Source organism: Bacillus sp. Xin1 (genome assembly GCF_013314535.1).
In the GTDB taxonomy this organism is placed as follows: Bacteria; Bacillota; Bacilli; order Bacillales; family Bacillaceae_G; genus Bacillus_A.
Window position 1 is genome coordinate 173,015 of record NZ_JABUAE010000002.1, and the last position, 57,671, is coordinate 230,685.

Consider the following 57,671-nt stretch of genomic DNA (forward strand, 5'->3'; position numbering starts at 1 on the left):
GTGCACATGGGACACTGAATATAACATAATGGTACAAGAAGTGCGAAGCCGCCTTGTAGCATTAGCGACAAAGGACGAAGAACGTTATACAACAGTTTTAATGCAAGGGAGCGGTACTTTTTCTGTTGAATCAGTGATCGGTTCGGTTATTCCGAAAGAAGGAAAACTTCTTGTCTGTACGAATGGCGCGTATGGAAAGCGAATCGTACAAATGGCAGAGATGTTACACATTGATGTTGTTGTGAGCCAAACAGAAGAATGGGAGCCTACAAATCTCGTAGAAATAGAAGATTTGTTGCAAAAAGATCAAGAAATTACGCACGTTGTTGTTGTACATTGTGAAACAACAACAGGAATTATTAATCCAATCGCCGATGTATGTAACTTAGGGAAACAGTACGGAAAAGTTACGATTGTTGATGCAATGAGTAGTTTTGGTGGCATTGAAATGGACGTTTCAGATTTGCAAATTGATTTTATGATTAGTAGTGCAAATAAATGTATTCAAGGTGTTCCAGGGTTTGGATTTGTGATTGCAAAGCGTGATGAATTAGAAAAATGTAAAGGACAAGCTCGTTCGTTATCATTAGACCTTTATGATCAATGGGAAACGATGGAAGTGCAAAATGGAAAATGGCGCTTTACATCACCAACGCATATTGTACGTGCTTTTTACCAAGCATTGCTTGAGCTAGAAGAAGAGGGCGGGGTTAAAGCTAGAAATGCTCGCTATCGTAATAACCAACAAGTATTAGTAAAGAGAATGAGAGAGGTTGGTTTTCAGTCGTTAGTAGGTGAAAAATATCAATCTCCTATTATTACATCTTTTATTTACCCGGAAGAAAGTTTTCAATTTAATAGATTGTATAATGAGCTCAAACAGCGCGGTTTTGTGATTTATCCAGGGAAAATTTCGAAAGTGGATACGTTCCGAATTGGAAATATTGGAGATGTGCACGAAGATGATATTCACCGATTAGTAGATAGTATTGCAAAAGGAGCTGTTATAGGATGAAAGTATTTTGTTTAGGTGGAGCCGGGAAAATTTGTCGCGAAGCAATTTTAGATTTAGTTCAATTTTCATCTTTTGAAACGATTACGGTTGCAGATTTTAATGAAGAAGAAGGCCGAAAAGTAGTAGAGTGGTTAGATGATCCACGTGTTGATTTTGTACGAGTAGACGTTACAAATCATGAAGATACCGTAGCAAAAATGAAAGGTTATGACATTGTCATGGATGGTACAACGATTAAGCTAAATGGATTATCTACGCGTTGTATTGCGGAGGCTGGGTGCCATGGTGTGAATTTAAATGGATTTGGCGAGGAAAATGAGTCGCATGATGTATTTGTTCAAAATGGAAAAACTTGTTTGCCGGGATTTGGTATGACGCCAGGTGTGACACAAATGATGGCGATGTATGCAGCGAATCAGTTAGATTCAGTAGAGTCAGTACGAGTAAGTCATGGATCCTATCGTCCGATTGCATTCTCAGCTTCGATTACAGAAACAACAACGTATGAATATGATCCGAAATTGCCGACGCGCACAGTATTTGAAAACGGTGAATTCAAACAAGTACCTCCGTTTGCACGCCCAAGGGAAATTGAATTACCTGAACCATATGGTAAAGCGGTTCAGTATATTATCCCTCACTCTGAAACAATCACGCTAGCTAAAGCGTTAAAAAATAAAGGAGTACAGCTTATTGAAACACGCGGAACTTGGCCGCAGCAAAATATGAAGCTTGTTCGTGCTCTATACGATTACGGTATATTACGTAACGATACAATTGAAGTGAATGGTAAAGGGATTGGTATTATGGATTGTATTTCAAACTATTTGCTGCAATCGAAAGAAGGACAAGAAACAGCGGTATACGGATATGCACTTCATGTTGAAGTGATTGGGGAAAAAAATGGTCAAAAAGTGCAGCATGTTTTATATCATACGCATCCTACTTCAGACGGATCTGTCGAAGGATGGGAGAACCTGCGAGCTTATACAAGAAATGTAGGAATTCCATTTGGAATTGCAACGGAGTTAATTGCAAAAGGGGAAGTGAAAGAAAGCGGTGTTGTAACACCTGAAGAAGCTTTTCAAAATCCAAAAATCATTTTTGATGAGTTAGAAAAACGAGGCATTCATATCCATGAAGAAGTGTGTGTCTTAGAAGAAAACTATGATTTTGTATAAGCAAAACTTTTATTAACCTATCCCCATATAAATCCCATCTCAAAATCTTGAGATGGGATTAGGTTGCCTATATAAGCGAGATAAATGAGGTGAAGTAATGTCTGTTGTTGGAGAAGAAAGAAAGCGTAGCATTCTTGAAAAAGTAGAGTTTAAGGGAAAAGTGAAAGTTTCAGAGTTAGCAAGTGAGTTTTCAGTATCAACAGAAACCATTCGCAGATATTTAGAAGAGCTTGATCGGGAAAAGAAGTTGAAGAAAGTATATGGGGGAGCGGTTCAACTTCCGGGAGCGGGTATAGAGCCCCCTATGTTAGAAAGAGAAATGCTATATATTGAAGAAAAGAAAAGAATCGGCTATAAAGCAGCAACTTTTGTAGAAGATGGCGATGTAATTGTTATCGATGATGGAAGTACACCGCTGCAAATGGTTCCTTATCTTGTTCATCGGAAAAACTTAACTGTTGTGACGAGTTCATTTCCTGTTGCAACCCAATTAATTTCTTCTATAAATAAAAAGATGTTTGATGGGGAAGTATTGTTTATTGGAGGAAAAGTGTCTCCAAAACACTGTCGTGTATCAGGATCTATTTCACAGCAAGTCATTCGTCAGTTTCATTTTCATAAGGCATTTATTTCAATTGATGGATTGTTACCTAGCTTTGGGATCTCGAGTTTTGAATTGGAAAAAGCTAAGTTATCAGAAGCAATGATTCAATTAGCGGAAAAAACATTTGTTTTATGCGATCATACAAAGCTTGGGCTAAAAGGAAATTATCGAATTGCCGGTTTGTCTAATATTGAGCACGTTATTTGTGATAAAAAAATGCCGCATAGTTTTGAAGAATTCATTACAAAAAATAATATTCGCTGGACGATTAGTTAAATATATGTTTCTTGTCCTAGTGAAGAACTGATATAAAACCATTTCTTTTAGGTGGAAGAGAGGATCCGCTCATGGCTAGAAACGGTCAGTGCCTTTTTTAGCCTCACCCTATGTGAAAACAGAAGAAGAAAATGAGCGGAAATCTTTTTTTGTTTTCATGACCGCGATTTATATGTTGGAAAATTCAAATAAAGATATGGTGATGAATAATCGATAACCGCCCTTCTTTTTAGTTGAGAGAGAAGCCGACCATGCATAGAATCGGTCAGATCTTTTTTAATCCTATGTCGGGTGAAAACAAGTAGAGGTCACCTTTTCTGCTTCATAGTAGCGACTGATATGCTGGATAATCAAAATGAATGTATATGGTGATGCGAGAGGGTTTAAAAAGTTTTGTATCGGTGCAAAAAAAGTGGACACATTTTTCGGTTTCTTTCATATAATTTACCAATAGAAAAAAAGTTTCCTGGAGGAAAGAAGGGGAAGAAGTGTCGGAACGCTTATATAATAAATTTATATTGTATGCGAATATATTACAAAAGCTCGGCATTATTAATGAACGAGAAAAGAGTGAAATGCTTCAAATGATGAACAAAAAGGCTCTGTGAAAGAGTCTTTTTGCCGTGTAACATTTGCCTAAATTTCAAGTGGATGCAGAAATCGTATTGACAAAAAGGGATTCTCATGTGATAATTCAATTAAATTTTTAGAATAATCAAAAAATATTTCTTTTACATAGAAATGGTGAAATCATTATAGTGATATTCTCATGGGGGTGACGAAATGTTATTTTTTTTAAAGAAATGGCAAGAGTTGAGAGATATAAAGATGGAATTAGCTCTTCGTGATTGGTTTTATGGTACAAAAATTAGTCTATCTATGCGTACATCGCAAGAACCATTAACATTTTTAGTAAATATTGAAGGAAGAGACAAAGGGCTATTTGCAGAAGAGGATTTTATTGTAGTAAATAGTATGTGTGAGCCTGTATTTGAAAATGATGAAAAACCTGCATCTGAGTCGTTTATGCATGCTGATATTTATAAAAAAGGAAACGCAGATTGTATTTTGCAAGTTCAAACTGTAGATAGTCATTTAATGTCAGAGTTATATGGAAAAGAAGGGAAAGTTACATTTGAAAAACGTACTGTAGAACGTGTTTTTGGAAATGAAGGTATTACAGAGATTACAATTCCAATTGTAGAAAATGAAAAGAAGTTTGCTGATTTATTAGAGAACCATGTTCCTAATTTTATAGAAGGTGGCGGAGCTGTACTTGTTCATAATTATGGAATGCTTGTATGGGGAAGGACGCCGGAAGAGACGAAAAAATGGTTAGAGGGGTTAGAGTATTTAATGAATTATCATGTGAAATTATTGATGATTAAAGGGACTAAGAGTTCTTCAGTTATATAGAGTCATGCATTACGTGCAAACTAACAAATGAAAGCGTTTTAAAAAAGTGATTTCACTCATAAAATATGGGTCTCCTTATTATATATAGATTACATGTCGTCATGTGAGGAGGAACGTATTTTGCGAGTTAAATATCATTTTCTGCCGAAACAACAGGTAACATTTTGTAAGGGTAATGATTCGGGGGAACAGGCGTTAAAAATGATGAATGAGAAGGGATATAGAGCGATTCCTGTGCTTGCAGAAGATGAGAAGAAATTTAAAGGAATCATTTATAAAGTAGATATTTTAGAACGGAAATGTAATGAGGGATTAGACGATATATATGTAAAAGATATTGTGGAAAATAAATCTGCATTTATTTTTGAAAAGGATTCATTTTTTCGAGCTTTTTATGTAATTAGGCGTCTTCCATTTTTAGCTGTACTGAATGAGTATAATGAATTTGTTGGGATTTTAACACATTCTAATATATTTGATGTCATTGAAGATTCGTTTGGGATGCAAACAGGTGGCTATATAATAACGATTGCAACGCAAGATTGTAAGGGAACAATTAAGGAGTTAGGAACGTTGCTTAAGTCTTATCATATTGGTGGATTATTTACACTAGACAATGGTGATCGATATATGCGTCGTGTTATTGTAAATCTTACAGATGAATTGGATGAAAAAGCATTAGAAACCTTAATTGCAAAAATCGAGAAAAAAGGATTTCGCGTTAGTCATGTAGATTATATATAAGGACAGTATAGAAATAGAGAACAGCATATAGCTGCTCTCTATTTTTGTTTGGAAACAGGTGGTGGCGAGAGGACAAGATCGGATAAAAAAATAAAATCTGCATGTTCACGTACTTTAGGAATGTTGGACTCAATAACACGAGAAGTAATTTCCCCAGGAGGGCCGACATGACCAATTGCTACTACGACAGGTTTTTCTTTAATTCTTTGCAAGAGTACCTGTGCTTGCTTTGTAATATGAGATGGTGTATAAACATCGTCAAAGAATAATTGATTTTCTACAATAGGAACGCCTAATTCTTTTCCGATTTTCGGTACTACACTATTAGGATTTGTTTTACTATCTAAATAAAATAGCCCGTGTTTTTTACATACCGATAGTATGATGCGCATAATTCTTTCATCAGCTGTTACTTTAGAGCCCATATGATTGTTCATTCCAATTGCATGTGGGACTTCTTGGATCGCTTGTTCAATTCGATTTTCAATTTCATGATCACTTAAATCAGTCGTAATAGCTTTAGGGCCAAGCCATTCTTTCTTTCCTTTAATAGGCTCCATTGGCATATGAATAATGACTTCATGGCCTTTTTCATGCGCAGCTATAGCGTCTTGTTTTGTCGATGGAAGAAAGGGCATAACGGCTACAGTAAGTGGAATGGGAAGGGATAGCATTCTCTCTGTTCCCTTCATATCATTTCCAAAGTCATCGATTACAATGGCGACTTTATTTGTATGAGCATACGTTTGAAGAGGGAAAATGCCAATAAATAATGCAATGAAAAAAATAACGATATGTTTCCGCATATAAGAAGTTCCTTTCTGATTGAATAATGGGATATAAATGACGCCCCATTAAAGTTCTGGTTAGTGAACCAAATTAGATATGTAACCCATGTGCGTTAACAGAAAAAGCCTTCACCAATCGGGATTTTACGGGCAGGTGATCCCTACTTATCTTCCTCATTTCTCTCTGAATCTTGAGGTGGTGGTCTTACTGCCCATTCATGCGAGATAAAATAGGGTACACTACTTTATTTGTGAAGATGGAAATGCAAATCTGTAATTATGATTTGCGTTTTTCACATAAATTAAACGAGAAAAATGTCGAAGTAATGTAAATAAAAAATTTGAAAAGTGGAGTTTATTTGTCGTTTACAAAAAATAACATAAAAAAAATGTCTATTATTGCGAATGTATTTACAAAGATAGAATAATTTGTAATAATTCTCAAAGTGAGGATAAAGATTTGTAAATTACAGGAGGAAAATGTTAAAAATTCTGAGTATTCCAATTCAAGTGGAGTATACATGTACAGTTTGAATGTATAGGGTGAAAATGAAGGAAAGAGTATGGAAGAATAATGAGGGGGATATGGATGTTTACAGCAAAACGGAAGTACACAATGGAAAAGCTTTCGCGTGATATTCATATGAAACGTGAAGAAATGATTCATTTAGGTTTAACAAATGGATTAAACAGTACAGAAACAATTCAAGTGAGTCAAGAGTTGGACAAGCTTATTTTACAGTATCAACGTTATAAAGAACAACAAACACCAAGATGGTTCACATTTATGAAGATACCTTTTTTTCAAATAGAATATGAAGGGAAATCAAGTGCTTTTTGGAAAATGTTTGTGACTGCTTTTATGAAATAAACATAATTACCCTCCGTAGAGAAGGATAATTATGCGTGATCTAATGGAAGTTTTATATGGACAGTGGTTCCTGTATTCTCTTTACTATCAATCACAATTTGTCCATCATACATTTCTATAATTCGTTTGCATATGACAAGGCCAAGACCTGTTCCGGTATCTTTATTGGTAAAGAACGGATGAAAGAGGTGTTTTTGAATATGCTTTGGAATGCCTTTTCCTGTGTCAACAATGTGTAATTGCGCGTGTTCTTTGTTACTGGTTACCTGAATTGTTAATGTATCACCAGATGACATAGCTTCAATTGCGTTTTTTGTAATATTTAAAACCACTTGTTTCATATGATCTTTTGAACACCGGATATGAACAGGATGGTCTGGTAACTGCAAGGTAAATATAATATTATACAAATGTGCTTCCGATTGAATAATTATTGCTACCTCTTTAATAATATCTCTTATATCATACATTTTTTCAATAATCGCTGTTGGTTTTCCGAGAATAAGGAATTCGCTAACAATTTCATTAATACGCTCTATTTCTTGTTCAATAACAGAAAAATAAAATTGGTCTTGCTTTTGTGTATTTTTTTCTTTTAACAGTGTTACGAGACCTTTAATTCCGGTAAGTGGATTCCGGATTTCGTGAGCTGTACTAGCTGCAAAAGTACCAACTAATTCGATTTTTTGTATTTCATTTTGTTGTCTCTCCAATTTTGTTTGTCGTTTCAGTAAAACATATTGAACAAGTAGAAATAAAATCGTCATTAAAAATAAAGTAACGAGACATTCTACCAGAACTGTTTGGTATAAAGTTGTTTTATGAATAGGTAATGGAGAAACGGAAACTTGCCAGTTTAATTTTTGTAATGGAGTAGAAATTTTGTTTGTATGTTGCCCAATCGGTTCTTTATTATCATCTGTTAAAAAGACTACATCATGCTGATCTGTTACTTCAAAGTGATATTGGGGTTTAATAGCATTTAGAGCAGATGATATATAATCAAAGCGTAAACTGGCCAACAATAAGCCAGAAATTTGTTTGTTTTTTGTAAAAATGGGTGTGGCAATCACAATGGCTTGGTGCCCAAGAACTCGATCTATAATGACAGATGATACAGTTGTTTTTTTTGATTTAAAGGCTTCTACTATATAGTCCCGATCTAAAACATGAACTGGCGATGTTAAGCCTTGTGATGATATAGTGATTAAACCATTTTTATTTGTATAATACAATCCGGAAAAATGCTCACTTTTTTCATCGGTATCGTGTAATATTTGTTGAATTCTGTTTGTATTTTCTGATTCTGTATTTACCACCATAGCAAGCATTTCTAAAGCGGAAATAGCTTCACCAATATGATGATCTAAATAGTCTCTATATAAAAATAAAACAGTGTGAGCAGCTAGTTTGTTTTCCTTTTGCATCTGGTATGTATGATAGGAATAGAAAAGTGCACCGATTCCTAACGTTGGTAATATAGCAAGCAATATATATAAAGTTACGCTCCGTAATCTCCCGTTCAAGGTTGCTACTCCTTCTTTTTTATTATCATTATATATAAACTGTGTTAAAATTGTCATGCTTTTATTTAATATGTAATTGTTAGTATATTTTTAGTATGAGGAAAGAGTAAAACTGAGAAGTGATTGAGCAATCGCTCGGAGACACAGGTGAACCATTAGCGGTTATGGATAACCTTTTTATTCGGTAGGTTGTCTCGAATCCTTGTGAATTTAAGTGAAGGGTTGAAATCTTATGAAATTGAATGATGAACGAGAAGGTATTTCTCAATCTTTAAAAGTTTTTATTGCACTATCGCGTGTGCACCGCTTTGTTATGGAGACTACAAATAAATCAATACAAAGTAATGGGCTGAATCCAACTGAGTTTGCTGTGTTAGAATTGCTATATCATAAAGGCGGTCAGCCACTTCAACAAATTGGAGAGCGTATTTTAATTGCAAGTGGAAGTATTACGTATGTTGTTGATAAGTTAGAAAAAAAGGGGCTTGTAAAACGAATTCCATGCCCAAATGATCGTCGTGTTATATATGCACAGTTAACAGAAGAAGGAGAGACCTTCATCGCTACTATTTTTCCAAATCATGAAAAAATTATACATGATTCCTTTGAAATGTTAACAAAAGAGGAGAAAAATGAACTGTTATCTTTACTTAAAAAAGTCGGAAAGTATGAAAAATGATATATACATAAATATAAATTGAAAAACCTTTCTTTTTTTGATGGGAGATAGGGTCCGGCAGTAATATGTTAAAAAATCAAAATGAATTTATATAACATGTGTAAAAAGCTTTCGATGTAAAATAATCAAAGGCTTTTTTGTTTATCCTGCTATTTGCGAGAGTGACACCCTTACTCGAAAATTCATTGAAAGAAGGGAATATAGGTAAAGGAATGGTATAGCTTCTGACGAATTTTGCTGAAGAATAAAAGGAGATTCAGAAAAGGAAATGGAATTATAGTAATGGTACATATAATTGAGAGGAGGCGCATTCATGTCATTTCAGAACTATGAATATAAACGCCCGAATATAGAGGAGCTACAAGGAAAATTTACTGCAGCTTTAGAACAATTTGAGAATGTAAAGACGATAGAAGAGCAAAAGCAAGTCATTGGTGGAATTAATGAAATTCGCAATGATTTTGGCACGATGGGAAATATTTGTTACATTCGCCATTCTATTGATACAACAGATTTATTTTATAAGGAAGAACAAGATTTCTTTGATGAATATTCTCCTATTGTACAAGGCTATACAACGAAATATTATAAAGCATTGATGAATTCTCCATTTCGTGAGGAGTTAGAAGCTTATTATGGGAAGCAGTTATTTGCTTTAGCAGAATGTGATTTAAAAACATATTCAGATGAAATTGTAAAAGATTTGCAATTGGAAAATAAATTATCTTCCCAATATACACAACTTTTAGCGGCTGCTAAAATTGACTTTGAAGGTGAAGAAAGAACATTATCACAGCTTGGACCTTTTATGCAACATAAGGATAGAGATATGCGTAAAAAGGCAAGTGAAGCTTATTACGGCTTTTTAGCAGAGCATGAAGAAGAGTTAGACCGTATTTACGATGACCTTGTAAAAGTAAGAACGAAAATTGCTACAACGCTTGGTTTTCAAAACTTTGTTGAACTTGGATATGCAAGAATGTACCGCACAGATTATAATGCGGAAATGGTGGCAAATTATCGTAAACAAGTATTAGATTACATCGTTCCAGTTGCAACAGAATTACGAAATAGACAAAAAGCGCGTATCGGTGTAGAAAAATTAGCTTACTATGATGAGAGCTTTGAATATGCAACAGGTAATCCGACTCCAAAAGGAGATGCAGAGTGGATTATTAATCACGGAAAGACGATGTATAAAGAATTATCAAAAGAAACCGATGAATTCTTTAATTTTATGTTAGAGAATGAATTATTAGATTTAGTTGCGAAAAAAGGAAAAGCTGGCGGCGGTTATTGTACATATATTGAAAATTATAAAGCGCCGTTTATTTTCTCAAACTTTAATGGAACATCAGGGGATATTGATGTGTTAACACATGAGGCGGGACATGCGTTTCAAGTATATGAGAGCCGCAAGTTTGAAATTCCAGAGTATAATTGGCCAACATATGAAGCGTGTGAAATTCATTCTATGAGTATGGAATTTTTCACATGGCCATGGATGAAATTGTTCTTTGAGGAAGATGCGGATAAATATTATTTCTCTCATTTAAGTTCAGCACTTCTATTTTTACCATACGGTGTATCTGTTGATGAATATCAACATTATGTATATGAAAATCCAGAAGCATCTCCAGAAGAGCGTAAAACAGCGTGGCGTAATATTGAAAGAAAGTACTTACCGCACCGAGATTATGAAGATAATGACTATTTAGAACGTGGTGGTTTCTGGCAACGCCAAGGCCATATTTATAGTTCTCCTTTCTATTATATTGATTATACATTGGCTCAAATTTGTGCACTGCAATTTTGGAAGCGAGCAAGAGATAATAGGCAAGAAGCGTGGGAAGACTATGTGAATCTTTGCCAACAAGGAGGAAGTAAGTCTTTCCTAGATTTAGTAGAGGTAGCAAATTTAACATCCCCATTTGCTAATGGATGCGTGCAAGGGGTAATTAATGAGATTCAAGCATGGTTACATGCAGTAGATGACACAAAATTGTAAAAATGATACGTAGTTTTTACGTATTTTGTAATCGACACATTTATAAAATAATGAGATAATATAAGAAAATTCAGATTTTTAAAGAGGTGTTTCTAAACTAGAAGCGCCTCTTTTTACCAAAAAAGAGGGGGGAAAATTATGCTTCAATCTAATATGAATGTTAGTTTGGAAACTTTGCTGCAATCGTTACAATCTACAAGAAATACATTATTATCAGAAATTGAGATGTTAAATGATACGGAAGTGAATGTAAAGCCGCGCCGTGATAAATGGAGTATCATTCAAATTTTGCATCACCTGCACCTAGTTGAACAATCTGTTACATCAGCTCTTGTGTATGCCTTGCAAAAAAAAGAAAGAAAAGTAGTACCGCTCAAAGATCTCCAACTTACCCTTGATCGAACATACAAACGAGAAGCTCCTCAACAAATGCAACCAACGGACACATTAATGAAAAAACAACAAGGAATTCAATTACTCGAACATTCACGAGCAGAATTATTGCATACGCTGCATAGTATTATAGATGAAAGAGAATTGTTTGAAAATTCTTTGAAACACCCTGTGTTTCATGAACTCAATTTATATCAATGGATTCAATTCCTTGATTTACATGAACAGCGCCATCTTACACAGTTAAAAGAAGCAAAATATGCGATTTTGCAAAGATAAAGAAAAATTCTTATGTATATGGGAACTATACGTAATAAATAAAAGAAGCGAGTTAGTAGTTATCTCGCTTCTTTTATTTTATCCAGCTATTCGTGAGAAGTAAGCTCCTACTTGAATATTTAGAGAAAACTAAGAGAGCTAGGTGATGGAAGTTTCACTTTATATGCTGGATGAATGCATATTTTTATCTCTTATTTTGGAATAATACATAGAGAGTATATGAAGGAGTTGAAAGCATGTCACACAAGAAAAAAGAGCAAGAGCGTAGTTGGAAAGCACGAAAAGAAAATCAAAAACCGCATGGGAAAGTAAAGACTTTTGCTGAACTTGTTGATGAAACAGAAAAAACGTGATGAAATCTTCATCACGTTTTTTGTATGAGTGGAAAGGTTAATAGGAAGGTTGTACCAATATCCTTTTCACTTGTAATATCAATTTTTCCATCCATTGCTTTGATGACGCTGAATACGACCATCATTCCAAGCCCGGTTCCTTTCTCTTTTGTAGAATAGAATGGAGAGCCAAGGCGCTTTACTTGTTCTGTGTCCATACCGATCCCATTATCTTTTATATACAATTGAATATGCTTATGATCAGGAACTAGTGTGAGGATAAGATCGCCACCTTTAGGCATGGCTTCAATACAGTTTTTTAGAATATTTAGTAAACATTGATTAAATTTTTGCTTTTCGCCCGTAATAAAAAAAGAGCTACTTTGTTTTATGTAATGTATGCGAACATTGGATAAATTAGCTAATGGCGTAATAAGAGATAGTGCATGAAGTAATTCATCTTCTAGTTGTAATCTTTGTTCTTTCTCAATACTTGGTTTTGCAAATGTTAAATAATCTGTGAGAACGTGATTTGCTTGTTCAATCCCATGTATAGCTATTTCTGTGTATAATTTTCGATCTTTTTCAGAGCACTTTTCAGATTGTAAAAGTTGTAAAAAACCTTTTGTTGAAGTCAATGGATTACGAATTTCATGGGAAATGGAAGCAGCCATTTCTCCAATAAGATGAAATTTCTCAGCGTTAATAAGTTCTTCCTGTAAACGAACTTGCAATCGAAGTATGTTCAATAAATAAAGAATAAGAATTGTACCTATTATTGTACATAGTTGATACGCAATAATATGAGGAAGATAGTCTTCAGCATTAGACACTTTGATAAGGAAAGCAGGAACCCAAACGAGTCCATATGTAAGACTATATAAAATGGCAAGTATAAGTTTTATATGATTAGACCCTTTATTGAAAAATTTGTATGTAGAAAGTAAAACGATATATAAGAGAATCGAGCCAATGGCGGATGGAATGACTCCTATTCCTCCTAATAAGAAACGGTATACGTTTAATATAACTAAAATAGATCCACCGGCAATAGGCCCTCCTGTTAATGTACCAACAATTAATACAATATGACGCATATCAAATTGAAAACCAGTATTCGTTTTTGCTGCAAAAAAAATGCAAAGTATTGTGGTAATACTACAGAATAATATGAATATAGATGAGTTTAGTTTAGGCGAATGCTTGCCTTTTTGATTCCAAAACAGGTGATACACTAGCATGATAACGAGAATCAATAATATGTTTAAAAAGAGATGAATGATAAAGAGCTTCAGTTTTATGCCTCCTCGCTATTCTCGCATGTATAGTATTAATTAAGTACAATCATACTATTAAAATACAAGAAAATGAATCTGAATTTCGTTTAAAAAAAGAAAAATCAGAAATTTTCCGAGAGAGAGACAGTATGTTACAATGTGTGTTGTCAATGAAAGAAGAAATTCCATGTATAACATGGGAGAGGTTCGCGAACTCCCTCTATAAAAAACTATGGAAACAACAATATCCTTAGGTATTGTTTTGTTTTTTTATTGTGACAGTTCAAGAACGTTCTTTCTTCTTATTCGTAGTAGAGAAGGAGAATGAGTAAGATGAAAAAAGAAAAAGCAGTTGTCGTTTTTAGTGGTGGACAAGATAGTACCACATGTTTATTTTGGGCGATGCAGCAGTTTGCAGAAGTGGAAGCAGTGACGTTTAATTATAATCAACGTCATAAGTTAGAAATTGATTGTGCGGCTGATATTGCGAAAGAGCTAGGAATTAAACATACAGTACTTGATATGAGCTTATTAAATCAACTTGCTCCAAATGCGTTAACAAGAACGGATATGGAGATTACACATGAAGAAGGTGAATTGCCATCGACATTTGTAGATGGACGAAATTTACTGTTCTTATCATTTGCAGCTGTGCTAGCAAAACAAGTTGGAGCACGTCATATTGTAACGGGCGTATGTGAAACAGATTTTAGCGGTTATCCTGATTGCCGTGATGTATTTGTGAAATCGTTAAACGTTACTTTAAATTTATCTATGGATTATCCTTTTGTTATTCATACACCACTTATGTGGATTGATAAAGCAGAAACATGGAAATTGTCAGATGAACTTGGCGCATTCCAGTTTGTTAGAGAAAAAACATTAACATGTTATAACGGAATCATTGGTGATGGTTGCGGTGAATGTCCAGCTTGTAAACTGCGTAAAGCAGGTTTAGATACGTATCTACAAGAACGTGAAGGAGCGAATGCATAATGGAACAGAATTTTTTTGGATTTCGCATCGTAGAAAATTTGCAAAAAATGGACAAGGACATTCAGCGTGAACAACTGAAATATCATAATAAACGAGTGATGGTAAGTAAGGAATTTACATTCGATGCAGCGCATCACCTGCACTGTTATGAAGGAAAATGTAAAAATTTACATGGTCACACATACAAAGTTGTTTTTGGAATTAGTGGATATGTGAATGAGATTGGACTTGCCATTGACTTTGGAGATATAAAAGAAATTTGGAAAAATGAAATAGAAATTTATTTAGATCATCGCTATTTAAATGAGACGTTACCAGCGATGAATACAACGGCTGAAAATATGGTCGTTTGGATTTATGAAAAGATGGAAGAAGCGCTAAAAAAAGAAAATCGTGCGAATGAATATAAAGGAGCACGTGTGGAATTTGTACGTCTATTTGAAACGCCAACAAGTTATGCGGAAGTTAGACGGGAGTGGATGATCGGTGAGTAAAATTCCCGTTCTAGAAATTTTTGGTCCTACCATTCAAGGTGAAGGAATGGTTGTTGGACAAAAGACGATGTTCATCCGTACAGCAGGTTGTGACTATAGTTGCGCATGGTGCGATTCATCCTTTACATGGGATGGATCAGCGAAAGAACAAATTCGGCAAATGACTCCAGAAGAGATATGGAGTGAACTCGTTGAAATTGGTGGTGAAAACTTTTCACATGTAACAATTTCAGGTGGGAATCCAGTATTATTGAAAAATTTAGAAGGGTTTCTGTCTTTATTAGAAGAAAAGCAAATTCGCACCGCTATTGAAACGCAAGGGAGCAAGTGGCAGGAATGGTTACTTCGTATCGATGAAGTAACGATTTCACCGAAGCCACCAAGCTCACAGATGAAAACAGATTTTAGCATGTTAGATTCTGTTATTGAAAGATTAGCTGGAAAAGATTTTAGTTTAAAAGTTGTCGTGTTTGATGATCACGATTTTGAATATGCGATAAAGGTGCATGAGCGTTATCCGCATGTACCATTTTTCCTACAAGTTGGAAATGATGATACAAAAACAGTGGATGATACGATGCTTATTCGGAATTTATTGCAAAAATATGAATGGCTCATCGAAAAAGCTGTCCAGTGTAAAGAGATGAACGATGCAAAAGTATTACCTCAGCTCCATGCGTTAGTATGGGGGAATAAGCGAGGCGTATAAGGAACTATTACGAATTGAATTTGAAGGGATGTATAAAGAATGGCAGGAAGATTAGACGAAGGTTTAAAAGATGTAACGTTACTTGGAAATCAAAATACAAAATATTTATTTGAATATAGTCCGGAAATTTTAGAGACATTTGATAATAATCATCCAAATCGTGATTATTTTGTAAAATTTAACTGTCCTGAATTTACAAGTTTATGCCCAAAAACAGGACAACCAGATTTTGCAACGATTTATATTAGTTATATTCCAGAGCAAAAAATGGTTGAAAGTAAATCATTAAAGCTATATTTATTTAGTTTCCGTAATCATGGAGATTTTCATGAAGATTGTATGAATGTGATTATGAACGACTTAATTAAATTAATGGACCCACGTTATATTGAAGTGTGGGGGAAATTTACACCACGTGGTGGTATCTCAATTGATCCATATTGTAACTATGGTCGCCCTGGCACGAAATATGAGCAGATGGCTGAATATCGTATGATGAATCACGATTTATACCCTGAAACAATTGATAATCGTTAATGAAAAAAGGATCTGTATGTAAGATACAGATCCTTTTTCTCTATTATATTATGCATGTTGATTAATAACGGTATAGTTTTTGTGATTTACAACTGTAAGAGGTTCCATATCTAGTTCTCTAAAATTCTCCATAATTGTTATATCGACAATAACGGAGTTTTTATTTACTTTTTGAACACGACCTTGCATTCCACCTTTAAATTCGATAATATCTCCAGTTTCTGCGATTTTCATAAGCAACTCTCCTTGTTACAGTTTTGCCAAAAAAGAACAAGTGCGTTCTTTTTTTATTTCCCTTTATTTTGAACTATATTCCCCTGTTTGTAAATGTTTCCATGATAAAATTTCAAAAAATAGTCATTTTTTTGTAAGATATGTATAAAATATTTTTCTGTTTTTGAAGAGAGAATAGATAAAAAGTGCTTATATCAGTATATAGGGGTATAATAAAATAGGGGCGGTAAAAATGTTATTTGAGATTATTGGAAGCTTTATAATGATTCTTTTATTCTTATTTTCATATAAACAATTAAAAATAATTCGTAGCCATGAAACAGGGACATATTTTGATGGGTTAGATGGTGTGCATGCTTTTGTCACTCATGAGAGCGGGGCGGATATGTAAGGAAGTATGACTTTCTCTTTCTCCATGGTATGATGGCAATAAGAAACAGTGCATAATAATATAGGTGATGAGCGGTGAATGGAGAGTGAAGAAGATGCGAATTTCTTTTATTCGTCACGGTCGCTTAAACAATGTTACAGAATCAATGACAGCATCATCGTTTCGCGAATGGATGGAGCGCTACGATTTAGAAGGCATGGAAGAAAGTGAGAACATACCAATTGAGACAATTGAAGCAATTGAATCGGCGAAGCTTATTGTAACGAGTGATCAAAAACGTGCGGTACAGTCAGCAGCAGAATTAACAGGTGCTCTTTCTTTTATTCAAAGTGCTCTATTTCGAGAGGCGGAAGTGCCATCTAGCTTTCTTGTTCCAAAATGGGTGAAGTGTAAACCAGAAGCATGGATGTTTATCGGACGCGCATTATGGACGATTGGATATTCTAAAGATGTTGAGTCCTACCGAGAAGCAGGGAAGAGAGCGAAGCAAGCAGCTGATACGTTAATTGGTTATGCTCTTATACATGGTCGCATTGCACTCGTAGGTCATAGTTATTTTAATACGATGATTGGAGCCGAGTTACGTGCAAGAGGTTGGTTTGGACCTCCTATCTTTCATAGAAAGCTGTGGGGGTGTACAGAATACACGTTTCATGAAGCGATGAATGGAAATATACTGAACACCAATTTAACATAAAAGCACACGATTACAATGAAGAATCGTGTGCTTTTTTTAAGAAACGAAAGCTTTTTTATAGAGTGGTTTCACTAAATGAGCATATGGCTCTCCGACAAGCATAACCGTTTTATCCTCTCGGTAGCCAAGCTTTTTATATAAAGAGAAAGCTCGCTTATTTTCTAAATTTACAAGTAATGCAATTTTCTCATAGCCTTTTTCATAGGCGTCATTTTCTGCTGCTTGAATCAATTTTGAACCGATCCCTCGTCCACCATAGGCACTTGAAACGGATAATGTGTCAATATAGTATTCATCGAGTTCAGCTTCTTTTTCTAGCGTAATAGATGAATCTTGATGAATTTTTCGTAAGTGTTTTACAATGGGAGTATCTAGTTGTTTTGCGTGACTGCCATGATAGGCGACGATGATTCCAATTGCTTGTCCATCTTGCTCTTCAACGAAACAGTTCTCAAAGCTAAGTCGATTTCCTTTTTTTGAAAACCAAGTTTCAAGCCCTGTCAAGACTTCTGTTTCGGTTTTCCCACCTGTGATTTTTTCAGCAATTTCATGCAGAGCGTTATACAATAAAGGAGCTATTGCTTTCGCATCTGTCTTTTTTGCTTTCCGAATCATATTATCCCTCCTAGTTGTCATTCTTATTGTAACATAAAATAAAGTTTCAACCAGTGATTCATCAATTTCTTACATTTTATAAGATAATCTTCCATATCGAATGGATTCAGTATGGGTGAACCGTTATGGTAGTATATGATATTTGCTGTGAATGTAAGAAATTAAACATTGTCGACTTGTGGAAGATAGGATAAAATATTGCAGAGAGGTGAAATGCATGGATAAACAATTAGCAAATACAATTTTAGATCAACTGAAAAATGGAGAGATAAAAGAGTATGTTGTAACTAAGGATGTATTTTATACGTTTCGTGAGGTTGTAGTAAATCGAGAAGATTTTAAACATTTCAGTGGGAATGCACAACGCGGCGGGGAAATTATTTATACATATACAAAAACACCGCGTTCTTAATAGATCGAAGGAAAAGGAGAGGAGAATGATGGGGGAATTTAAACAAGGTATTTTACCGCATTGGGACTACATGTGGAAAGATGGTGCGGGGAATCGGCTTGTAGGAATGGTTATGTTTCCAGAGAAACGCAAACGTACGAAAGAAGTTATAGAAAAATTGAAAGTAGCATATGAGCAAGAAACCCAAATTCGAGCAACTGTGAAATTTCAACATATGAATCAATATGTAGATGGCATGGTTGTATATTTTGATGAAGAAGCGCCAGTGTTTACAATGCAAGATAAAGACGAGAATTTTCATCATTTATTTATAAAAGATATTTTACGTATTGAACATTGCGAATGAGTTTACGATCTTTTTAAATTTCTCATCACACTACCGAATAAAGTGGTGTGCCATCATAAGCGTCCTTTTCATTATAGTGATATTTGTTATTGTGTAACAAAAAAGAAAGTATATGTATTCGATATAATAAATGTTTCATCCATAAGAGAGAGAATGTCTTACTTGTATGATCTAAATAATGTGTAACCGGTTTCGAACAGATTACAGCTTAAAGTCTGTTCTTTTTTGTGTGATGCTGGAGAAAGAAGTTTCTCCAGCATTTATCGTTTTTTTTATAAAAAATATTGGTAACATTTTTGTGAAAATGGTTAAATTCGTTGACAACTTTTTTGAAAAGCACTTTATTGACATGAGTTTTAGAATGTTGTTTCATAGTCTTTGTATTGAAAAAAACGACATGTTATGTCGAAAAGTAAAAGTTAAAAAAAGAAAGAATTTATACATATATCTTGTGTCTTGTTTTGAAACGTAATACAATATATAGAGAAATCATGAAACGACATCTAGGTATTAAAGAAAGAAGGGGAGGGTCGGAAATGTTAGTTGCATATGATTCTATGACAGGAAACGTGAAGCGTTTCATCCACAAATTAAATATGCCGGCCGTTCAAATTAATGAGGATCTAGTATTAGACGAAGATTTTGTTCTTATTACGTATACAACAGGTTTTGGAAATGTGCCAGAACGTGTTTTAGAATTTTTAGAACGCAATAATGCAAATTTAAAAGGCGTATCTGCAAGTGGCAATCGCAACTGGGGAGATATGTTCGGAGCAAGTGCAGATAAAATCTCAACCAGATACGAAGTACCTATTGTATCAAAATTCGAGTTATCTGGAACAAATAAAGATGTAGAATATTTTAAGGAAAGGGTGCGGGAGATTGCGACACATTGAACTGAATAATGAAATCACGAAAATGCAAGGCGGTTTCTATCAGCTTCATAAAGATAAAGAAGCATTAGAAGTCTTTATGGAAGAAGCGAGAGCGAATACCGTTCATTTTGATAGCGTGGCAGAGCGAATTGAGTATATGAATGAACAGGATTACTATTACAACGTTCTGGACGAGTATAAGTTGGAGGAAGTAGAAGAAGTATACAACGTTGCATACGGTGAAAACTTCGAGTTCCAATCTTATATGGCAGCATCTAAGTTTTATAAAGATTACGCGTTAAAGACGGATGATCAAAAACAATACTTAGAAAGCTACGAAGATCGCGTATCAATTGTGTCATTATACTTAGGACGTGGCGATGTTAAGAAAGCAAAACAATTTGCAAGCATGATCGTAAAACAAAACTACCAACCAGCGACACCAACCTTTTTAAATGCGGGAAGAAGCAGAAGAGGAGAAATGGTGTCTTGTTTCTTGTTAGAGATGGATGATAGCTTAAATTCGATTGGATTTAATATTAATACGGCGATGCAGCTATCGAAAATTGGTGGAGGCGTGGCGCTCAACTTGAGTAAATTACGCGCACGCGGTGAGCAAATTAAAGGCATCGATAACGCAGCAAGTGGTGTTGTACCAGTTATGAAATTGCTTGAAGATTCGTTTTCGTATGCGAATCAGTTGGGTTAACTTATGGCTCAACTATAAAACCGGGTCAATTGCTGGAACGCCTGAGTATATCGAGGTAGGATACTACGAAGAAATTACGTAGCGCCCCCTAAAAATCCAAGATTGCAGGAAATCAGCAGCCGAGTTCCTAAGTCTATTAGATAGGGAGAAGGTTCAACGACCAAGTGGCTATATAGGTGACTATATAGCTCGAACCTGGCTTCTCAAATCAACCAAATTCAAAGGGTGTATCCAGTTATGGGGAGAAAAAAGAGCTTTATAACAAAAATATGTCCTATTTGTAAAAGTAATTATGAGGTTAATCAAAATAATAAAAGAGAGATGGAACAATCCAAAACGTGTGGAATATTAGAGTGTCGGAAGAAGCTTGTGCTTATTAATACAAACTATAATTTAATATGTTTTGGATGTGGAAAATCATTTGTAGGAAAAAGGATAAATCAAAAGTTTTGTAGTAAGAAATGTCAAACTAAACGATATAAATTAGTTTGTGTTATATGTGCGAGTGAATTCTATTCTGATAAAAATGTAACAAAAACATGTTCGCATAAGTGTAGATGGGCATTGAATAGAAGCCAGCTTGTTGGTTTAATATGTTCTTACTGTGAAAAGTCTTTTTCCAGGCCAGCATATACTGTTAGAGATTCAAAAGTTTTTTGTTCAAAAAGTTGTAATAATAAATTTTTTGTAGAGTTAAATTACGGTACAACTAACAAGTATGGTAAAAACTGGTCGAGAATAAGAGAGTACATGTTTGAGTTTTATGATTTTCGTTGTCAAAAGTGTTTAGAAAAATATGATATAAATACACTAAGATTACATCACATTATTCCATTTCGTTTTTTTGAAAGTCTTGATCAAGCAAACCTTATGATGAATTTATTGCCACTTTGTGATTCCTGTCATATTCAGGTACATCAAAAATACGATGAGTGGCTAAACAAAGAATTTGGTGAGAAGAAGATATGGTCTGAACTCTATAGCGATATAGAGAGGATAGCAGAAATGACTATCCCCCATACGTTTTAAAGGTATGGAGTAACAATATGCAAAGAAAAGGTGCCGGTGCAGTATATTTAAATATCTTCCATTGGGATATTATAGAATTTTTGGATTAATTGGTAGTCCCTCTATACAGTAATGTGTATGAGAAAACCTTGTGAACCTAGCCAATAGGGTGTCGCATTAGCGGCTAACGGTATCAGTTGAATAAGGGGAAAAGAAAAAGAACCCACGAAGAAGCTGACTAAGAGAGCCTACGGTCCATTGTATGTGGATAGCAGGTAATACCGTGCCAAGCTTGTTAGAAATGTTTTTATCAATTCTTTCAAGAAGGTGTAGAGACTATCGAACGCACGTCAATAGACGAAAGTTAGTAGAGTAGGCTGGATATAGGCACCAGTCGAAGTGCAAGGCAACCAGTTACAGGTTGATGATATAGTCCAACCTTCATAGAAATATGAAGAAAAGTTGACCAAAAAAATAAATGCCGATGAGAAAAGCCGTATTCAGTCTCTATCAATCGGTATCATCGTTCCAACCAAGTTCTTTGAGCTTGCTGAGAAAAATGAACCATTCCATGTTTTCGCACCGTATACAGTATATAAAGAGTACGGAAAACATTTAGATGATATAGACATTGATGAAATGTACGATGAGCTAATGAGCAATCCAAAGGTGAAGAAGAAGCTACTTGATATTAGTGCGCGTGATATGCTCATTAAAATTGCGATGATTCAGCTTGAGTCTGGTTATCCATACTTAATGTTTAAATCAAATGCAAATAAGCAGCATCCGTTAAAGGATATTGGAACTGTGAAGATGTCGAATCTTTGTACAGAAATCTTCCAGTTACAAGAAACATCCGAAATTAACGACTACGGTACAGATGATATTATCCGTCGTGATATTAACTGTAACTTAGGATCATTAAACATTGTAAACGTAATGGAGAATAAAGAAATTCGTGAAGCAGTTCATGCAGGAATGGAAGCTTTAACAGCTGTTTCTGATATGACTGTTATTCCAAACGCACCAACTGTGAAAAAAGCAAATGACGAGCTTCATTCAGTTGGCTTGGGTGCAATGAACTTACACGGATATTTAGCGAAAAATAAAATCGCTTATGAAAGTGCAGAAGCGAAAGAATTTGTTCGCACATTCTTTATGATGTTAAACTACTACTCCATTGAAAAGAGTATGGGTATTGCGAAAGAAAAGGGCGAAACATTTAAAGACTTCGATAAGTCGGATTATGCAAATGGAACATACTTTGAAAAGTATGAGACAACAGATTACAGTCCGGTAACTGAGAAAGTACAGCAGTTATTTGAAGGGATCTATATTCCAACAAAAGAAGATTGGACAAGTCTAAAAGAAGAAGTGCAGAAGCACGGTTTATACAACTCATATAGATTGGCTATTGCTCCGACACAATCAATCAGTTACGTTCAAAATGCTACTTCAAGTGTAATGCCGATCGTAAGTCAAATCGAGTCAAGAACGTATGCAAATGCGACAACATATTATCCAATGCCATATTTATCAAAAGATACATTCTGGTATTATAAATCTTCTTACGATATGAATCAGTTTAAATTAATTGACTTAATCGCAGAAATTCAAGAGCATATTGACCAAGGAATTAGTACAATTCTGTATGTAAATAGTGATATTTCTACTCGTGAATTAGCACGTTATTACATTTATGCACATAAAAAAGGCTTGAAGAGCTTGTATTATACAAGAACTCGTAAGTTAAGCGTCGAAGAGTGCGTTGCTTGTACAGTTTGATGCAAATTATAATTCACTGATATACAAGATAAAGAGTAAGGCAGCATGAGCAGGGTTTTTCTGACCCTGCTCATGCTTAGTTATAAAATTTAAGACGTCTAACATGCGGTTAAGTTTTCATTACTAACTGAAAGCTTTACCGCATGTTAGAAGAGCTTATTGATAGAGAAGGGGCGATTCAATGCGCGCGGTAAACTGGAACAAAAAAGAAGACGATTTTAGTTTAATGTTTTGGAAGCAAAACATCGCTCAATTTTGGACAGAAGAAGAGATCGCTGTATCTTCTGACAAAAATACTTGGGTGCAATTATCAAAAGAGGAGCAAATTGCTTATAAACGTGTGCTAGGAGGATTAACACTTCTAGATACAAAACAAGGCGGCGAAGGGATGCCACTTGTACTTGTTCATCTTGAGAATTTACAAGCGAAAAGTGTACTAGCTTTCATGGGTGCTATGGAAGAAGTACATGCGAAGAGCTACAGTCATATCTTCACGACACTCGCAACAGAAGAAGAAATTGATGAAATCTTTGATTGGGTAGATAACCATCCATTGCTTGAGAAAAAAGCAGGTATTATTACAGGTTACTATCGCCGTTTATTAAAGCCACAAGTAACGAAAAAAGAATTATATATGGCTATGGTAGCGAGTGTATTCTTAGAAAGTTACTTGTTCTATAGTGGATTCTTCTATCCACTATACTTAGCAGGACAAGGAAAATTGACTGCAAGTGGTGAAATTATTAACTTAATAATTCGCGACGAAAGCATTCACGGCGTATTCGTCGGTATTTTAGCACAACAAATCTTTGCAGAACTTACTGCTGAAGAGCAGCAAGAAGTGCAAAAAGAAACACAAGAACTATTAATGGAACTGTATGAAATTGAAACTGCATACACAGAAGAAATTTATACATCCATTGGTCTTGTTGAAGATGTAAACCGATTTGTTCGTTACAATGCGAATAAAGGGCTTATGAACTTAGGATTAGAACCACGCTTTGAAGAAGAAGAAATTAACCCAATCGTATTAAACGGTTTACGTACAGATACGAAAAATCATGATTTCTTCTCTGTAAAAGGAAATGGTTATGTAAAAGCCACAAATGTTGAAAAATTATCAGATGATGATTTCGTGTTTGATTTTTAATAAATAAGATTGAAAAAAGCTGTCTTTCATTGAAAGGCAGCTTTTTTGTGTGTAGATAGTTTACATAATGTTATTATTTCTTGATAAGTTTTTCTTCCTTGATCTATTAAAGTTAAGTAGTATGAGAAGTTGAATAAGTTATGTCGAAATGAATAGAAAATGAAAGGAACGATTAGAAAAATAATCCCACCTATCGTTTCGTTGGAACGTGAACAAATAGGGCTATTTAATAAATTTTTTCATTCAAGAAATTTTGGCTCAAAAATTGCATGAATATTTTTAAAAATAAAGGAGGGGATTTCGTAATGCGTAGTAGGATGTTTACAGTTCATTGAAAGCGTTTTCCAGTTAGTTATCAATCTTTACATGGAAATTAGATAGAGAAAGTAGGAGGAATGATAGGTGGGAAAAGTAGTTGGTTTAAAGCGGTCATTAGGACTTTGGTCAATTGTTATGCTAGGTGTTGGGTATATGACGCCGATGGTAGGGTTTGATACATTCGGAATCGTTTCTGAAAAAACGGATGGGCACGTTCCAGGGGCTTATCTTATTGCATTAGCGGGAATGTTATTTACAGCAGCAAGCTACGGCAAAATGGTAAAGGTTTTTCCCACCGCGGGTTCTGCTTATACGTATACACAGAAGACAATTAGTGCGAGACTTGGGTTTCTTGTTGGATGGTCAGCGTTATTGGATTATTTGTTCTTGCCGATGGTGAACGCACTATTAACGAGAATTTATATGTCAGCACTTTTTCCAAGTGTACCAGACTGGGCATGGGTTGTTGGCTTCGTTCTACTGATTACACTTATAAATATTATTAGCGTAAATGTTACTGCTAATTTCAACACGTTCTTAGTAACATTTCAGGTGCTAGTAATGATTGTGTTTGTTTTTCTCGTTATAAAAGGCTTATTAGCGGGAGAGGGAACAGGAGAAGTTTTTTCCATTCAGCCGTTTTTTGAGTCAGATATACAAATATCACCGTTAGTTGCAGGGGCTACAATTCTTTGTTTTTCATTTTTAGGTTTTGATGCGGTAACGACATTTGCAGAAGAAACACCAAACGCAAAGAAGACGATTCCTCGAGCTATTTTTCTTACCGCTTTAATTGGCGGTATTTTGTTCATCGTTACGACGTATTTTACACAATCCTTTTTTCCAGATGCATCTGTATTTAAAGATCAAGAGTCAGCCGCTCCAGAAATTGCACTATATGTCGGAGGAAAATTATTTCAAACTTTCTTCTTAGTAGGAACTTTTATGGGGACAATCGCGTCTGGCTTAGCATCTCATACAAGTGTATCGCGATTATTATACGTAATGGGGCGAGATAATGTAATTCCGCAGAAGATATTTGGATACATTCATCCGCGCTTGCGGACCCCAGTATATAACATTATTTTTGTAGGAATTATTGCGCTCTCCGCTATGTTCATAGATTTAGAAACAGCAGCCTCTCTTATTAACTTCGGAGCGCTTATTGCATTTACGTTTGTTAATTTATCAGTCATTTCTTACTATGTGATTAAGCAAAAACGATATAAAACAGTAAAAGACTTTTTTAATTTTTTAGTTATGCCTATTTTGGGAGCTGGTACTGTAGCTGTACTATGGTTTAACCTCAATATTCACTCACTTATTTTAGGAATTAGCTGGGCTGTTATTGGAATCGGCTATCTTCTATATATTACGAACATGTTTCGTTCAGCTCCTCCGCAAATGCATTTTGAAGAAGTGCAGGAAATGTAAAATAACAAAAACATCGGGATGTATCCGGTGTTTTTTATTTTGGAGATTTTAAAGTCATGCACGTTTGCATAAATCATTCAACTATTCATAAGGAAGGGAAGAAAAACTATAAGTGAGAAGGCTGAAACAATATGATTAACATAATTTTACTACTTGGCACGATTATTGCTTTCTAATACTAGTAAAAAAATAAAAGAGGTGTTATCGTGGCAATGCAATCAGAAAAAGAAGGTGTAACACAATCTATTCAAGAGAAAGTTGAGGTTGAAAATCCTTTAGAGGAGTTTCAGGCCATATTAAAAGAAGCGCTTCAGGCGTTGCGTTATCCAGAGGAAGTATTTGATTTTCTTAAAAAGCCAATGCGTTTTTTAGAAGTGAGTATTCCTGTTCGAATGGATGATGGAAGAACAAAAATATTTCAGGGGTATCGTGCCCAGCATAATGATGCAGCGGGACCAACAAAAGGTGGCATTCGGTTCCATCCGGATGTTACAGCAGAGGAAGTAAAGGCGCTTGCTGGTTGGATGAGTTTGAAATGTGGAGTGACGGGACTTCCTTATGGAGGTGCGAAGGGCGGGATTATTTGTAATCCGCAGGAGATGAGTTTCAGAGAATTAGAGTTACTTAGCCGTGGTTATGTAAGAGCAGTCAGTCAAATTGTTGGACCTACGAAAGATATTCCGGCACCTGATATGTATACAAATGCGCAAATTATGGCTTGGATGCTGGATGAATATGATCATATTAGAGAGTTTGATTCTCCAGGTTTTATTACTGGAAAGCCATTAATGCTAGGAGGATCACAGGGACGGGAAACAGCTACGTCTAAAGGAGTGTTTTACACGCTTCAATTAGTTAGTGAGCTAAAGCATATTCCGCTTCAAAATATGCGAGTGATCATTCAAGGGTTCGGAAATGTTGGAAGCTACTTGGCAAAATATTTATATGATATTGGTGTAAAAGTAGTAGGCGTATCGGATGCTTTAGGTGGTATTTATAATCCAGACGGTTTAGATGTTCCTTATTTACTAGAAAATCGAGATTCTTTTGGTGTTGTATCGAACCTTTTTAGTAAAACCATCTCAAACCAAGAGCTGTTAGAAAAGGAATGTGATGTACTCATTCCAGCAGCAATTGGAGGAGTGATTACGAAGCATAATGCGAAAAGACTTGGATGTAAAATTGTAATTGAAGCTGCAAATGGTCCGACAACAAAAGAAGCGATAACAATGTTAGAAGAGAAAGACATTTTAGTTGTCCCAGATATTTTAGCGAATTCTGGAGGCGTTATTGTTTCTTATTTTGAATGGTGTCAAAATAACCAAGGATACTATTGGACGGAGCAATATGTAGACCAGTGTTTAAAAGAGAAAATTACATCTAGCTTTTTTGATGTATTCAACACTTCAAAGCGTTTTGGGGTAAATATGAAAATTGCGGCATATATAGCAGGAGTTCGTAGGATTGTAGAAGCGTCACGTCTTCGAGGTTGGTTACATTTTTAATATAAGGGGAGGGAACATATGAAACTGGATATTTTACTAGAACAAATTGAAAAGCAACCAATTGGTTATTACTGTATTGTATCGAAGCATCATCGATATGATTTAGCAGTTGCCTATTCACAGCAGTTTTTTGGGAAAGCAATGGTTACCTCTATTCAAAATGGCAGAATGATTTTATTAAGTCAAGAAGATATTGAACAGGAGCAATATTGGGCACCTAAGTTAGGGATTGAAGTAGAAGATGTAGAAGATTTTCAAAGTTTTTTTCATATGATACTTCAGTCACAAATGTTGGCGGAACAATATTAATTGAATAAAAGAAGGGAATGATTCATTTTGTATTATGAGATTGTTACGAGCCCATGCTATGGAACGGTTGAAAAGGTGTCTATTGATAAAGATTCTCGAATTTATGAATGGGAACCGCTATTTGCTATTAAAGATATGAATGGAAAGACGGAAGTAATCAAAATGGGATGTAGCGGAGAGGTGCAATCTTTAGAGGTAGAAGCAGGAGATAAAGTCATTCCAGGTATGGTATTGGCTTATATTCAAGAAGATATTCTAGTTAGTGGGAGTGATTGATTGTAGGAAGGAAGATGGAACTATTCATCTTCCTTTTTTTATTAAAGTAAGTAAAAAATGTATATTATCAGATTAATTAAAAAAATCTGTTTTTAATGATACAATACAAGTTAAGCAGTTTAAAGGAGGAGTAGCAGAATGTTTTCCATTGCTCATAAAAAAATTAGACCTATTGTTTCTCTACCTATCGATCAACCCGAAAAGGAATGGAGTATAGATGTTAACAATATAAAAGAATCTTTTTTATTTCTAAAAAGAGAAGATCAACTATTTGCATACGTCCATGTGAAGGATCTGCTATTAAAAAGTGAGGGAGTAACTACCCAAGCATTGCTTTCAAATGCTGTTTCACTAGATACAATCTGTCATCTTAGCAAAAATATTTCTTTGACAGCTCTCTTTCAAATTATAGGGGCACCCATTGCCATTGTAAAAAATGAAGCAGGAGAGTTAACGGGATACATACGAAGAGAGGATGTTTTTGCAGAATTATTTAAACAAGAAAATAAAAATGTAGATATACTGAAAATCATTTTAACGTCTATTCCAATGGGGATTTTTGTAGTAGACCGTGAAAAGAAGATTGTAAATTGTAATGAATCTGGTTTGAAGATGATTAAATCTACTCCTGAAAAAGTTATGAATGTACCAGCCGAACAGATTTTTAATGGAGAACATATTAATACTGTATTTACAACGGGAAAAACGATTTTAAACCAACTACAAATAACAAATGAGATGGGAGTATTAGTTGACTACAGTCCTATCCCAAACTTTGATCAAAGAATCGAAGGAATGGTTATTATTGTGCAAGATTTACCGATGGTTGAGGATATGGCTATGGAAATTGAATATATAAAGGATTTAAATAAAGATTTACATGCAATCTTATCTAGTATTTACGATGAAATATTAGTTGTTAATCATAAAGGGGAATTAATCCGTTATAGTGAAACCGTTATCAATGATTTTTGGGGAAGAGATTTGAAAGATCTTCTAGGAAAAAATCTTTTAGACTTAGAAAAGAAAGGATTATTTAGTCCATCTGTTACGCGATTAGTGCTAGAACAAAAGAAAAAGGTATCCATTGTACAAGAAACAAAAAGTGGTAGAAAGATATTAGCAGTTGGAAATCCTGTATTTAATGAAAATGGAGAGCTTCACCGCATTATTATCGCTTCAAGGGATATTACAGAGGCAACAAGATTAAAGACGGAATTGCATGAGATAAAAAAGATATCTGAGCAATATAAAAAAGAGTTGGATAGCTTTAAAAATAAAGATCGCTTTCTTAAAAAACTGATTTATTGTAGTCCAAAAATGGAACAAATTATTAATCAAGCAAAAAAAATAGCTGACTTTTCTTCAAATGTTTTGATTTCTGGAGAATCGGGCGTCGGAAAGGAAGTGATTGCACAAGCAATTCATCAACTTGGAAACAGGTCGTCAAAGCCGTTTTTAAAATTAAACTGTGGTGCGATTCCAGAGACTTTGTTAGAAAGTGAATTGTTTGGCTATACGAAGGGTGCTTTTACGGGTGCAGATAAAAATGGAAAAGAAGGATATTTTAAGCGGGCAGATCAAGGGATTTTATTTTTGGATGAGATTGGAGAAATGCCGTTACATCTGCAAGTAAAATTACTTAGAGTGTTACAAGAACAAGAAGTAATTCCAATTGGAAGCACGATACCTACAAAAATAAATGTTCAAATTATTGCTGCCACAAATAAAAGTCTTGAAAAAATGGTGGAGGCTGGCACGTTCCGGGAAGATTTATTTTATCGCTTAAATGTAATCCCCCTGCAAGTTCCTCCGCTTAGAGAACGAATGGAAGATGTTCCGGTACTCGCGTTTCATTTTTTACAGCAGTTAAATGAAAAATATAATAGAAACTATCATTTAACTCCGGATGCACTTAATTTACTAGAGTTTTATTCATGGCCCGGAAATGTAAGAGAATTACAGAATATGATTGAACGTTTAGTTGTATCAGCAGATGATGCTGTTATTGATGCTGAATTTGTTAGTAAATTTTTAACTCCTGGATATGATTTTAAAAAATCAAAGCCGGTAATTACAAGGGTTTTACCATTACAAGAAGCATTGCATTCTGTAGAAGAGCAATTAATTTTACTTGCGATGAAGCAGTATAGAACAACAACAAAGGCAGCAAAGGCCCTTGGAATAAGTCAGTCTTCTGTTAGTCGTAAATATCAAAAAATCATGAATGAAAAGGAAATAGCGGTTGATACAATTTCATATTTTTAAAGGAGAAAGGGAGGAGTCTACATGGACTCCTTCTTTTTTGTTGTAATTATGCGAAATGTCATAACCTATGCAAAAATGCATAATTTTGTGTGGTTTATTCCATATCAATGGGCAGGAAAACCATTTAGAGAGTAACTAAGAGGATAGGTGGAGACCGGACTGCCGGTAAAGCCCGATTGGTGAAGGCTGATTAAAGTTTCACCTTATTTAAGAAAATATTCAGTTTTTGTATGATTACTTCGTATTTTAAATGTTGGCACAATTATTGCTTATATAATATATGAACGATCGACAAAGGGGGATTATATACAGTGCTAGATTTAAAAATGTATGTAAACGGTGAATGGAGAGATTCTAGTAATCAAGAGAAAAGATCGATTATTAACCCTGCGAATGGCAAGGTTATCGCATATGCACCTGAGGGAACGATTGAGGATGCAAAATACGCGATTGGAGTGGCGAGAGCAACTTTTGATAGCGGAATTTGGTCAGAAACATCCGCAGCTGAAAGAGCGTCTTATTTATTTAAAATTGCAGATGAGATTGATAAAAATATGGAAGAACTTACGCGTCTCGAGACGATGGATAATGGGAAAACGCATCGCGAGGCAGAAGGGGATATTGGGGATGCAGCAGCTTGTTTCCGCTATTATGCAGGGCTGATTACAAAGCCAGACGGACAAACATATCATGTAGCTGATCCGATGCAAGCTATGGTAGTGAGAGAGCCAGTTGGTGTTTGTGGCTTAATCGTTCCTTGGAATTATCCGTTATTAATGAGTGTATGGAAAATTGCACCTGCTTTAGCAGCTGGAAACACGATTGTGTTTAAACCTTCTGAAGTGACACCAATCACTGCAACGAAACTATTTGAAATTCTTGAGAAAGTAGAGTTGCCAAAAGGTGTTGCCAATATGGTGATGGGAGCTGGACCAACAGTAGGAAATGAGATTGCAGCAAGTAATAAAGTTGATATGATTTCCTTTACGGGCGGAACAAAAACAGGAAAACACATCATGAGAACAGCGGCAGATAATATGAAAAAGATTTCGCTAGAACTTGGCGGGAAATCTCCAAATATTATTTTTGCAGATGCAGATTTTGAAACGGCTGTTGATTATGCATTATTTGGTATTTATGCAGGTTCTGGACAAGTATGTTCAGCGGGATCAAGAATCCTTGTAGAAGAAAGCGTTTACGATAAATTTGTTAGTTGTTTCGTAGAACGAGCAAAACAAATTAATGTTGGACCTGGTGATAACCCAGAATCAGAGATGGGACCACTTGTAAGTCAAGAGCATATGGAAAAAGTATTACGCTATATTGAGATTGGAAAAGACGAAGGAGCAGAAATTGCTTGCGGAGGAAAGCGGATACTAACAGATGGGAAAGGTGATGGTTTCTTTATTGAACCAACGGTCTTTGTCAATGTAAAACCTGATATGCGTATTGTACAGGAAGAAATTTTTGGTCCTGTTGTAGTGATCCAAAAGTTTAAGGATGAACAGGAAGCAATTGAGCTAGCAAATGGTACAGATTACGGCTTAGCTGGAGGTGTATTTACAGTTGATGGTGCAAAAGCGATGCGTGTAATCCGCAAGCTTCGCGCAGGAATTACTTGGATTAATAGTTATCATCCAACATACAATGAAGCACCTTGGGGTGGATATAAACAAAGTGGTATCGGTCGTAGTTTAGGAACGTTTGGTTTAGAGGAATTCCAAGAAATTAAGCAGATTAATATAAATTTAGAAGTAGAACCAATTGGTTGGTTTGCAAATAAAAAAACTATAGGAGTGAAATAGATGGGAACGAATGTAAAAAGTAAATCTAACGAACAAGATGTGAAGAATACGAGTGTAAATGATTATATCACGAAAGTACTGCAACTAATCGAAAAAGAGAAAGTCTCTGAAGAAGAGGCGAACTGGATTCAAAAAGAAACAGTAGATGGATTTAGAGAACATGTAAATCCTGGTTTTCTCGCGTATAGAAAAACGGTAACAAAAGATGGGCAATTTGCAGCTGTAGAATGGTCCGATGAAGGATCTTGCTTCATGGATATCAATGGTAAAAAGTATATTGATTGTTTAGGTGGTTTCGGGATTTATAATGTTGGTCACCGTAATCCCAAAGTAGTAAAAGCTGTTACGGATCAATTAAAGCGTCAAGCATTGCACAGTCAAGACTTATTAGACCCGCTTCGTGCGATTCTTGCAAAAATTTTAGCAGATATTACACCAGGTGACTTGAAATATGCTTTCTTTACAAATAGTGGGACAGAAAGTGTAGAGGCGGCATTAAAATTAGCAAAAATGTACAGTGAAAGAACAACTTTCATTTCCACAACACGCGCTTTCCATGGTAAGAGTCTTGGTTCTTTATCTGGAACGGCAAAAGGAATGTTCCGTAAGCCATTTTTACCATTAATTCCAGGTTTCCGCCACGTTCCATTTGGTGATATTGAGATGATGAGAAAGACATTTGAAACGTGTGCATTAGTAGGAGAAGATGTTGCAGCTGTTATTTTAGAGCCAATTCAAGGCGAGGGTGGTATTATTTTACCTCCAGAAAACTATTTGAAACAAGTAAGAGAACTTTGTGATGAATTCGGATCACTACTTATTTTTGATGAAGTGCAAACTGGGATGGGACGCACAGGGAAAATGTTTGCTGCAGAATTATATGATGTTGTACCGGATATTATTTGCCTTGCGAAAGCATTTGGCGGAGGCGTAATGCCAGCAGGTGCAATTGTTGCGAAAGAAAAAGTATTCAAAAGTTGGTTCGACAATCCATTCATGCATACAACAACGTTTGGCGGAAACCCACTTGCATGTGCTGCTGCAATTGCAACAATCCATGTGTTATTGGAAGAAAATCTACCAGAACGAGCTGCAAAGGTTGGGGAGTATTTCTTAAACGGATTGAAAAAAGCAGCTGAAGGGCATGAGGACAAAGTCTTTGAAATTCGTGGCCAAGGTTTAATGATCGGTATTGAATTCCATAAAGACGAAATTGGTTATGAAGTATCGAAAGCAATGTTTGATCAAGGTATTCTTGTTGCTGGAACATTAATTAATTCGAAGACAATTCGTATCGAACCATCACTTACAATTAGTTATGAAGAAGTAGATACAGTAATCCATGCATTTAAATCAGTGTTATCACAAGTGAAAGCGCAATAAGTATTTTACACAATAACTTTTAAATACAAGCCAGTAAAACCACCATTTCGCCTTTTTCCTTTCTTATTGGTTTTACTGGTTTTTATTATAGGAGGATAAGGAGTGGGAGGAGCATTACAAGGGATTACAATTATTGATTTATCTCGGGTTCTTGCGGGTCCTTTTTGTACGATGATTCTTGGTGATTTAGGGGCTGAAGTGATAAAAGTTGAGAATGTAGGAAATGGTGATGATACAAGGAGCTGGGGACCACCATTCGTAGAAGGGGAAAGTGCTTATTTTCTTTGTACGAATCGTAATAAAGAGTCGATAACATTAAATTTAAAGTCAGAAATGGGAAAGGATGTTTTGAAAAAGCTTGTTTCTCATGCGGATATTGTTGTGCAAAATTTTAAGCCTGGAACACTTGAGAGAATGGGACTTGGGTATGAAGTATTAAAAGAGGTGAAGGAAGATATTATTCTTGCCTCTATTAGTGGCTTTGGTCAAAGTGGTCCCACTTCCCATCTTCCTGGTTATGATTATATGATTCAAGCAATGAGCGGACTTATGAGTATAACGGGAGGAAGGGATGAAGGGCCTACAAAAGTAGGTGTTACCATTTCAGATGTACTTACAGGTCTTTTTACATGTATCGGAATTTTAGCTGCCCTGCAGCACCGAAATAGAACAGGAGAAGGACAAGAAATTGATATTTCTTTATTTGATTCACAATTAGCGGCATTAGTAAATGTAGCGAGCAATTATTTATGTACAGGTGAATTACCAGAGAGACTTGGGAATCAGCATCCGAATATTGTTCCATATCAAGTATTCAAAGCAGAGAATGGGGATCTTGTTGTTGCGGTCGGAAATGATGAACAGTTTCATAGGTTGTGTTTGTTACTTAATAGGCAAGATCTATCCAGTTCAGAACGTTATAAAACAAATGCAGCTCGCCTTCAACATAAAGACGAGCTTGTAAATATGATTGCTATTGAAATGAAGAAAAAAAAGAAAGAGGAATGGCAACAACTTTTGGATGAGGCAGGGATTCCAAATGGACAAATTCTTAATGTGAAAGAAGCGCTTGAAACAGAGCAAGCAGTGACGAGAGATATGACAATTCATATGGAACATCCGGTCATTGAAAATCTTAAACTTGTAGGTTCTCCATTAAAACTTATGAAGACACCTGTGCAGATGCGAAAACATCCACCACTTCATGGAGAGCATACGGAACAAATCTTAGAAAGTCTAGGATATTCTCAAAGCAACATTGCAGAAATGAAAAGAAATCAATGGATATAAGGAGGCAGTACAAATGAATTTTTCGTTAACAGAAGAACAACAAAATGCTAGAAAAGTAGTGAGAGCGTTTGTGGATAATGAAATTATTCCATACATTAAAGAATGGGATGAAAAAGGGCATTTTGAACAAAAAATCTTGAAGCGCTTAGCAGAGTTACAGTTTATGGGCGTTTGTATCCCAGAACAATATGGCGGAGTGGGAATGGACTATAATACACTGGCTATTGTTTGTGAAGAATTAGAACGCGGTGACACAGCTTTCCGTACAGCTGTATCTGTACATACGGGATTAAATAGCATGACACTTCTTCAATGGGGAACAGAAGAGCAGAAACAAAAGTATCTTGTTCCACAAGCGAAAGGTGAAAAGATTGGGGCGTTTGGTTTAACGGAACCAAATGCAGGATCGGATGTCGTTGCGATGCAAACAACAGCGATAAAACAAGGGGATTACTATGTATTAAATGGATCAAAAACGTGGATTTCGTTATGTGATGTTGCAGATCATTTCTTAATATTTGCGAAAACAAATTCGGAATTAAAGCACCGCGGTATTTCTTGTTTTATCGTAGAACGAACATTCCAAGGAGTATCGACAAAAGCGATAAAAGGAAAGCTTGGTATTAGGGCTGGAAATACAGGAGAAGTATTTTTAGATGATGTAAAAGTACCGGTAGAAAACCTTCTTGGTGAAGAAGGAGAAGGTTTTAAAATTGCAATGGCTTCATTAGATAACGGACGTTTTACAGTCGCGGCAGGGGCTTGTGGACTTATTCAAGCAAGCTTAGAAGCGAGTGTAAAATATTGTGAAGAGCGTAAAACATTTGGAAAAGAAATCGGAAAACATCAGCTTGTTCAGCAAATGATTGCGAAAATGTCTGCGAATCTAGAAATATCACGATTACTAGTTTATAAGGCAGGTTGGTTAAAAAATGAAGGGAAACGTAATACAAAAGAAACATCTTTGGCAAAATGGATCGCTTGTGACGCTGCATTTGAAGCGGCAAATGACGCAGTGCAGGTGCACGGCGCCTATGGATATTCAAATGAATTTCCTGTGGAGAGATATTTACGAAATGCAAAAGCACCTGTTATTTACGAAGGAACACGTGAGATTCATACAATCATGCAAGCAGAGTATGCACTTGGTTATCGTTCTGATAAGGAACTTCGGAACATGTTACCGAAGTGGCCTTTTGAAGAAAGTGAGGCAGAAATGGTAACGAAATAGAATAAGGAGAAAGGCAGTGTAACGAGAGTTGCACTGCCTTTTTATTACATTGTAACTTACAAGTATTTACATATCTTTTGTCTTAGTGTACTATTTAACTAGTACACTAAGACAAAAGGAGGGGGGAAATGAAAATAGAGTTTTCTCCTAACATACCGATTTATATTCAGGTGATGGAATACATAAAAAAAGAAATTGTAACAGGTCACTTATCACCTGGTGACAAAATCCCATCTGTACGTGAATTAGCGAGTGAGTTACAAGTAAATCCAAATACAATTCAGCGTACATTTCAAGAATTAGAGAGAAAGGGGATTGTTGTGACACGTAGAGGAATGGGAAGATATGTAACAAACGAGGGAGAGAAAATTATGGAGCTGCGAAAAGATATGGCAAAAGAGTTGCTTCATTCTTTTATAAATGGAATGGATCATTTAGGATTTTCAGAAGAAGAGATCCTCTCTATTCTTCGTTCTTCATTAGAAGAGAAAAGGGAGGAGAAATGATGAAAGATTTACTTCGTATTGAACAATTATGGAAGAGACATGGTTTGAAGATAGTTATTCGAGATGTAAATCTAGCGATTACAGAAGGGAAAATTATTGGTCTTGTTGGAGATAATGGCAGTGGGAAGACGACATTATTAAAAATGATCGCAGGTTTACAACATCCTTCAGAAGGAAATATTACAGTTGCAGATCGAAACATTGGGGTAGAAACGAAAAAGATTGTATCGTTTATGCCAGATCGTCCTATATTCGATGAATGGATGACTGTAAAAGATGCAATATTTTTCTATCGCGATTTTTATCAAGATTTCGATATGCAAAAAGCAGTGGATACAATTGCTGCGTTTAAAATACCGTTAGAAGAAAAAATTACAGCTTTATCAAAAGGGATAATTGAAAAGTTGCAACTTATTTTAACATTTTCAAGAAAAGCAAAGCTATATATATTAGACGAACCCCTCGGAGGAATCGATCCTGTTTCCCGAGAGCATATGCTAGATCTTATTCTTCAATTTTATCGTGAAGATTGTACAGTTATAATTTCTACGCATCTAATTAGTGAAATTGAAAATATTTTTGATGAAGTCATCTTTTTAAAGGATGGAGAAATTGTACTGCATGAAAACGTGGAAGAACTGCGTTTTCAAAAAGGGAAAGCCGTGACTGAGATGTTTAAGGAGGTGTTTGGAAAATGAGTCAAACACTTCGGTATTTATACAATTGTAATAAAAAGAAGATATGGTTGATTTACTTTGGGTTTATAACGATTTCATTAATTCTGTTATTTAATATAAAGGGATGCACAGGAGAAAGGCTGTCAATTAGACAAGATATAGCATTAATCGTATTTATATTATTATTTTGTATAGTTACATTTTCTATCTTTTTACTAGCAATTTCTTCTTTTCGACGAGTAGTAAGGGGGACTATGATTCGGTATGCAGCAATTCCATCTAGGAAATATATATATGCACATTTGTTATTATTTGTAATCATGTTTACCCTGTTATCAGTAATAGGAATTATTTTTTTACATCTTCTTTCTATTAATATATATGAGAATAAAGCAAATGGAGAGGTACAACAAGCTATTAATAGTTTATACAATTATGGGTTATTACACCATCTGTTCTCCCTCTTCTTATGGATTATAGATTTAGTAAGTACATTAGTTTCTCTGTATTTCCTAATCATAGTTGTAAAACTATTTAATTTGAAATCCGCATTAAATAAAATGTTATTTATCATCTTATTTATTGTTTTCGGTGGAGTTCAATTTGTTATCACTAATATGCTAGATAAAATAAATGGTTATATATTTTCTATAAAAAATGTTGGAGTTATAGATAAAAATGGTTTTTTTAAAACATCTTTTTATTTTAGTGATGCTTCGAATATTTCTTATTTAATTTTTAGTTTATTGTCAATTTTTTTATTGGTGGTAATAACAAGTTATATCATCGATAAAAAACTAGAAGTCTAAAGGAGGAACAATCATTGGGAAATGTAGTAGTAAAATTAGAAAACGTCCATAAAAAAATAGGAAAAAATGAAATTATTCGTGGTCTTTCATTTGAAGTTCGTGAAGGGGAAGTATATGGTTTTCTTGGACCAAATGGGAGCGGGAAAACGACGACAATTCGAATGATGACTGGTCTTATTGCAATGACAGAAGGCGATATAACGATTTGTGGTCATAGCATTCGTACAGAACGTGAGAGGGCGTTAGAACAGATTGGAGCGATTGTCGAGAATCCAGAATTATATGATTATATGACAGGAATGCAAAACCTAAAGCATTTTGCGAATATGGCAGTTACACCAATTAGTAAAGAGCGTATTGCTGAAATTGTAAAGCTTGTTGAATTAGAACATGCCATTCATAAAAAAGTGAAAACATATTCACTTGGGATGAAGCAACGTCTTGGAATTGCACAAGCACTTTTACATAACCCGAAAATTTTAATTTTAGATGAGCCGACGAATGGATTAGATCCAGCTGGTATTCGTCAAATTCGTGATTATTTACAACGATTAGCGAAAGAAAAAAATATAGCTGTTATTGTATCCAGCCATTTATTAAGTGAGATTGAATTGATGTGTGACCGCGTTGTTATCATTAAGAATGGGCAATTTGTACAAGCATATAACTTACATGAGCAAGCGAAGAATGATGAAACGGTTGCCGTAACTTTTGAGGTGGATCAAGTTCAGCGTGCAAATGAAGTGATTAAGGGTAAAGTACAAGGAAATGTCGTTGTTGCCTCTGTAACGAAAGATGAAATTCCACAACTTGTGAAACGACTTGTTCATGCGGATATTCTCGTATATGGCGTTACAGTGCAAAATAAAACATTAGAAGATGAGTTCTTAGCGATTACAGGGGGAGTGAAGGCGTAATGTTTAAATTAATTCAAAATGAATTGCTAAAGTTACATGCAAAAAAAGGTATGTATATATTGATAGGTGTGATCGCGGCGTTAGAAATTCTGGGTGCTTTTGTAATGGTGAAATGGGGAGAAGCGAAAGATCTGAAAGGAACCTATCTAGATTATGCGATGAGAGATACAGGTATAGTTATTTTATTTGCAGCAATCTTTGGTATTACCATTGCTTCACGTACGATTACTGATGAGTTCCAAAAAGGAACAATTAAGCAGTTGTTAATTCGCCCAAGAAAAAGAATTATGATTTTATTTTCTAAATATATTTCAGTTTTACTAGCAATGCTGTTTGTTATCGTTACAGGTACCTTAATCGCGATGGTTATTGGTGCAATCGTTATGGATGGTGGAAAAACAGAATTAACGCTAGGGGTATTGCTTAAAGGGATCCTATATAAACTTGTGTCTCCGTTCTTCTTTGCGACACTTGCCTTCTTCTTGGCAAATGTTTTTCGAAAATCAGTATTACCATTAATCATTGCACTGTTCCTATTCTTTTTGCAAGGAGCGATTAACATGATGCTCATGATGTTTGTTAAAGGAGTAGCTAAGTTTTTTGTATTCTTACATTTGGATTTAAGTATATATGATGGTAATAAACTAATTAGTGGAGGTGCTACACCACCATTTCCAGAATTTAATTTTACAACATCGTTATTGCTAGTACTTGCTTATTTTGTAGTATTACTCGTTACTTCAAGTGTATTATTCCAAAAACGTGATGTATTATAATAAAGAAAATCCCCGCTTTAACGGGGATTTTCTTTAACCAACTTTTTCTTCAGTTTTTTCACGTTCCCAGCACTCTGTGTTTTCTAAACCAGGAATGCTATCGGCGTAGAAGACAGGATCTTTTCCAGCTTCTTTTTGCTTCATATAATCTTTTAATGCTGCAAATGCGTATTTGCTTAAGAATATGATCGTAACTAAGTTGAAGATTGCCATAACGCCCATAAATAGGTCTGCTAAATCCCAAACAACTTGAATCGTTGCAACAGAACCTAGGAATACCATACCGATTACAGCAATGCGGTAAATCATAAGAGTTGTTTTACTTCCTTTTAGGAATTCGATATTTGTTTCACCATAGTAGTAATTTCCGATTAGTGAGCTGAAAGCAAATAAGAAGATTGCTACAGCGACAAAGATTGGTGCCCAAGGGCCAATATGCATTTTTAACGCTTCTTGTGTTAACTGGATACCATTTAAATCTGTTCCAGTATGAACATCTGATAAAAGGATAATAAAAGCAGTACAACTGCATATTAATAATGTATCTGTAAACACACCAAGTGTTTGAATGAAACCTTGTTTCACAGGGTGTGTTACGTTAGCAGTCGCTGCTGCGTTTGGTGCACTACCCATACCTGCTTCATTGGAGAATAATCCACGTTTTACGCCGAGTAACACAGCTGCACCAAAGCTACCGCCAGCAACTTCTTTTATGCCAAATGCGTGTGCTAAAATTTCTTTTACCATTTCTGGAACCAGTGTAATATTTGTCACCACTACAAATAGTGCAACTGCAACATAAATGATTGCCATAACCGGTACAATCATTTCTACAACACGCGCGATACGCTTTACACCACCGAAAATAACGACAGATAATAAGGCAGCTAATGAAAGTCCTACCAATTTTGGATCGACATGAAAAGCACCATCGAATGCAGATGTTACAGTGTTTGCTTGTACAGCGTTAAAGACAAGACCAAAACTAACTGTAATTAAAACAGAGAAAATCATACCCATCCAGCGTTTGTTTAACCCTTTTTCCATATAGTACGCTGGACCACCGCGGAATGCTTTACCGTCTTTAATTTTGTAGATTTGTGCAAGTGTACTTTCAACAAAAGCAGATGCTCCGCCAATCATAGCGATAAGCCACATCCAGAAGACAGCACCTGGTCCACCCATGGAAATAGCGATCGCAACACCAGCTAAATTACCAGTTCCAACACGTGATGCTGTACTCATACAAAATGCTTGGAATGAAGAAACGCCGTGTTTTTCTTTTTGTGCTTTACGTGTAGAAGGACTTGCGCCGTCACCTAGTAAACGGATCATCTCACGAATGTGACGGAACTGAACAAATCCAGCTCTTATTGTAAAATAGCAACCCACAGTAATTAATAATGCAATTAAAATATAACCCCATAAATATTCGTTTGTTGTTGTAATAAACTTATGAATCGGAGTAATGACATTTTCAAAGAAATCCATGTACGTAATCCTCCTTATTCTTATCATAATAATGTGTTTTTTGACGTTAAGTATAAAAACGACATTTATTATTTTAACAGAAAATCTTGCAAAGAGGAAATTTCAGAAATAGATTTCTTGTCCTATATTTTAATAGATATATATATTGAAAATAAATTGAGAAAAATAGGAAGAATTTTAATGATATTCATATTACAATGTAAATATATCATCTTGGAGGTGTTTTTTATTCAGTACGCATTTTCACGTATACGACTTCGTAGTTTTTTTGCATGGATGATTTTAGGAATGTTAGTAACGTTGTTGCCGCTTGCCTTTACCGGAGCTTCAGACAGTGTTATGGATGTTGCGATGCAAATTTCAGTTTTTTTTGTATTTCCACTACTCTGGTTATATGTAAAAACACGAAAAAATAATATTATATTTACTAGTTTCTTTGATAAATTGTCACGATTAAATTGGAAGTTAATCGTAGTTGCAACTATAATGGGAATGATTTTTTCATTTGGTGCATCTTTTATCCAATTTTACATACTAGCACATATTGTTCCTGACTTTCTCGTTGATATGCTGAATGATAATGGTGCAATTGATATGAGCAATATTTACACACAAATATTTAGTTTCATTTCAGCATGTATTTTTGCACCAATTATGGAAGAAGTCATTTTTCGAGGTTTCTTCTTGCAGCGTATGGCGTTTAAGTGGGGAATAAAACGAGCAGTAATTGTGTCTTCTCTTATTTTTGGTTTAGGGCATTTTGATATTGTGGGTGCTTTTATATTTGGCGTTGTGATGTGCCTTCTTTACATAAAAACGAAAAATATATGGACGAATATTGCTGTTCATGCATTGAATAATTGTATTGCAACTGTAATCCAATTAACGAGTGGTGAAGGAGCAAATGATGCCATTTCGATTGCTGAGTTACAAGGACAAAGTAATTTGTGGATTGGGCTCGTCGTGATTTTTATTAGTTTACTATGGTTAGTACCTTTTATTCGAAAGAATTGGCGAACTGTAAAAGAAGTGGGGGTACCACCTCTTCGTTTTATCAATGAAGATAAGGAAATCCTATCAGTATCGCAGCAAAATGAAACATATAGTCGGGTCGTGTTAACAGAGCGATTTATGGCTGTAGAATTGCCAGATGAAGCTGTGAATCAGCTTGGATTAGAAGAGAATGATTATGTGGCGGTTACGGTAGAGAATGATCAAATTGTTATAAAAAAGGCAGAACATCAATAAGGGTATAAGAAATGAAAAGCAGCAGCTCTCCGATATATTTGAGGAGAGCTGCTATTTTAATGGATCACAATTTCAACGTGGAAGTTGTTTCCGTTTTTTACATATTTAATATCTGTCACTGTACGAACAGCTTTTAAAATTTCCACCTTTTCCCCGATTCGAGGGATGGTGGGAACATTATCCCAAATACCAAGTAAATCATCTTCTTGAGTCGTCTTTTCGTAAAACCAAATTTTCAATGTAATGCCCCTTTCTCGAACTTTATGTATTTTAATACATAATAAAACATTTTTATTCTTTTTGTAAGGGGTTTTTTATGAAAATATGAATAAAAATTAATTTTGTTCTTCTGGAAAAATGTGTTCAATGTCAGGAGTAAGAGATACTTCTGATAATACGATATGAGAAACGGTTGTTGCATAGGAAGAAACATCATTAATAAATTCTTCAAGTTCCACTAATGAAGGAACAGAAATTTTAACGATATAACAAAGGCTTCCTGTTACGCGATAACAAAAACTTGCGGATGGATACGATTGAATGAATTGTTGCATGCGCGTTGTATCACCATTTTTTAAGGTGATTTCTAAAATGCAGTCTAAAACAAGTCCAGCTTTTTTATAATCAATATCAATTGTATATTTTTGAATGATTCCTTCACTTTCTAACTTACGAACACGTTCTGCAGTAGATGGGGCGGATAAGTTTACCCGTTTTGATAATTCCCTCATGGAAAGACGGCTATCATTATATAGTTCATTTAAAATTTTACGATCAATACGATCTAATTGCATTTGTAAATATACCTCCAATAAATTAATAATTTTTGTAAATAAAATATATAAATACAGATTCATATGAAATGTAAAAAGAACCTACTTTATTTTACAATAAAATAGAAAAGAATAGGGGGAGAAATGATGGAGAGAATTTCATTATCAGATGTAGGAGAAACAAAATTTCAAAAATTATTAGGACATCGTCCAGATATATTACAATCTTGGAGTGCTTTAGAAAGTACGTTATATGAAACCGGAACTCTTTCTGAAGAGTTAAAGGAGCAAGTGCGGAGAACACTCGCATTTGGAAATGAATGCCCGTATTGTATGGCAAAGGGAAAACCGAATGATGTACAAAAGGTAGAAGAGATTAGCACTGCTGTAACCTTTGCACATGTATTTGTACATAATCGTTCAGCGATAGATGATAAGATGTTTGATGTGTTAAAACAGTATTGGAGTGAGGCGGAGATTATAGAGCTTTGTGCATATATTTGTTTTATTACTGCTTCACAACAACTTGGATTTTTGTTTCAATTACAGCCAGTAGAGTAGGAGGTCAATGATGTCGAATCAAACAGCACTTATTATTATTGATGTGCAAAAAGCATTTGATCTTCCGTATTGGGGAGAACGAAATAATCCTTTAGCAGAAGAAAATATGAAACGTTTATTAGAAGGGTGGAGAAGAAGAGGGCTACCAATATTTCATATTCAGCATGTGAACAAAGAAAATGTAGAATCAATGTTTTATCAAAATGCAGAAACCACTCACTTTAAAGAAGAAGTGCAGCCATTACAAGGTGAAATCATTATTCAAAAGAGTGTTAATGGCGCATTCATTGAAACTGATTTAGAAAAGCAATTAAAAGAAAAAAACTGTGAGTCGATTGTTATTGTTGGATTAACCACGAATCACTGTGTAGAGACAACAACTCGTATGGCTGGCAATTTAGGTTTTTTAACGTATTTAGTAAGCGATGCAACAGCGACATTTAATCGAAAGGGACCAGACGGTGTACAATACTGTGCAGAGGAAATTCATAATATGACCCTTGTGAATCTACATGAAGAGTTTGCTACTATTGCTACAACATCGGGAATATTAGAGAAGGTAAGGAGGGGTCAGTTATAATTAATCATGATTGATACTATTTTAATAAAATATTTGAATAATTATGTAGAAAAAAATAAGAATATTTTGTATAATCAAAGTACAATCATTTTGAAAACAGGGGTGGCAGCATATGGAGCAAGTTCCAGTAAAGAAGATAGAAACAGTACTCGTTTTAGCAGAAGAAGATAAACAAAAACAAAAGGAATTTTATGAATTGCTATTAACAACTCATTTTTATGTTGCTGGATCTATTGAAGCGGATGATTCTGAATCAGAAGGAACACTTCGTTTGCGTTATTTCCAAGGAGAGGGTAGATGGATCGTACCGTTCTTTACACAATTAGAATTTGTGAAAGAAGTGTTGCCAGAAGAAACGCCCCTTATTACGATACGTGGAAAAGAATTATTTGAAAATCTAGATAAAGAAGCAACAGCGGTATTGAATGTTGGCACAAAGCTTAGCAAAACATTTATTCCGGAAGAAATTGCAGATATAGCATCTGGACGTATTTTTAATTATTATAAATAAAAAGTTGTGTTAGCCCTTTATAGGCAACTCGGCATAAGGGAACATAAAAAAAAAGGAAAAGCGATATATGCTTTTCCTTTTTTGTGTAAATGAAAAAGTGTATAGAAAATTGCTTTTTAGTTTGATATAAAATTCACACCGGAAGGAATAGAAAGTGTATTCTTTTCAGTGTCCATTGTAACAGTCACACCAAGAGGGATTCCGATATTCGGTTGTATATGTCCAATAGGAAGCCCAAATAATACAGGGATGTTGTAAGAAGCGAGAGAGTCATATAATATGTTTTGCAATGATAGAGATTGTTTTGAGGCTATACAATCATGGCAGCTTGTGAAGACAACTCCTGCACATTCCTGCAGTTTTCCTGCTAAGCGCAATTGGTTGAACATGCGATCAATGCGGTACGGCTCTTCTCCAACATCTTCAAGTAATACAATTTTATTTGCTGTATTGATTTCATAGGGTGATCCCAGTGTACTTACTAAAACTGTTAAATTCCCCCCTATTAATGGCGCAGAAACAATACAGGGAGGTGTAGTCGTGATACATTCTGCCCCGGGTAAAATAGTTGAATATGGGTGGAATAGTTGATTGAAAGAAGATAAGGAGGGAGGAGCGATCCCTTTTCCTAATTCTTCAATCATTGGTCCATGAAAAGTAACTAGTCCTGCATATTGTGAAAAAGCAATATGTAAAGCAGTAATGTCACTGTATCCCCAAAAAATTTTTGGATTATTTCGGATGAGCTCATATTGAATATAGGGAAGTAGACGGCCGCTTCCGTACCCACCTCTTGCGCAAAAAACGGCTTTGACTTTAGGAGTTGCAAATGCTTCATGTAAATCTTGAAGACGGATTGTATCATCCCCGGCGAGATAGCCGTATTTTTCGTAAACACTTTGACCAATTATTACGGATAGTCCCATTGTTTCTAATACTTTTTTTCCGGTAAGAACGTGCTCTAGTATTGGTGGCCCTGCTGGAGCAATAATCATTACCGTATCGCCTTGTTGCAAGGCATTTGGCTGAATCATGTCATCTCCTCCTTCACTTTCAATATATTCGTTTATAAGTAGTTCAATCCTTTTTGAAGAAGGAAAAGCTTGTTGAATCAAGAAGATATAAGATGACATAGGAAGGGAGAAGAACGATGTTTACAAGTAGAGTAACTGATATATTACAAATAAAATATCCAATTATTCAAGCAGGTATGGCAGGAGCGATTACAACACCAGAACTCGTTGCGGCTGTATGTAATTGTGGTGGACTTGGGACACTTGGGGCTGGTTATATGAGCCCAGAACAAATTCGTCAATCTATTGATAAGATACGAGAATTAACAGATAAGCCGTTTGCGGTTAATCTGTTATTGACGAAGGAAATACAAATTGACGAAGACAAAGTAGAAGCAGCTAGAAGTTTATTAGAGCCGATACGAAAAGAATTAGGTATAGATGAGCAGAATGAATCTTTGCAACTTCCGAAAAGTTATAAAGAACAACTGCAAGTATTAATAGAAGAAAAAGTACCAGTTGTCAGCTTTGCATTTCACACGTTAGAACAAGCAGAGATTGCACTATTGAAGAAAGAGGGTATAAAGGTAGTTGGAACAGCAACAAATGTGGCAGAAGCAAAGGTACTTGCTGAATTAGAAGTAGATGTAATTGTTGGACAAGGTAGCGAAGCTGGAGGACATCGCGGAACTTTTATTGGGAAAGAACAAGACTCTATGATTGGCACATTTGCACTAATTCCACAAATGGTAGCGGCTGTATCCAATATTCCAATTGTAGCCGCAGGAGGCATTATGAACGGACAAGGTGTTGTTGCAGCCTATGCATTAGGTGCAGAAGGCGTTCAACTAGGTACGGCATTTTTAACAAGTGAGGAAAGTATTGCACATGATGCACATAAAAAAGCGGTGCTACAGAGTACGGATACAAGTACACTTGTAACGAGATCGTTTTCTGGAAAGTATGCAAGGGGAATTCGAAATCCATTTATAGAGCAACATAAAGAAAAAGAAGAACGACTTCCAATGTATCCAGTGCAAAATGTATTAACTTCGAAAATACGCCAAGAAGCTGCAAAGCAAAATAAAGAGGAATATATGTCACTTTGGGCTGGGCAAGCTTCTTCGTTAGCAAGAAAAGGGTCAGCACAGCAAGTTATTGAACAGGTGATAGGAGAAGTAAAAGGCACAGTAGAAAAATTACAAAATCTATACACAAAAAGACCACTTGAATAATTCAAGCGGTCTTTTTTTAGTTTGCCTTATGAAATTGTTGAATGGCTTCGTCGATGTATACCCAGCCTTTCCAACCTAAGTGCATATGATCTTTTAAGAAATATTTATCATACTCGTGATTTGAGAAGTCAGCAATTGGATAGCCAGCTTGCTTAATTTGCTCATGAACTTTCTTGTAGTATAATTCGCGTCGTTCTTTTGGGAATCCAGCATAATCATACCAAGGGCCTTTTACAGGAACAGAGATGAAGAGTGGTTTTGCACCTGATTGTTTTAATAAATCAAGTACAATTTGTAAATCTTCATATTCTGGAGATTGGTCATAAGCATCATTTTTTAAGTAACCTTGTCGTTGCTTCAATTTCTTTTTAATTTTGCTATTGAAGTAATCATCTTCGATACCATATTCATTTGATTGAGATTCTAATTTACCAGTTTGATCTGCGTGTTTACGCGTTTCATTCCAGTTCATTTGTTTTAATGACGGATCGAGATTTTCTTTATGCGGTTTAATATTAAACATTGCTGTAAAGATGTCTTTACGATCTAAAATATTGCGGTAAAGATAAGCGAAAGGCTTTGCCGCAAGTGCTTTAATATTGTGCTTTGGATCATCATAGACAATACCTTCTAAAGATATTTTTAATAGCGTCTCTTTCTTTACAATCTCAAAGTTTAATAAGCGTTTTGCAATTTGTTTTTTCATTTCAGGCTTTAGATCATTATTGAAAAGGAAATGATAGCCTTGTTGTTTAGAAAAATTAGGTGCAAAGTGTGTTTCATCAATTCCTTGTGGTACAAACCATTGTGGTGAAAGGATAAAGACCATTTTCTTATCTTTTAATTGATCCATTGTAGATGCGAAGTTTAGCACATGGATCAGGTCTTGTGTTCCACCACGTCCAAGAAGGAATGGTGTGAATCCTTCAGGTTTTACTTTAAAGTAATTGGATGGATGAAAAGCATCCATTCTTGCAAATTCCGATGAACCATACATCGGAAGGTATTTCGGATCTTCTAACATTTTTTGCTGTAAAACCATACTTTGTATTTTTTCTTGTTTTAAAGAAGTTGCTGCTTGTTCTACTTTCTTATCACTTACAAGTGGAAGTAGGAAGCGTGTTGGAATAAGTAGGAATACAGCAAAAAGGGCCAATGCTAAGAGCATCGGTCCAAAAGTTGCTTTTTTCATCGGATTTCTTCCAACTTTTTAATAATCATGTTTGGTGTTGCCCACTCATCACGATCAAAATCAGAAATAGATACTTCGATATCTAGACGTTCTTGGAATTCTACTAATAAAGATACTGTAGCGAAAGAATCAAGGATACCTTCTTCAAATAATTGTACATCTAGATTTTCTTTTACAATATCATTTTCACAAACTTCTTCTAAAATATCTAATACTTGATCTTTGAATTCTGCCATTTTTAAAATCTCCTTTATATCCGAAATATGTTATGTGTAACTTCTTAACTGTAAGAAAAGAAGTTATTCATTAAAAGTATCTGTTAAGGTGACCAGAGAAGATAAGGAAACCGAAACATACAAAATGGAATGTAATTACAATCGCAAGAACATGCATGAATTTATTATTTGGCCAAAACTTATGCTTTTTGTTTTTTCGTTCGAAAATATCAAACAAAATAAACAGAGCTGCATGATATAGGCCGTAAATAATGTATTGATATACATGTTCACCTAAAATGTGCCAAATTCCCATAATGAAAAAGTTCAAAAATGCGCCGATATATGAAATCGTATATCGATTCTTAATTAACTTTTTCTTTGTTGCGAAAAAGACAAAGCGCATATAAATAAAGTCACGGAACCAGAAAGATAAGCTCATGTGCCAACGGTTCCAGAAGTCTTTAATATTACGGCTGATAAAAGGTTTATTAAAGTTTTCTGGTGTTTTAATACCCATCATATAACTGACACCGATTACAAATGCACTATAACCAGCAAAATCGAAGAATAGGTATAAACTGTAACTATACATATAAATAACATTAGATAAAAACGTATCTTGATTTGCAAATACTGCATCAACAAAATACTTCTGTAGTAAATAAGCAATTATAAATTTATACAGAAACCCTTGGAAAATACGGTTCATCCCTGTGTATAGTAATTTTTGATATTCTTCAGCACTTGGCGGTTTTTGAATATCTTTTTGGAATCTTCGATAGCGATCGATAGGTCCAGTCGAGATAGCAGGGAAGAATAAAACGAACTCCCAGAAATTAAAGAATGTGAACTCCTTAATTAAGTTATCACGAACTTCAAATACCATTTGTACTGCCCTGAATGTTACGTAGGACATACCAAGAAAAACAACAAATTTTAATTCAGGTACAAACGGTGCGATTTTTGCTAAGAATAGTGGTAAAATCGATAAAATAACAGCCATGTAAAACATGAACGTATTATTATTTTGTTTTCGTAATAGTAAATAGCCTTTAATCAGGATGTATTGCCAAATAATAAAGGCTGCTAACATCATTGCTTGCTTTGGTTTATCAGAGAAGATAATTGCAAGCATGACTAGCGTTAGAACGGCATTATATTTGCGCAACATTTTACCTTTTAATCCGGCTATAATAGTAGGTATTAATAAAATGCCCACTATGGCGAAAAAATAAAATGATCCATATGCGGTCATGCTGTAACCTCACTCAATAATTTTTTGCGATCTACCTTTCCATTCGGTGTCATTGGAATAGAAGGTTGATACATGAATTTTCTTGGAATCATGTAGTTTGGTAATCGCTCATTGAGTTCTTTTTTGATTGCAGATGTTAATTTGAATTCTTTTTCAAACGAATGCTCTCCTGGAACAACAACTGCTAATAAGTAATCGTATTTCTCACCTTTTTTAATCGGAATTACGACAGCTCCTTCTACATAAGAGCAACCGCGAAGGTGATGTTCGATTTCTTCTAATTCCATTCGATAACCATGTAATTTAATTTGGAAATCAAGACGACCATTATAGAAAAGGAGACCATTTTCTACATAGCCAGCATCACCTGTTTTATAGGCACGTTCGCCATCAATAACTGTGAATGCTTTTTCTGTTAATTCAGGGCTTCCTAAATAGCCAACACTTACGCTTGGACCAACAATTACGATTTCACCTTTCTCACCATCTGGTGCAATCGTACCATCTTCTTTCATAATAAGAATACGGCAATCAGATTTACAGTAACCAACTGGAAGTGATTGATATGTATCAACGACTTCTTGTGTAACATGAATGCCGGTTACAGCTACAGTTGCTTCTGTTGGACCATACGTATTCATAATTGCAGCTTTCGGGAAGCGTTCAATTAGTTTTCTTGCTACGTCATTTGATAATACTTCACCACAGAATAAGAATGTTTTCATGTTCGGCAGCATACTTTCAGAGAAAGATGGCTCCATTAAACACATTTCTGCAAAAGATGGTGTGGATGTCCATACTTGTACATCAGATTGTTCTAAAGAAGCAAATAAGTCTTTTGGACGTGCAATCATATCTTTATCAATTGCCCAAAGCGTACCACCTGTTACTAATGATGGGTAAACATCCATCACAGATAGATCAAAGGAGAAAGGTGCTTGGTTTAAGAATACTTGTCCCGTTTGTAAGTTGAAATCTTGGGTAGCCCATTTTGTAAAGCTTACAAGACAATTGTACGTGATTTGTACACCTTTTGGATTACCTGTGCTCCCTGACGTATAAATAATGTAAAAGTTTTCATCATCTTTTACAGCATGTGCAGGGTTGGGTGTTTCTCCTTTATGAGTAAAGAGAATATCTTTTAAGTTGTTTTCAGATATGATGCGAACTGGTAAATCGGTTACTGACACTTCTACTGGTGATAGAAGTAATTTCGCACCAGAACTTTCAGCAATACGCTGTACACGATCAGTTGGAATAGATAAATCTACTGGAATGTAAGCATGTCCAGCTTTGACACACCCTAAAAAGCTAATGATCATCTCAGGCTGCATATGGCCATATACCATAATTGGTGAGCGATCATCTGCATACTCAGAAGAAATCCAATGTGCTAACGCATCAGAGTCTTCCTTTAATTGTCTGTACGTAATTTTCGCATCTCGCCAAACGAAAGCGGTTTGGTCAGGAGTTTCAACTGCCCACTTTTCGATTTGTTCTAATAACTTCATAACGTTCCCACCCTAAAATTCATTGTAAATAAATGTGCTTGTGTTTGTATCATGGAAACCATACAACCAAAGCAAAGCAAACAAAATTGCAAGGTAATAAAAAGTTTTTGCAAACCATTGTGTGAGTGGTCGAGACCATATCTCTTTTAATCTTTCCATGTCTTTCCCTCTCTTATGAAATAATAACTGTTTGTAGGTATCATATCCTACATCTTTGTGAAAAAAAACAAAATTCCACATTTTAGGTAAATATAAGACAAAAAGGCTCTTTTTTGATAGTAGCACTAAATACTAAAAAAGAAAATCCCTAACTTAGCAATTATATTACATTCTGTATGAATTTGTAATGGGTTTGTCTTTTTTTAATAAGTAGGGAATGTATAAGTCTATTTTATAAATGAAAATCTCACAAGGAAATGGAATTATCACAGTGAAATAAGAAATGTGAAGAGTGAAAAGGAGGTTGGCAGGAATGGAGTATGTAAGCAAAGGATGGCAGAAACATGTGTCAGAGGAAAATATTATAAAGTGGCGGAGGCATCTTCACCAATTTCCTGAACTATCATTCCAAGAAGAAAAAACTTCACAATTTATATATGATACATTGTGTTCATTTGCAGCTTTTGAGGTGACAAGACCGACACCATACAGTGTGATGGCAAAGAAAAAAGGGAATAAGGATGGAAAAGTAGTAGCAATTCGTGCAGATATGGATGCCTTGCCAATTCAAGAAGAGACATCTAAAACATATGCCTCGGTTATGCCAGGAGTTATGCATGCATGTGGACATGATGCACATACAGCTATTTTATTAGGTGCAGCAGAAGCCATAGGGAATATGAATGAGAATTGGGATGGGGAAATTCGCCTTTTATTTCAACATGCCGAAGAAGTATATCCTGGCGGTGGGCAGGAAATGGTGAAAGCTGGTGTCATGGACGGTGTGGATTATATTATTGGCTTGCATGTTATGTCTGGGTTAGAAACAGGCAAGATTGGGATTGTATATGGGCCGATGATGGCTGCCCCCGATGTATTTACAATAGAAGTAAAAGGAAGAGGGGGACATGCTGCTAGGCCGGAAGAAACGATAGATCCGATAGCAGTTGGTGCACAAATCATTACAAACTTACAACATATTGTATCTAGAAATACAAGCGCTTTTATGCAAAGAGTTGTTTCTGTAACACAATTTCATGGAGGAACAGCGGATAATATTATTCCAAGTACAGCATATTTGATGGGAACAGTCCGCTCTTTCGATCAAACTTTGAGGAAAGAAGCGGAGGAGAAGATTGAGAAAATTGTTAGAGGGATTATAGAGGCACATGGTGCAACGTATACGTATACATATCGTTATGGATATGACCCAGTAATCAATGATACATTTATTACAAAAATAGTAGAAGAAAGTGCGATAGAGTTGTTTGGAAAAGATAGAATTGTAAAACTTGCTCCTTCAATGGGAGGGGAAGATTTTTCTGCATATTTAAGAAAAGCTCCAGGTTGTTTTATTAAATTAGGAACTGGAAATACGAAAATTAAGACTTGTTATCCCCATCATCATCCAAAATTTGATGTGGATGAATCAGCTTTAATTGACGGTGCAAAGTTATTTTTACAAGCGACAATGAATTTACTAAAAGCTTAACAATAAAAAAAAGCAACTGCGATTAACGCAGTTGCTTTTATTTCTTTCCGTTAGAGAGGGCTGAGAAAGAACTATGCTCATTTATAGTATATGAATAGTTGGCGGACAAGCTTGTACCTTTTCATTATTTTTTTAAAAATAGGTATTGACTTTGATAATCATTTTCAATTAATCTAGTTGTATAGTTGAAATTGATAATTATTATCAACGAAATAGACAGATAAAAGAATGGGTAAGGGAGAGATGAGGAAAGCATTTCGCCTTGGACAGAAAGAATTTAAAGATGAAGATAAATATATAGAATGGCAACGAAATGTAATTCGTGCTGAATATGTAGATGAGAAGAAAACAAATAAAACAGAAAAAGATATACATAATCAAGGGAGAGAGTCAGTTGAATAAGTTAGTAATGATTTTTGCAAGTATGAGTGGAAATACAGAAGAGATGGCTGATCATATTGCTGGAGCAATTCGTGAGACAGGAAATGAGATTGAAGTAATTGATATCATGGATACACCAAAAGCTTCTATGCTAGAAGAATATGATGGAATTATTTTAGGAGCATATACATGGGGAGATGGTGACCTTCCTGATGATTTCTTAGATTTTTATGATGAAATGGAAGAAATTCAATTAGCAGGTAAAAAAGCGGCAGTATTTGGATCTTGTGATTCTGCTTATCCAAAATACGGAGCAGCTGTTGATATTTTAGAAGAAAAGTTACGAGAGCGCGGTGCTGAAGTTGTACTGGAAGGCTTAAAAGTAGAATTAACGCCGGAAGATGAAGATGTAGAGAACTGCCTTCAATTTGGTGCTGAATTTGTAAAACACCTTTCTTAATGGCGAGAGGGAGATGAAGATGGGTGCAGGGGAAAATATCAATTAAAACGATGACAGATTATCATTTATATGATTTTATGCGTTGTCCACATAAGTTTTATTTTCGCCATATAAAAAGAAGAGAACCTTCTTCATTTGAATGGCAACAAATGGTGCAAGTGGTTGTAAATCAAATTATTTGTCACTATTACACATCACCAGCAGAAAAACAAACGACAGTGCGCCTGTTAGAACTATTAGAAAGACATTGGAGTAAAGTGCGTATTGGAATGTTCTCTTCTAAAGCCGAATACTATATTGTTCTTGCAAAGCTAACGGACCATCTATTACAGTTTGTAAAAAATGATGCAAGTAAAACACCGCCTTTATTTTTATATGAAAAATTACAAACATATATGGAAGATTTAGGTGTGAATATCTCATTAACATTTGAAGTTGGTGAATGGTCCGCGCAATCGTTTGTAATTAAAAAGTATGTTGTTGATGCAAATGAAGAGATGCGGGCTCTTTGTCAGAAGCTAATGGCTGTTTTTAGTTATAAAGCTTTCGGAGTTCTCCCTGAAAAAATTGAAATTGTTAATTTAATAGAAGGAACTAGGTATAGCTATGTTCCAAAAGAGAAAGATATGATAGATGGAATGGACGATTTATATAGGATGAAAGAGATGTTACAGCAACCAGAACATTACACAGAACGTACAGTTCGCTCTGAATGTAATGGCTGTGCTTTTCGGAATGAATGTAAAGTAGATGAAGAGCAAGAGACACCTAATTATAGAGATTCTATATTACATTAAAAGGATGCAAAATTGCATCCTTTTTATTATTGACATGAAAAGCTTTTCATCATTTACGGTATATATGTAGGGAAAACTTCGTAATGGGAGGGTCAATTCATGACAAATGAAGTGAAGGTGTTTCAATGGTTAAAGGAACAACAGGCTCCTTTCTCTATTCAATTGCAAATTTTGCAGGCTTTTCAAATGTATAAATTAATTGTAGAAATGGATAAAAAGTTAATGATGTATGAGGAAAAAGAGAGTCGGGAAAGAAGTTAATTCGTTCCCTGAAGTATGGTTTGTAAATGCTTTAGATTCTTTTTTTATTTCCCGTTCATTATTTGTTTCAAAGCCATTAACAAGACCGTGAAGCAATGGACTGTATTGGTAAAATTGAATGATCCGCTTAAAGAAAGATGAATCATGATGGGGAGTGAGGTTGCAGTATTGTTTATATATGTCATTTGTAAACCCACTACCAAAATCGTTATATAATCCAGCAAAGTCAAAGGCAGGATCTCCAATTCGGGCATCACCAAAATCGATAATACCAGCAATGCTTCTCTTCTCCTCATCAAATAAAATGTGATGATGTGTAAAGTCAGCGTGGATCATGGTTCTTTTGAAATCAGATGCATGTATATGTTCAAAAAAAACCTCGAATAAACAATCAAAAATTTTTCTTTCTAACGATGTAAGTGTGTGTGCGAGATAATCGTGTAATTTCATTTGAATCTGTTGCCAATATGAGATAGGCTTCTCAGCAGCAAACTCCCATTTTACAGCATCTTCTATCGGGATGGTATGTAAAGAAGCGAGAAAGGTAGCAAGTTGCGTGATAACTGTTTCTCGTTCTGTTGCAGTTAATCTTTCTATTGTTTGTGTTGTTAAGGGCTCTCCATGAATGAGTTTATAGTAACTACAAAATGGAATGAAATCTGATTCGCTCCTATATAAAACACGGTACTGGGGGACTTCTATCTCTTGTAATGAATGAGAAAGGAATTCGCATAGTTGTTTTTCGAGAGGTATTCGCTCTGCATATTCGGATTTACGTGGGAAACGGAAGAGCCATTCATTATTAATAATAATCGCTACATTATCCCATCCATTCTCATTTTGTTCATAAGAGTGTATGGTGGTATTCGGTAGTGCTTGTTGTATATATTGCCTGTAAGAGTACATATGATTTTCCTCATTTCTCCTTTAGATCAGTTAGGTTAATGTCATAATAACAGAATTTTCTTTCTTTGTGGTAAAATAATATTAATGATTGAATAGAGAGGGTGCATGATGCGAAAGAAAAACAAAAAGATGGCAATGCTGATATTGTTCGTTTGTGTTTTGTTTTTAGGAATGTATAAAATTCAAGCTTTTGCGAAATTCAAGCCGAAAAGTCAGTATCAAATATCTGAGAGATTAAAGAGAAAAGAAGTACAACAGTTAACCTTTGGTGAAAAGAAGAGAATAGGCGAGTATCTTATTACAGCGCAATTATCTGTCTTTGCTATTCAGGATAAAGAGGAGATAAAAAAGATAGGAATGGAAATATTTGAGGAAGATAGTGAAGAGAGCGGTTATGAACAATTAATGAAGAAATTATTATCCGAATCGTTTTCATACTTTAGAGTATAAATTTTCTAATGAAGAAATATGTGAAGAATCAGGTGAAACCTTTACTTATTATGCCATAGCTTATGTTTCAGGTATTGAGAATGGTAAGAGAGAGGAGATGAGTTTAAATTATAAAATGAGGATTGTAAAAGAAAATCATATATTCAAGATCGCAGAGCAGCGGCAATATGTAGAATGAAACGTCCCCAAAGGCTGGGGGCGTTTTCGTTTTTACAGTATGCCAACAGAAGCAAACACTTATAAGGAAGGGACATTCATAGGTTTTCGTTTTGTTGTCCAATTTCTTTTTTTGCGATTTCTAAATTTCCTTGTTCTACTTGTTTATGCACATTTACAGAATCACCTGCATATCCTTTTTGTGTTTTAACAACTCTTTTAGAAAAGAGTGAGGATTGTTTTGCCATATATAATTCCCCTTTCATTAAAAGTAGACAAAAATAATGAGTACAAGTAATATTGCTCCGAAAATACCAATTCCAATTAAGAATGAAGTTGAAGTATTTTTATATTGAGGTGGTTTATGAACATCTTGCCTGTATCCAGGTGAGATTTCAGGAGCAAACTCCTCGTCATAGTGCTGCTTTTGTTTCTTTTCATCCATAGATTTACACCTTTCTTTTTCTTTATGTTACACGTTTAATGAGGAACTATGCATGAAGAAAAAAGCCACTATGATTAGTGACTTTCTTGCGATGTATATTTACGTTGTACTTGAAAGAGACGAATAAGTAAGAAGGTAGCTCCAAATGCAAGTCCGATAATAAGACCAATCCAATAGCCTTTCGCTGCCCAAGAAGTATAGGTTGCCAATATATACCCGAGCGGTAGACCGATAATCCAGTAGGCAATAAGTGTCATAATGAGAGCCATATTCACATCTTTATAACCGCGGAGTGCCCCTTGTACGGGAGTAGCAATTGCATCTGAAATTTGAAATAAAATGGCGAAAATGAGAAATTCTTTTGCCAAATCATGAACAGCAATATCTGTTGTATAAATAGAAGCAATTTGATCGTCAAAGAAAAAAAGTAGGATAGAATATAATAAGGCAAAAGCAAGCGCCAAACCAATTCCAATAAAACTATATTGTTTTGCATTTGTATAGCGATTTGCTCCAACTTCAAAACCAACCGCAATTGTCATAGCCATTGCTAAACTTAAAGGTGTCATATATAAAAGTGAAGCAAAGTTCATAGCTGCTTGATGCGCAGCAATTGTTGTTGTATTAAAATTACTCATCATAAGTGTAACGGCAGCGAAAATACTCGTTTCAAAAAAGATGGCAAACCCGATAGGCACCCCAAGTTTTAATAATTCTCTCCAGGA

Annotated in this window: 62 protein-coding genes, 5 pseudogenes and 1 riboswitch (2 of these 68 running past the window's edge); of the genes and pseudogenes, 49 read left to right on the top strand and 18 right to left on the bottom strand. The window is 35.2% G+C overall.

Annotation, left to right across the window (positions count from 1 at the left end):
* From phnW to cbpA, 5 genes are all read left to right on the top strand, one after another.
* A protein-coding gene (phnW, locus tag HRG09_RS03975) for a 2-aminoethylphosphonate--pyruvate transaminase (RefSeq protein WP_174099464.1) crosses the window boundary here: on the top strand, positions 1–1,015 show its 3' portion. Its footprint begins 83 nt before the window's first position; the window shows 1,015 of its 1,098 coding nt (coding positions 84–1,098); the start codon falls outside the window, past its left edge; the stop codon is at positions 1,013–1,015.
* Positions 1,012–2,196 (top strand): saccharopine dehydrogenase family protein, encoded by a 1,185-nt coding sequence (locus HRG09_RS03980; RefSeq protein WP_174099465.1) that lies wholly within the window; start codon positions 1,012–1,014, stop codon positions 2,194–2,196. The genes phnW and HRG09_RS03980 overlap by 4 nt, the downstream gene beginning before the upstream one ends.
* Positions 2,197–2,293: 97 nt before the next feature.
* Positions 2,294–3,076 carry a DeoR/GlpR family DNA-binding transcription regulator gene (locus HRG09_RS03985; RefSeq protein WP_174099466.1) on the top strand — a complete coding sequence of 261 codons (783 nt, stop codon included), beginning with the start codon at positions 2,294–2,296 and terminating at the stop codon, positions 3,074–3,076.
* A 783-nt stretch (positions 3,077–3,859) separates the two neighbouring features.
* Positions 3,860–4,492, top strand: a complete 633-nt coding sequence (locus HRG09_RS03990) for a class II aldolase/adducin family protein (protein ID WP_174099467.1) — start codon at positions 3,860–3,862, stop codon at positions 4,490–4,492.
* 120 nt (positions 4,493–4,612) lie between these two features.
* A complete protein-coding gene (gene cbpA / locus HRG09_RS03995; protein ID WP_174099468.1) occupies positions 4,613–5,236 on the top strand; it encodes a cyclic di-AMP binding protein CbpA in 624 nt (207 codons plus the stop codon).
* Between the two features lie 38 nt (positions 5,237–5,274).
* On the opposite strand, the gene HRG09_RS04000 is transcribed toward cbpA, so the two are convergent.
* Complete coding sequence (locus HRG09_RS04000) at positions 5,275–6,042, bottom strand: divergent polysaccharide deacetylase family protein (RefSeq protein WP_174099469.1); 768 nt, start codon at positions 6,040–6,042, stop codon at positions 5,275–5,277.
* Positions 6,043–6,613: 571 nt separating this feature from the next.
* Between HRG09_RS04000 and HRG09_RS04005 the strand changes: the two genes are divergently transcribed.
* A complete protein-coding gene (locus tag HRG09_RS04005) occupies positions 6,614–6,895 on the top strand; it encodes an aspartyl-phosphate phosphatase Spo0E family protein (protein ID WP_174099470.1) in 282 nt (93 codons plus the stop codon).
* 29 nt (positions 6,896–6,924) lie between these two features.
* Here the strand turns inward: HRG09_RS04005 and HRG09_RS04010 are convergent, their stop codons facing one another.
* A complete protein-coding gene (locus HRG09_RS04010; RefSeq protein WP_375335744.1) occupies positions 6,925–8,478 on the bottom strand; it encodes an ATP-binding protein in 1,554 nt (517 codons plus the stop codon).
* Between the two features lie 175 nt (positions 8,479–8,653).
* Between HRG09_RS04010 and HRG09_RS04015 the strand changes: the two genes are divergently transcribed.
* The 4 genes from HRG09_RS04015 to HRG09_RS28725 all read left to right on the top strand — a co-directional run bounded on the left by HRG09_RS04015 (position 8,654) and on the right by HRG09_RS28725 (position 12,133).
* Positions 8,654–9,100: a MarR family winged helix-turn-helix transcriptional regulator gene (locus tag HRG09_RS04015; RefSeq protein ID WP_174099472.1), complete on the top strand. Its 447-nt coding sequence runs from the start codon at positions 8,654–8,656 to the stop codon at positions 9,098–9,100.
* Between the two features lie 313 nt (positions 9,101–9,413).
* On the top strand, positions 9,414–11,108 hold the full coding sequence (locus tag HRG09_RS04020; RefSeq protein WP_174099473.1) for a M3 family oligoendopeptidase: 1,695 nt from the start codon (positions 9,414–9,416) through the stop codon (positions 11,106–11,108).
* Between the two features lie 138 nt (positions 11,109–11,246).
* Entirely contained in the window at positions 11,247–11,780 is a 534-nt protein-coding gene (locus HRG09_RS04025; RefSeq protein WP_174099474.1) for a DinB family protein, read from the top strand.
* A gap of 236 nt (positions 11,781–12,016) precedes the next feature.
* Positions 12,017–12,133 carry a DUF6254 family protein gene (locus tag HRG09_RS28725; protein ID WP_000018497.1) on the top strand — a complete coding sequence of 39 codons (117 nt, stop codon included), beginning with the start codon at positions 12,017–12,019 and terminating at the stop codon, positions 12,131–12,133.
* A gap of 11 nt (positions 12,134–12,144) precedes the next feature.
* Here the strand turns inward: HRG09_RS28725 and HRG09_RS04030 are convergent, their stop codons facing one another.
* Positions 12,145–13,353, bottom strand: coding sequence for an ATP-binding protein (locus HRG09_RS04030; RefSeq protein ID WP_174099475.1), 1,209 nt, complete (start codon positions 13,351–13,353; stop codon positions 12,145–12,147).
* A gap of 232 nt (positions 13,354–13,585) precedes the next feature.
* A riboswitch (PreQ1 riboswitch) is annotated at positions 13,586–13,629 on the top strand.
* 93 nt (positions 13,630–13,722) lie between these two features.
* Between HRG09_RS04030 and queC the strand changes: the two genes are divergently transcribed.
* From queC to queF, 4 genes are read left to right on the top strand one after another with little or no spacing between them, the layout of a single operon-like run.
* Positions 13,723–14,385, top strand: a complete 663-nt coding sequence (gene queC / locus HRG09_RS04035) for a 7-cyano-7-deazaguanine synthase QueC (protein ID WP_174099476.1) — start codon at positions 13,723–13,725, stop codon at positions 14,383–14,385.
* Positions 14,385–14,879, top strand: coding sequence for a 6-carboxytetrahydropterin synthase QueD (gene queD, locus HRG09_RS04040; RefSeq protein ID WP_098359797.1), 495 nt, complete (start codon positions 14,385–14,387; stop codon positions 14,877–14,879). The genes queC and queD overlap by 1 nt, the downstream gene beginning before the upstream one ends.
* On the top strand, positions 14,872–15,588 hold the full coding sequence (gene queE, locus HRG09_RS04045; RefSeq protein WP_174099477.1) for a 7-carboxy-7-deazaguanine synthase QueE: 717 nt from the start codon (positions 14,872–14,874) through the stop codon (positions 15,586–15,588). The genes queD and queE overlap by 8 nt, the downstream gene beginning before the upstream one ends.
* A gap of 39 nt (positions 15,589–15,627) precedes the next feature.
* Positions 15,628–16,125 carry a preQ(1) synthase gene (gene queF / locus HRG09_RS04050; protein ID WP_174099478.1) on the top strand — a complete coding sequence of 166 codons (498 nt, stop codon included), beginning with the start codon at positions 15,628–15,630 and terminating at the stop codon, positions 16,123–16,125.
* A 48-nt stretch (positions 16,126–16,173) separates the two neighbouring features.
* On the opposite strand, the gene HRG09_RS04055 is transcribed toward queF, so the two are convergent.
* Positions 16,174–16,359, bottom strand: a complete 186-nt coding sequence (locus tag HRG09_RS04055) for a YkvS family protein (RefSeq protein ID WP_000683952.1) — start codon at positions 16,357–16,359, stop codon at positions 16,174–16,176.
* A 232-nt stretch (positions 16,360–16,591) separates the two neighbouring features.
* On the opposite strand from HRG09_RS04055, the gene HRG09_RS04060 reads away from it, so the two are divergent.
* On the top strand, positions 16,592–16,750 hold the full coding sequence (locus HRG09_RS04060; RefSeq protein ID WP_174099479.1) for a hypothetical protein: 159 nt from the start codon (positions 16,592–16,594) through the stop codon (positions 16,748–16,750).
* Between the two features lie 94 nt (positions 16,751–16,844).
* Positions 16,845–17,447: a histidine phosphatase family protein gene (locus tag HRG09_RS04065; protein WP_174099480.1), complete on the top strand. Its 603-nt coding sequence runs from the start codon at positions 16,845–16,847 to the stop codon at positions 17,445–17,447.
* A 36-nt stretch (positions 17,448–17,483) separates the two neighbouring features.
* Here the strand turns inward: HRG09_RS04065 and HRG09_RS04070 are convergent, their stop codons facing one another.
* The gene (locus tag HRG09_RS04070) at positions 17,484–18,062 is read right to left on the bottom strand and encodes a GNAT family N-acetyltransferase (RefSeq protein ID WP_174099481.1); all 579 of its coding nucleotides are present in this window, start codon (positions 18,060–18,062) and stop codon (positions 17,484–17,486) included.
* Between the two features lie 217 nt (positions 18,063–18,279).
* Between HRG09_RS04070 and HRG09_RS04075 the strand changes: the two genes are divergently transcribed.
* The 22 genes and pseudogenes from HRG09_RS04075 (at position 18,280) to HRG09_RS04175 (ending at position 39,851) form a co-directional block, all read left to right on the top strand.
* Positions 18,280–18,474 carry an abortive phage infection protein gene (locus tag HRG09_RS04075; RefSeq protein WP_174099482.1) on the top strand — a complete coding sequence of 65 codons (195 nt, stop codon included), beginning with the start codon at positions 18,280–18,282 and terminating at the stop codon, positions 18,472–18,474.
* Between the two features lie 28 nt (positions 18,475–18,502).
* Positions 18,503–18,820 carry a hypothetical protein gene (locus tag HRG09_RS04080; RefSeq protein ID WP_174099483.1) on the top strand — a complete coding sequence of 106 codons (318 nt, stop codon included), beginning with the start codon at positions 18,503–18,505 and terminating at the stop codon, positions 18,818–18,820.
* Positions 18,821–19,356: 536 nt separating this feature from the next.
* Positions 19,357–19,716, top strand: a complete 360-nt coding sequence (nrdI, locus tag HRG09_RS04085; protein WP_017152669.1) for a class Ib ribonucleoside-diphosphate reductase assembly flavoprotein NrdI — start codon at positions 19,357–19,359, stop codon at positions 19,714–19,716.
* Positions 19,703–20,401, top strand: a pseudogene (locus tag HRG09_RS04090) (ribonucleotide reductase N-terminal alpha domain-containing protein); the annotation flags it as partial. The gene nrdI and the pseudogene HRG09_RS04090, both read left to right, overlap by 14 nt.
* A 240-nt stretch (positions 20,402–20,641) precedes the next feature.
* Positions 20,642–21,433 carry an HNH endonuclease gene (locus HRG09_RS04095; RefSeq protein WP_174099484.1) on the top strand — a complete coding sequence of 264 codons (792 nt, stop codon included), beginning with the start codon at positions 20,642–20,644 and terminating at the stop codon, positions 21,431–21,433.
* 14 nt (positions 21,434–21,447) lie between these two features.
* Positions 21,448–21,522 (top strand): annotated as a pseudogene (locus HRG09_RS29630) (hypothetical protein); the annotation flags it as partial.
* Between the two features lie 355 nt (positions 21,523–21,877).
* Positions 21,878–23,197 (top strand): annotated as a pseudogene (locus tag HRG09_RS04100) (ribonucleoside-diphosphate reductase subunit alpha); the annotation flags it as partial.
* Positions 23,198–23,378: 181 nt separating this feature from the next.
* A complete protein-coding gene (gene nrdF / locus HRG09_RS04105; RefSeq protein WP_174099485.1) occupies positions 23,379–24,347 on the top strand; it encodes a class 1b ribonucleoside-diphosphate reductase subunit beta in 969 nt (322 codons plus the stop codon).
* Positions 24,348–24,749: 402 nt separating this feature from the next.
* Positions 24,750–26,099: an APC family permease gene (locus HRG09_RS04110; protein ID WP_174099486.1), complete on the top strand. Its 1,350-nt coding sequence runs from the start codon at positions 24,750–24,752 to the stop codon at positions 26,097–26,099.
* A 206-nt stretch (positions 26,100–26,305) separates the two neighbouring features.
* Entirely contained in the window at positions 26,306–27,604 is a 1,299-nt protein-coding gene (locus tag HRG09_RS04115) for a Glu/Leu/Phe/Val family dehydrogenase (RefSeq protein WP_375335745.1), read from the top strand.
* 18 nt (positions 27,605–27,622) lie between these two features.
* On the top strand, positions 27,623–27,913 hold the full coding sequence (locus tag HRG09_RS04120) for an SAV0927 family protein (RefSeq protein WP_174099487.1): 291 nt from the start codon (positions 27,623–27,625) through the stop codon (positions 27,911–27,913).
* Positions 27,914–27,940: 27 nt separating this feature from the next.
* Positions 27,941–28,189, top strand: a complete 249-nt coding sequence (locus HRG09_RS04125) for a biotin/lipoyl attachment domain-containing protein (RefSeq protein WP_174099488.1) — start codon at positions 27,941–27,943, stop codon at positions 28,187–28,189.
* 138 nt (positions 28,190–28,327) lie between these two features.
* Positions 28,328–30,457 (top strand): sigma 54-interacting transcriptional regulator, encoded by a 2,130-nt coding sequence (locus HRG09_RS04130; protein ID WP_174099489.1) that lies wholly within the window; start codon positions 28,328–28,330, stop codon positions 30,455–30,457.
* 311 nt (positions 30,458–30,768) lie between these two features.
* Positions 30,769–32,262: an aldehyde dehydrogenase family protein gene (locus tag HRG09_RS04135; protein ID WP_174099490.1), complete on the top strand. Its 1,494-nt coding sequence runs from the start codon at positions 30,769–30,771 to the stop codon at positions 32,260–32,262.
* Complete coding sequence (locus HRG09_RS04140) at positions 32,263–33,645, top strand: putrescine aminotransferase (protein WP_174099491.1); 1,383 nt, start codon at positions 32,263–32,265, stop codon at positions 33,643–33,645.
* Between the two features lie 102 nt (positions 33,646–33,747).
* The gene (locus HRG09_RS04145) at positions 33,748–34,935 is read left to right on the top strand and encodes a CaiB/BaiF CoA transferase family protein (RefSeq protein ID WP_174099492.1); all 1,188 of its coding nucleotides are present in this window, start codon (positions 33,748–33,750) and stop codon (positions 34,933–34,935) included.
* A 13-nt stretch (positions 34,936–34,948) separates the two neighbouring features.
* Positions 34,949–36,166, top strand: coding sequence for an acyl-CoA dehydrogenase family protein (locus tag HRG09_RS04150; RefSeq protein ID WP_174099493.1), 1,218 nt, complete (start codon positions 34,949–34,951; stop codon positions 36,164–36,166).
* Positions 36,167–36,294: 128 nt separating this feature from the next.
* On the top strand, positions 36,295–36,672 hold the full coding sequence (locus tag HRG09_RS04155; RefSeq protein WP_174099494.1) for a GntR family transcriptional regulator: 378 nt from the start codon (positions 36,295–36,297) through the stop codon (positions 36,670–36,672).
* On the top strand, positions 36,672–37,370 hold the full coding sequence (locus tag HRG09_RS04160; RefSeq protein ID WP_174099495.1) for an ABC transporter ATP-binding protein: 699 nt from the start codon (positions 36,672–36,674) through the stop codon (positions 37,368–37,370). Before HRG09_RS04155 ends, HRG09_RS04160 begins: the two co-directional genes overlap by 1 nt.
* Positions 37,367–38,158 (top strand): ABC transporter permease, encoded by a 792-nt coding sequence (locus HRG09_RS04165; RefSeq protein ID WP_174099496.1) that lies wholly within the window; start codon positions 37,367–37,369, stop codon positions 38,156–38,158. Before HRG09_RS04160 ends, HRG09_RS04165 begins: the two co-directional genes overlap by 4 nt.
* A gap of 14 nt (positions 38,159–38,172) precedes the next feature.
* Positions 38,173–39,075: an ABC transporter ATP-binding protein gene (locus HRG09_RS04170; protein ID WP_174099497.1), complete on the top strand. Its 903-nt coding sequence runs from the start codon at positions 38,173–38,175 to the stop codon at positions 39,073–39,075.
* The gene (locus HRG09_RS04175) at positions 39,075–39,851 is read left to right on the top strand and encodes an ABC transporter permease (protein WP_174099498.1); all 777 of its coding nucleotides are present in this window, start codon (positions 39,075–39,077) and stop codon (positions 39,849–39,851) included. Before HRG09_RS04170 ends, HRG09_RS04175 begins: the two co-directional genes overlap by 1 nt.
* A 33-nt stretch (positions 39,852–39,884) precedes the next feature.
* On the opposite strand, the gene HRG09_RS04180 is transcribed toward HRG09_RS04175, so the two are convergent.
* A complete protein-coding gene (locus tag HRG09_RS04180; RefSeq protein ID WP_217447908.1) occupies positions 39,885–41,342 on the bottom strand; it encodes an alanine/glycine:cation symporter family protein in 1,458 nt (485 codons plus the stop codon).
* Between the two features lie 228 nt (positions 41,343–41,570).
* Between HRG09_RS04180 and HRG09_RS04185 the strand changes: the two genes are divergently transcribed.
* Positions 41,571–42,590, top strand: a complete 1,020-nt coding sequence (locus HRG09_RS04185; protein ID WP_174099682.1) for a CPBP family glutamic-type intramembrane protease — start codon at positions 41,571–41,573, stop codon at positions 42,588–42,590.
* 56 nt (positions 42,591–42,646) lie between these two features.
* On the opposite strand, the gene HRG09_RS04190 is transcribed toward HRG09_RS04185, so the two are convergent.
* Positions 42,647–42,829, bottom strand: a complete 183-nt coding sequence (locus HRG09_RS04190) for a DUF3913 family protein (protein ID WP_174099499.1) — start codon at positions 42,827–42,829, stop codon at positions 42,647–42,649.
* Between the two features lie 96 nt (positions 42,830–42,925).
* Positions 42,926–43,384 (bottom strand): Lrp/AsnC family transcriptional regulator, encoded by a 459-nt coding sequence (locus HRG09_RS04195; RefSeq protein ID WP_174099500.1) that lies wholly within the window; start codon positions 43,382–43,384, stop codon positions 42,926–42,928.
* Positions 43,385–43,507: 123 nt separating this feature from the next.
* On the opposite strand from HRG09_RS04195, the gene HRG09_RS04200 reads away from it, so the two are divergent.
* The 3 genes from HRG09_RS04200 to HRG09_RS04210 all read left to right on the top strand — a co-directional run bounded on the left by HRG09_RS04200 (position 43,508) and on the right by HRG09_RS04210 (position 45,015).
* Positions 43,508–43,924, top strand: coding sequence for a carboxymuconolactone decarboxylase family protein (locus HRG09_RS04200; protein WP_254610021.1), 417 nt, complete (start codon positions 43,508–43,510; stop codon positions 43,922–43,924).
* Between the two features lie 10 nt (positions 43,925–43,934).
* The gene (locus HRG09_RS04205; RefSeq protein ID WP_174099502.1) at positions 43,935–44,504 is read left to right on the top strand and encodes a cysteine hydrolase family protein; all 570 of its coding nucleotides are present in this window, start codon (positions 43,935–43,937) and stop codon (positions 44,502–44,504) included.
* 112 nt (positions 44,505–44,616) lie between these two features.
* The gene (locus HRG09_RS04210; RefSeq protein WP_174099503.1) at positions 44,617–45,015 is read left to right on the top strand and encodes an SseB family protein; all 399 of its coding nucleotides are present in this window, start codon (positions 44,617–44,619) and stop codon (positions 45,013–45,015) included.
* Positions 45,016–45,131: 116 nt separating this feature from the next.
* On the opposite strand, the gene HRG09_RS04215 is transcribed toward HRG09_RS04210, so the two are convergent.
* Complete coding sequence (locus tag HRG09_RS04215; protein ID WP_174099504.1) at positions 45,132–46,049, bottom strand: S66 peptidase family protein; 918 nt, start codon at positions 46,047–46,049, stop codon at positions 45,132–45,134.
* Positions 46,050–46,165: 116 nt separating this feature from the next.
* Between HRG09_RS04215 and HRG09_RS04220 the strand changes: the two genes are divergently transcribed.
* Positions 46,166–47,263 carry an NAD(P)H-dependent flavin oxidoreductase gene (locus HRG09_RS04220; protein WP_174099505.1) on the top strand — a complete coding sequence of 366 codons (1,098 nt, stop codon included), beginning with the start codon at positions 46,166–46,168 and terminating at the stop codon, positions 47,261–47,263.
* Positions 47,264–47,279: 16 nt separating this feature from the next.
* Here the strand turns inward: HRG09_RS04220 and dltD are convergent, their stop codons facing one another.
* The 5 genes from dltD to HRG09_RS04245 all read right to left on the bottom strand — a co-directional run bounded on the left by dltD (position 47,280) and on the right by HRG09_RS04245 (position 51,598).
* Complete coding sequence (gene dltD / locus HRG09_RS04225) at positions 47,280–48,455, bottom strand: D-alanyl-lipoteichoic acid biosynthesis protein DltD (protein WP_174099506.1); 1,176 nt, start codon at positions 48,453–48,455, stop codon at positions 47,280–47,282.
* Positions 48,452–48,691: a D-alanine--poly(phosphoribitol) ligase subunit DltC gene (gene dltC / locus HRG09_RS04230; RefSeq protein WP_174099507.1), complete on the bottom strand. Its 240-nt coding sequence runs from the start codon at positions 48,689–48,691 to the stop codon at positions 48,452–48,454. Before dltC ends, dltD begins: the two co-directional genes overlap by 4 nt.
* Before the next feature lie 70 nt (positions 48,692–48,761).
* Complete coding sequence (dltB, locus tag HRG09_RS04235; RefSeq protein ID WP_174099508.1) at positions 48,762–49,928, bottom strand: D-alanyl-lipoteichoic acid biosynthesis protein DltB; 1,167 nt, start codon at positions 49,926–49,928, stop codon at positions 48,762–48,764.
* On the bottom strand, positions 49,925–51,439 hold the full coding sequence (gene dltA / locus HRG09_RS04240; protein ID WP_174099509.1) for a D-alanine--poly(phosphoribitol) ligase subunit DltA: 1,515 nt from the start codon (positions 51,437–51,439) through the stop codon (positions 49,925–49,927). Before dltA ends, dltB begins: the two co-directional genes overlap by 4 nt.
* A 12-nt stretch (positions 51,440–51,451) precedes the next feature.
* Entirely contained in the window at positions 51,452–51,598 is a 147-nt protein-coding gene (locus HRG09_RS04245; protein ID WP_003206349.1) for a teichoic acid D-Ala incorporation-associated protein DltX, read from the bottom strand.
* A 313-nt stretch (positions 51,599–51,911) separates the two neighbouring features.
* On the opposite strand from HRG09_RS04245, the gene HRG09_RS04250 reads away from it, so the two are divergent.
* The 5 genes from HRG09_RS04250 (at position 51,912) to HRG09_RS04270 (ending at position 54,989) form a co-directional block, all read left to right on the top strand.
* Positions 51,912–53,090 carry a M20 metallopeptidase family protein gene (locus HRG09_RS04250; RefSeq protein WP_174099510.1) on the top strand — a complete coding sequence of 393 codons (1,179 nt, stop codon included), beginning with the start codon at positions 51,912–51,914 and terminating at the stop codon, positions 53,088–53,090.
* A gap of 243 nt (positions 53,091–53,333) precedes the next feature.
* Complete coding sequence (locus HRG09_RS04255; RefSeq protein WP_174099511.1) at positions 53,334–53,492, top strand: hypothetical protein; 159 nt, start codon at positions 53,334–53,336, stop codon at positions 53,490–53,492.
* On the top strand, positions 53,485–53,931 hold the full coding sequence (locus HRG09_RS04260; protein WP_174099512.1) for a flavodoxin: 447 nt from the start codon (positions 53,485–53,487) through the stop codon (positions 53,929–53,931). The genes HRG09_RS04255 and HRG09_RS04260 overlap by 8 nt, the downstream gene beginning before the upstream one ends.
* A gap of 23 nt (positions 53,932–53,954) precedes the next feature.
* Positions 53,955–54,728, top strand: coding sequence for a hypothetical protein (locus tag HRG09_RS04265; RefSeq protein ID WP_174099513.1), 774 nt, complete (start codon positions 53,955–53,957; stop codon positions 54,726–54,728).
* A gap of 99 nt (positions 54,729–54,827) precedes the next feature.
* Complete coding sequence (locus tag HRG09_RS04270) at positions 54,828–54,989, top strand: hypothetical protein (RefSeq protein ID WP_174099514.1); 162 nt, start codon at positions 54,828–54,830, stop codon at positions 54,987–54,989.
* Here the strand turns inward: HRG09_RS04270 and HRG09_RS04275 are convergent.
* Positions 54,986–55,895: pseudogene (locus HRG09_RS04275) on the bottom strand (aminoglycoside phosphotransferase family protein). The gene HRG09_RS04270 and the pseudogene HRG09_RS04275 overlap by 4 nt on opposite strands.
* A gap of 105 nt (positions 55,896–56,000) precedes the next feature.
* Here HRG09_RS04275 and HRG09_RS04280 point away from each other — a divergent pair.
* Positions 56,001–56,523, top strand: a pseudogene (locus HRG09_RS04280) (biotin transporter BioY).
* A 76-nt stretch (positions 56,524–56,599) separates the two neighbouring features.
* Here the strand turns inward: HRG09_RS04280 and HRG09_RS04285 are convergent.
* The 3 genes from HRG09_RS04285 to HRG09_RS04295 form a co-directional block, all read right to left on the bottom strand.
* Entirely contained in the window at positions 56,600–56,749 is a 150-nt protein-coding gene (locus HRG09_RS04285) for a hypothetical protein (protein WP_174099515.1), read from the bottom strand.
* Positions 56,750–56,766: 17 nt separating this feature from the next.
* Complete coding sequence (locus HRG09_RS04290; protein WP_174099516.1) at positions 56,767–56,946, bottom strand: 2-isopropylmalate synthase; 180 nt, start codon at positions 56,944–56,946, stop codon at positions 56,767–56,769.
* 74 nt (positions 56,947–57,020) lie between these two features.
* Positions 57,021–57,671, bottom strand: partial view of an MATE family efflux transporter gene (locus HRG09_RS04295; RefSeq protein ID WP_174099517.1) — the 3' end only. Its footprint extends 708 nt past the window's final position; only the last 651 of its 1,359 coding nucleotides appear in the window; the start codon falls outside the window, past its right edge — the gene reads right to left on this strand; it ends in the stop codon at positions 57,021–57,023.

Coding starts and splice junctions, on each gene's coding strand:
- HRG09_RS03980 (WP_174099465.1), top strand. CDS start 1,012: ATGAAAGTATTTTGTTTAGGTGGAGCCGGGAAAATTTGTCGCGAAGCA.
- HRG09_RS03985 (WP_174099466.1), top strand. CDS start 2,294: ATGTCTGTTGTTGGAGAAGAAAGAAAGCGTAGCATTCTTGAAAAAGTA.
- HRG09_RS03990 (WP_174099467.1), top strand. CDS start 3,860: ATGTTATTTTTTTTAAAGAAATGGCAAGAGTTGAGAGATATAAAGATG.
- HRG09_RS04000 (WP_174099469.1), bottom strand. CDS start 6,042: ATGCGGAAACATATCGTTATTTTTTTCATTGCATTATTTATTGGCATT.
- HRG09_RS04005 (WP_174099470.1), top strand. CDS start 6,614: ATGTTTACAGCAAAACGGAAGTACACAATGGAAAAGCTTTCGCGTGAT.
- HRG09_RS04010 (WP_375335744.1), bottom strand. CDS start 8,478: ATGACAATTTTAACACAGTTTATATATAATGATAATAAAAAAGAAGGA.
- HRG09_RS04015 (WP_174099472.1), top strand. CDS start 8,654: ATGAAATTGAATGATGAACGAGAAGGTATTTCTCAATCTTTAAAAGTT.
- HRG09_RS04020 (WP_174099473.1), top strand. CDS start 9,414: ATGTCATTTCAGAACTATGAATATAAACGCCCGAATATAGAGGAGCTA.
- HRG09_RS04025 (WP_174099474.1), top strand. CDS start 11,247: ATGCTTCAATCTAATATGAATGTTAGTTTGGAAACTTTGCTGCAATCG.
- HRG09_RS28725 (WP_000018497.1), top strand. CDS start 12,017: ATGTCACACAAGAAAAAAGAGCAAGAGCGTAGTTGGAAAGCACGAAAA.
- HRG09_RS04030 (WP_174099475.1), bottom strand. CDS start 13,353: ATGCTAGTGTATCACCTGTTTTGGAATCAAAAAGGCAAGCATTCGCCT.
- queC (WP_174099476.1), top strand. CDS start 13,723: ATGAAAAAAGAAAAAGCAGTTGTCGTTTTTAGTGGTGGACAAGATAGT.
- queD (WP_098359797.1), top strand. CDS start 14,385: ATGGAACAGAATTTTTTTGGATTTCGCATCGTAGAAAATTTGCAAAAA.
- queF (WP_174099478.1), top strand. CDS start 15,628: ATGGCAGGAAGATTAGACGAAGGTTTAAAAGATGTAACGTTACTTGGA.
- HRG09_RS04055 (WP_000683952.1), bottom strand. CDS start 16,359: ATGAAAATCGCAGAAACTGGAGATATTATCGAATTTAAAGGTGGAATG.
- HRG09_RS04060 (WP_174099479.1), top strand. CDS start 16,592: ATGTTATTTGAGATTATTGGAAGCTTTATAATGATTCTTTTATTCTTA.
- HRG09_RS04065 (WP_174099480.1), top strand. CDS start 16,845: ATGCGAATTTCTTTTATTCGTCACGGTCGCTTAAACAATGTTACAGAA.
- HRG09_RS04070 (WP_174099481.1), bottom strand. CDS start 18,062: ATGATTCGGAAAGCAAAAAAGACAGATGCGAAAGCAATAGCTCCTTTA.
- HRG09_RS04075 (WP_174099482.1), top strand. CDS start 18,280: ATGGATAAACAATTAGCAAATACAATTTTAGATCAACTGAAAAATGGA.
- HRG09_RS04080 (WP_174099483.1), top strand. CDS start 18,503: ATGGGGGAATTTAAACAAGGTATTTTACCGCATTGGGACTACATGTGG.
- nrdI (WP_017152669.1), top strand. CDS start 19,357: ATGTTAGTTGCATATGATTCTATGACAGGAAACGTGAAGCGTTTCATC.
- HRG09_RS04095 (WP_174099484.1), top strand. CDS start 20,642: ATGGGGAGAAAAAAGAGCTTTATAACAAAAATATGTCCTATTTGTAAA.
- nrdF (WP_174099485.1), top strand. CDS start 23,379: ATGCGCGCGGTAAACTGGAACAAAAAAGAAGACGATTTTAGTTTAATG.
- HRG09_RS04120 (WP_174099487.1), top strand. CDS start 27,623: ATGAAACTGGATATTTTACTAGAACAAATTGAAAAGCAACCAATTGGT.
- HRG09_RS04130 (WP_174099489.1), top strand. CDS start 28,328: ATGTTTTCCATTGCTCATAAAAAAATTAGACCTATTGTTTCTCTACCT.
- HRG09_RS04140 (WP_174099491.1), top strand. CDS start 32,263: ATGGGAACGAATGTAAAAAGTAAATCTAACGAACAAGATGTGAAGAAT.
- HRG09_RS04150 (WP_174099493.1), top strand. CDS start 34,949: ATGAATTTTTCGTTAACAGAAGAACAACAAAATGCTAGAAAAGTAGTG.
- HRG09_RS04155 (WP_174099494.1), top strand. CDS start 36,295: ATGAAAATAGAGTTTTCTCCTAACATACCGATTTATATTCAGGTGATG.
- HRG09_RS04160 (WP_174099495.1), top strand. CDS start 36,672: ATGAAAGATTTACTTCGTATTGAACAATTATGGAAGAGACATGGTTTG.
- HRG09_RS04165 (WP_174099496.1), top strand. CDS start 37,367: ATGAGTCAAACACTTCGGTATTTATACAATTGTAATAAAAAGAAGATA.
- HRG09_RS04175 (WP_174099498.1), top strand. CDS start 39,075: ATGTTTAAATTAATTCAAAATGAATTGCTAAAGTTACATGCAAAAAAA.
- HRG09_RS04180 (WP_217447908.1), bottom strand. CDS start 41,342: ATGGATTTCTTTGAAAATGTCATTACTCCGATTCATAAGTTTATTACA.
- HRG09_RS04195 (WP_174099500.1), bottom strand. CDS start 43,384: ATGCAATTAGATCGTATTGATCGTAAAATTTTAAATGAACTATATAAT.
- HRG09_RS04200 (WP_254610021.1), top strand. CDS start 43,508: ATGATGGAGAGAATTTCATTATCAGATGTAGGAGAAACAAAATTTCAA.
- HRG09_RS04205 (WP_174099502.1), top strand. CDS start 43,935: ATGTCGAATCAAACAGCACTTATTATTATTGATGTGCAAAAAGCATTT.
- HRG09_RS04210 (WP_174099503.1), top strand. CDS start 44,617: ATGGAGCAAGTTCCAGTAAAGAAGATAGAAACAGTACTCGTTTTAGCA.
- HRG09_RS04215 (WP_174099504.1), bottom strand. CDS start 46,049: ATGATTCAGCCAAATGCCTTGCAACAAGGCGATACGGTAATGATTATT.
- HRG09_RS04220 (WP_174099505.1), top strand. CDS start 46,166: ATGTTTACAAGTAGAGTAACTGATATATTACAAATAAAATATCCAATT.
- dltD (WP_174099506.1), bottom strand. CDS start 48,455: ATGAAAAAAGCAACTTTTGGACCGATGCTCTTAGCATTGGCCCTTTTT.
- dltC (WP_174099507.1), bottom strand. CDS start 48,691: ATGGCAGAATTCAAAGATCAAGTATTAGATATTTTAGAAGAAGTTTGT.
- dltB (WP_174099508.1), bottom strand. CDS start 49,928: ATGACCGCATATGGATCATTTTATTTTTTCGCCATAGTGGGCATTTTA.
- dltA (WP_174099509.1), bottom strand. CDS start 51,439: ATGAAGTTATTAGAACAAATCGAAAAGTGGGCAGTTGAAACTCCTGAC.
- HRG09_RS04245 (WP_003206349.1), bottom strand. CDS start 51,598: ATGGAAAGATTAAAAGAGATATGGTCTCGACCACTCACACAATGGTTT.
- HRG09_RS04250 (WP_174099510.1), top strand. CDS start 51,912: ATGGAGTATGTAAGCAAAGGATGGCAGAAACATGTGTCAGAGGAAAAT.
- HRG09_RS04255 (WP_174099511.1), top strand. CDS start 53,334: ATGAGGAAAGCATTTCGCCTTGGACAGAAAGAATTTAAAGATGAAGAT.
- HRG09_RS04270 (WP_174099514.1), top strand. CDS start 54,828: ATGACAAATGAAGTGAAGGTGTTTCAATGGTTAAAGGAACAACAGGCT.
- HRG09_RS04285 (WP_174099515.1), bottom strand. CDS start 56,749: ATGGCAAAACAATCCTCACTCTTTTCTAAAAGAGTTGTTAAAACACAA.
- HRG09_RS04290 (WP_174099516.1), bottom strand. CDS start 56,946: ATGGATGAAAAGAAACAAAAGCAGCACTATGACGAGGAGTTTGCTCCT.